The 57,671-nt window shown below is 45.2% G+C and carries 49 protein-coding genes and 5 tRNA genes; 28 read left to right on the top strand and 26 right to left on the bottom strand.

The window, feature by feature from the left end:
* Window positions 1-62 precede the first annotated feature (62 nt).
* From mnmC to NI455_RS10600, 4 genes are read right to left on the bottom strand one after another with little or no spacing between them, the layout of a single operon-like run.
* Entirely contained in the window at window positions 63-1,961 is a 1,899-nt protein-coding gene (gene mnmC / locus NI455_RS10615) for a bifunctional tRNA (5-methylaminomethyl-2-thiouridine)(34)-methyltransferase MnmC2/FAD-dependent 5-carboxymethylaminomethyl-2-thiouridine(34) oxidoreductase MnmC1 (protein WP_004281603.1), read from the bottom strand.
* 39 nt (window positions 1,962-2,000) lie between these two features.
* Window positions 2,001-2,510 carry an SH3 domain-containing protein gene (locus NI455_RS10610; RefSeq protein ID WP_253114081.1) on the bottom strand — a complete coding sequence of 170 codons (510 nt, stop codon included), beginning with the start codon at window positions 2,508-2,510 and terminating at the stop codon, window positions 2,001-2,003.
* A gap of 5 nt (window positions 2,511-2,515) precedes the next feature.
* A complete protein-coding gene (locus tag NI455_RS10605; protein ID WP_004281605.1) occupies window positions 2,516-2,818 on the bottom strand; it encodes a YciI family protein in 303 nt (100 codons plus the stop codon).
* 28 nt (window positions 2,819-2,846) lie between these two features.
* On the bottom strand, window positions 2,847-3,458 hold the full coding sequence (locus NI455_RS10600) for a septation protein IspZ (RefSeq protein WP_253114078.1): 612 nt from the start codon (window positions 3,456-3,458) through the stop codon (window positions 2,847-2,849).
* A 44-nt stretch (window positions 3,459-3,502) separates the two neighbouring features.
* Here NI455_RS10600 and NI455_RS10595 point away from each other — a divergent pair, with 44 nt between their 5' ends.
* On the top strand, window positions 3,503-4,354 hold the full coding sequence (locus NI455_RS10595) for a PHP domain-containing protein (RefSeq protein WP_086044474.1): 852 nt from the start codon (window positions 3,503-3,505) through the stop codon (window positions 4,352-4,354).
* 84 nt (window positions 4,355-4,438) lie between these two features.
* On the opposite strand, the gene NI455_RS10590 is transcribed toward NI455_RS10595, so the two are convergent.
* Window positions 4,439-5,350, bottom strand: coding sequence for a bestrophin family protein (locus NI455_RS10590; protein ID WP_004733710.1), 912 nt, complete (start codon window positions 5,348-5,350; stop codon window positions 4,439-4,441).
* A 65-nt stretch (window positions 5,351-5,415) separates the two neighbouring features.
* A complete protein-coding gene (gene radC, locus NI455_RS10585) occupies window positions 5,416-6,117 on the bottom strand; it encodes a RadC family protein (RefSeq protein WP_253114075.1) in 702 nt (233 codons plus the stop codon).
* Window positions 6,118-6,230: 113 nt separating this feature from the next.
* Between radC and coaBC the strand changes: the two genes are divergently transcribed.
* Together coaBC and NI455_RS10575 are read left to right on the top strand one after the other, a co-directional pair.
* Entirely contained in the window at window positions 6,231-7,505 is a 1,275-nt protein-coding gene (gene coaBC / locus NI455_RS10580; RefSeq protein WP_253114072.1) for a bifunctional phosphopantothenoylcysteine decarboxylase/phosphopantothenate--cysteine ligase CoaBC, read from the top strand.
* Window positions 7,506-7,734: 229 nt separating this feature from the next.
* Complete coding sequence (locus NI455_RS10575) at window positions 7,735-8,247, top strand: hypothetical protein (protein WP_026056560.1); 513 nt, start codon at window positions 7,735-7,737, stop codon at window positions 8,245-8,247.
* Between the two features lie 50 nt (window positions 8,248-8,297).
* Here the strand turns inward: NI455_RS10575 and dusA are convergent, their stop codons facing one another.
* Window positions 8,298-9,323 (bottom strand): tRNA dihydrouridine(20/20a) synthase DusA, encoded by a 1,026-nt coding sequence (dusA, locus tag NI455_RS10570; RefSeq protein WP_420909177.1) that lies wholly within the window; start codon window positions 9,321-9,323, stop codon window positions 8,298-8,300.
* 274 nt (window positions 9,324-9,597) lie between these two features.
* On the opposite strand from dusA, the gene NI455_RS10565 reads away from it, so the two are divergent.
* Entirely contained in the window at window positions 9,598-10,242 is a 645-nt protein-coding gene (locus tag NI455_RS10565) for a hypothetical protein (protein WP_253114069.1), read from the top strand.
* Between the two features lie 15 nt (window positions 10,243-10,257).
* On the opposite strand, the gene NI455_RS10560 is transcribed toward NI455_RS10565, so the two are convergent.
* Complete coding sequence (locus NI455_RS10560; protein WP_253114066.1) at window positions 10,258-11,445, bottom strand: MFS transporter; 1,188 nt, start codon at window positions 11,443-11,445, stop codon at window positions 10,258-10,260.
* Window positions 11,446-12,428: 983 nt separating this feature from the next.
* Here NI455_RS10560 and NI455_RS10555 point away from each other — a divergent pair.
* The 3 genes from NI455_RS10555 to NI455_RS10545 are packed head-to-tail and all read left to right on the top strand — an operon-like array spanning window position 12,429 to window position 15,340.
* Window positions 12,429-13,556, top strand: a complete 1,128-nt coding sequence (locus NI455_RS10555) for a Re/Si-specific NAD(P)(+) transhydrogenase subunit alpha (RefSeq protein WP_005248073.1) — start codon at window positions 12,429-12,431, stop codon at window positions 13,554-13,556.
* 11 nt (window positions 13,557-13,567) lie between these two features.
* On the top strand, window positions 13,568-13,891 hold the full coding sequence (locus NI455_RS10550) for a proton-translocating transhydrogenase family protein (RefSeq protein ID WP_004281642.1): 324 nt from the start codon (window positions 13,568-13,570) through the stop codon (window positions 13,889-13,891).
* Window positions 13,892-13,894: 3 nt separating this feature from the next.
* Window positions 13,895-15,340 carry an NAD(P)(+) transhydrogenase (Re/Si-specific) subunit beta gene (locus NI455_RS10545; RefSeq protein WP_004281643.1) on the top strand — a complete coding sequence of 482 codons (1,446 nt, stop codon included), beginning with the start codon at window positions 13,895-13,897 and terminating at the stop codon, window positions 15,338-15,340.
* A gap of 266 nt (window positions 15,341-15,606) precedes the next feature.
* Here the strand turns inward: NI455_RS10545 and rsfS are convergent, their stop codons facing one another.
* The 5 genes from rsfS to NI455_RS10520 all read right to left on the bottom strand — a co-directional run bounded on the left by rsfS (window position 15,607) and on the right by NI455_RS10520 (window position 21,532).
* Window positions 15,607-16,014: a ribosome silencing factor gene (gene rsfS, locus NI455_RS10540; RefSeq protein WP_004645144.1), complete on the bottom strand. Its 408-nt coding sequence runs from the start codon at window positions 16,012-16,014 to the stop codon at window positions 15,607-15,609.
* A gap of 81 nt (window positions 16,015-16,095) precedes the next feature.
* Window positions 16,096-16,884: a hydroxypyruvate isomerase family protein gene (locus tag NI455_RS10535; RefSeq protein WP_005101810.1), complete on the bottom strand. Its 789-nt coding sequence runs from the start codon at window positions 16,882-16,884 to the stop codon at window positions 16,096-16,098.
* 39 nt (window positions 16,885-16,923) lie between these two features.
* Complete coding sequence (locus tag NI455_RS10530) at window positions 16,924-17,793, bottom strand: NAD(P)-dependent oxidoreductase (RefSeq protein WP_222112257.1); 870 nt, start codon at window positions 17,791-17,793, stop codon at window positions 16,924-16,926.
* A gap of 36 nt (window positions 17,794-17,829) precedes the next feature.
* Window positions 17,830-18,618, bottom strand: coding sequence for a crotonase/enoyl-CoA hydratase family protein (locus tag NI455_RS10525; RefSeq protein WP_004733731.1), 789 nt, complete (start codon window positions 18,616-18,618; stop codon window positions 17,830-17,832).
* A gap of 106 nt (window positions 18,619-18,724) precedes the next feature.
* Entirely contained in the window at window positions 18,725-21,532 is a 2,808-nt protein-coding gene (locus NI455_RS10520) for a GacS-like sensor histidine kinase (RefSeq protein WP_004645149.1), read from the bottom strand.
* Between the two features lie 362 nt (window positions 21,533-21,894).
* Between NI455_RS10520 and cysM the strand changes: the two genes are divergently transcribed.
* The 5 genes from cysM (at window position 21,895) to NI455_RS10495 (ending at window position 28,183) form a co-directional block, all read left to right on the top strand.
* Window positions 21,895-22,824, top strand: a complete 930-nt coding sequence (gene cysM, locus NI455_RS10515; protein ID WP_195725602.1) for a cysteine synthase CysM — start codon at window positions 21,895-21,897, stop codon at window positions 22,822-22,824.
* A gap of 18 nt (window positions 22,825-22,842) precedes the next feature.
* Window positions 22,843-23,661 (top strand): 3'-5' exonuclease, encoded by an 819-nt coding sequence (locus tag NI455_RS10510; RefSeq protein WP_044110575.1) that lies wholly within the window; start codon window positions 22,843-22,845, stop codon window positions 23,659-23,661.
* 6 nt (window positions 23,662-23,667) lie between these two features.
* Window positions 23,668-25,056 (top strand): 23S rRNA (uracil(1939)-C(5))-methyltransferase RlmD, encoded by a 1,389-nt coding sequence (gene rlmD, locus NI455_RS10505; RefSeq protein ID WP_044110573.1) that lies wholly within the window; start codon window positions 23,668-23,670, stop codon window positions 25,054-25,056.
* Window positions 25,057-25,088: 32 nt separating this feature from the next.
* A complete protein-coding gene (locus NI455_RS10500) occupies window positions 25,089-27,398 on the top strand; it encodes a RelA/SpoT family protein (RefSeq protein ID WP_114541825.1) in 2,310 nt (769 codons plus the stop codon).
* Between the two features lie 101 nt (window positions 27,399-27,499).
* Window positions 27,500-28,183: a hypothetical protein gene (locus NI455_RS10495; RefSeq protein ID WP_222112429.1), complete on the top strand. Its 684-nt coding sequence runs from the start codon at window positions 27,500-27,502 to the stop codon at window positions 28,181-28,183.
* A 24-nt stretch (window positions 28,184-28,207) separates the two neighbouring features.
* Here the strand turns inward: NI455_RS10495 and secF are convergent, their stop codons facing one another.
* From secF to queA, 8 genes are all read right to left on the bottom strand, one after another.
* A complete protein-coding gene (gene secF / locus NI455_RS10490) occupies window positions 28,208-29,182 on the bottom strand; it encodes a protein translocase subunit SecF (protein ID WP_171066787.1) in 975 nt (324 codons plus the stop codon).
* An 8-nt stretch (window positions 29,183-29,190) separates the two neighbouring features.
* Window positions 29,191-31,089, bottom strand: coding sequence for a protein translocase subunit SecD (gene secD / locus NI455_RS10485; protein WP_004733746.1), 1,899 nt, complete (start codon window positions 31,087-31,089; stop codon window positions 29,191-29,193).
* Between the two features lie 51 nt (window positions 31,090-31,140).
* Window positions 31,141-31,470, bottom strand: coding sequence for a preprotein translocase subunit YajC (gene yajC, locus NI455_RS10480; RefSeq protein WP_004645158.1), 330 nt, complete (start codon window positions 31,468-31,470; stop codon window positions 31,141-31,143).
* 100 nt (window positions 31,471-31,570) lie between these two features.
* Window positions 31,571-32,701 (bottom strand): tRNA guanosine(34) transglycosylase Tgt, encoded by a 1,131-nt coding sequence (tgt, locus tag NI455_RS10475; protein ID WP_005252828.1) that lies wholly within the window; start codon window positions 32,699-32,701, stop codon window positions 31,571-31,573.
* A gap of 130 nt (window positions 32,702-32,831) precedes the next feature.
* Window positions 32,832-33,674, bottom strand: coding sequence for a DUF4303 domain-containing protein (locus tag NI455_RS10470; protein ID WP_253114064.1), 843 nt, complete (start codon window positions 33,672-33,674; stop codon window positions 32,832-32,834).
* Between the two features lie 113 nt (window positions 33,675-33,787).
* Window positions 33,788-34,357 (bottom strand): LemA family protein, encoded by a 570-nt coding sequence (locus tag NI455_RS10465; RefSeq protein ID WP_253114061.1) that lies wholly within the window; start codon window positions 34,355-34,357, stop codon window positions 33,788-33,790.
* Between the two features lie 49 nt (window positions 34,358-34,406).
* A complete protein-coding gene (locus NI455_RS10460) occupies window positions 34,407-35,435 on the bottom strand; it encodes a hypothetical protein (protein ID WP_005106091.1) in 1,029 nt (342 codons plus the stop codon).
* A gap of 16 nt (window positions 35,436-35,451) precedes the next feature.
* Window positions 35,452-36,486: a tRNA preQ1(34) S-adenosylmethionine ribosyltransferase-isomerase QueA gene (queA, locus tag NI455_RS10455; protein ID WP_005106092.1), complete on the bottom strand. Its 1,035-nt coding sequence runs from the start codon at window positions 36,484-36,486 to the stop codon at window positions 35,452-35,454.
* Between the two features lie 167 nt (window positions 36,487-36,653).
* On the opposite strand from queA, the gene NI455_RS10450 reads away from it, so the two are divergent.
* Window positions 36,654-36,740 (top strand) — tRNA-Leu (locus NI455_RS10450).
* Window positions 36,741-37,001: 261 nt separating this feature from the next.
* Here NI455_RS10450 and NI455_RS10445 read toward each other — a convergent pair.
* On the bottom strand, window positions 37,002-39,233 hold the full coding sequence (locus tag NI455_RS10445) for an NADP-dependent isocitrate dehydrogenase (RefSeq protein WP_253114059.1): 2,232 nt from the start codon (window positions 39,231-39,233) through the stop codon (window positions 37,002-37,004).
* A 483-nt stretch (window positions 39,234-39,716) separates the two neighbouring features.
* On the opposite strand from NI455_RS10445, the gene NI455_RS10440 reads away from it, so the two are divergent.
* Window positions 39,717-40,226 carry a DUF1543 domain-containing protein gene (locus tag NI455_RS10440; protein WP_253114057.1) on the top strand — a complete coding sequence of 170 codons (510 nt, stop codon included), beginning with the start codon at window positions 39,717-39,719 and terminating at the stop codon, window positions 40,224-40,226.
* Window positions 40,227-40,363: 137 nt separating this feature from the next.
* Window positions 40,364-41,356, top strand: coding sequence for a DUF2804 domain-containing protein (locus tag NI455_RS10435; RefSeq protein ID WP_253114055.1), 993 nt, complete (start codon window positions 40,364-40,366; stop codon window positions 41,354-41,356).
* A gap of 62 nt (window positions 41,357-41,418) precedes the next feature.
* Here NI455_RS10435 and NI455_RS10430 read toward each other — a convergent pair whose 3' ends face one another.
* Window positions 41,419-42,297 carry a metal-dependent hydrolase gene (locus tag NI455_RS10430; RefSeq protein WP_253114053.1) on the bottom strand — a complete coding sequence of 293 codons (879 nt, stop codon included), beginning with the start codon at window positions 42,295-42,297 and terminating at the stop codon, window positions 41,419-41,421.
* 142 nt (window positions 42,298-42,439) lie between these two features.
* Between NI455_RS10430 and NI455_RS10425 the strand changes: the two genes are divergently transcribed.
* Complete coding sequence (locus tag NI455_RS10425; protein ID WP_253114050.1) at window positions 42,440-43,477, top strand: helix-turn-helix transcriptional regulator; 1,038 nt, start codon at window positions 42,440-42,442, stop codon at window positions 43,475-43,477.
* Between the two features lie 50 nt (window positions 43,478-43,527).
* Here NI455_RS10425 and NI455_RS10420 read toward each other — a convergent pair whose 3' ends face one another.
* The gene (locus NI455_RS10420) at window positions 43,528-44,862 is read right to left on the bottom strand and encodes a Na+/H+ antiporter NhaC family protein (RefSeq protein WP_253114049.1); all 1,335 of its coding nucleotides are present in this window, start codon (window positions 44,860-44,862) and stop codon (window positions 43,528-43,530) included.
* A gap of 365 nt (window positions 44,863-45,227) precedes the next feature.
* Between NI455_RS10420 and trpA the strand changes: the two genes are divergently transcribed.
* The 4 genes from trpA to NI455_RS10400 are packed head-to-tail and all read left to right on the top strand — an operon-like array spanning window position 45,228 to window position 49,244.
* Window positions 45,228-46,031, top strand: a complete 804-nt coding sequence (gene trpA, locus NI455_RS10415; RefSeq protein WP_129717563.1) for a tryptophan synthase subunit alpha — start codon at window positions 45,228-45,230, stop codon at window positions 46,029-46,031.
* Complete coding sequence (accD, locus tag NI455_RS10410; protein WP_005252808.1) at window positions 46,028-46,924, top strand: acetyl-CoA carboxylase, carboxyltransferase subunit beta; 897 nt, start codon at window positions 46,028-46,030, stop codon at window positions 46,922-46,924. The genes trpA and accD overlap by 4 nt, the downstream gene beginning before the upstream one ends.
* The gene (gene folC, locus NI455_RS10405; protein ID WP_253114047.1) at window positions 46,921-48,204 is read left to right on the top strand and encodes a bifunctional tetrahydrofolate synthase/dihydrofolate synthase; all 1,284 of its coding nucleotides are present in this window, start codon (window positions 46,921-46,923) and stop codon (window positions 48,202-48,204) included. The genes accD and folC overlap by 4 nt, the downstream gene beginning before the upstream one ends.
* A complete protein-coding gene (locus NI455_RS10400; protein ID WP_005252804.1) occupies window positions 48,201-49,244 on the top strand; it encodes an SPOR domain-containing protein in 1,044 nt (347 codons plus the stop codon). Before folC ends, NI455_RS10400 begins: the two co-directional genes overlap by 4 nt.
* Here the strand turns inward: NI455_RS10400 and NI455_RS10395 are convergent.
* Together NI455_RS10395 and NI455_RS10390 are read right to left on the bottom strand one after the other, a co-directional pair.
* On the bottom strand, window positions 49,241-49,849 hold the full coding sequence (locus NI455_RS10395; RefSeq protein WP_051078820.1) for a dual specificity protein phosphatase family protein: 609 nt from the start codon (window positions 49,847-49,849) through the stop codon (window positions 49,241-49,243). The two genes, NI455_RS10400 and NI455_RS10395, sit on opposite strands and share 4 nt — an antisense overlap.
* Window positions 49,850-50,088: 239 nt before the next feature.
* Window positions 50,089-50,730 carry a peroxiredoxin gene (locus NI455_RS10390; RefSeq protein WP_195725615.1) on the bottom strand — a complete coding sequence of 214 codons (642 nt, stop codon included), beginning with the start codon at window positions 50,728-50,730 and terminating at the stop codon, window positions 50,089-50,091.
* Between the two features lie 332 nt (window positions 50,731-51,062).
* Between NI455_RS10390 and secA the strand changes: the two genes are divergently transcribed.
* The 8 genes from secA to NI455_RS10350 all read left to right on the top strand — a co-directional run bounded on the left by secA (window position 51,063) and on the right by NI455_RS10350 (window position 57,423).
* On the top strand, window positions 51,063-53,789 hold the full coding sequence (gene secA, locus NI455_RS10385) for a preprotein translocase subunit SecA (protein WP_253114045.1): 2,727 nt from the start codon (window positions 51,063-51,065) through the stop codon (window positions 53,787-53,789).
* Between the two features lie 138 nt (window positions 53,790-53,927).
* Window positions 53,928-54,281 (top strand): hypothetical protein, encoded by a 354-nt coding sequence (locus NI455_RS10380; RefSeq protein ID WP_004281675.1) that lies wholly within the window; start codon window positions 53,928-53,930, stop codon window positions 54,279-54,281.
* A gap of 158 nt (window positions 54,282-54,439) precedes the next feature.
* Window positions 54,440-55,660 (top strand): bifunctional glutamate N-acetyltransferase/amino-acid acetyltransferase ArgJ, encoded by a 1,221-nt coding sequence (argJ, locus tag NI455_RS10375; RefSeq protein WP_004645182.1) that lies wholly within the window; start codon window positions 54,440-54,442, stop codon window positions 55,658-55,660.
* Between the two features lie 153 nt (window positions 55,661-55,813).
* On the top strand, window positions 55,814-56,881 hold the full coding sequence (gene nadA / locus NI455_RS10370) for a quinolinate synthase NadA (protein WP_253114043.1): 1,068 nt from the start codon (window positions 55,814-55,816) through the stop codon (window positions 56,879-56,881).
* Between the two features lie 151 nt (window positions 56,882-57,032).
* A tRNA-Pro gene (locus NI455_RS10365) sits at window positions 57,033-57,109 on the top strand.
* Window positions 57,110-57,143: 34 nt separating this feature from the next.
* Window positions 57,144-57,220: transfer RNA gene (locus tag NI455_RS10360), tRNA-Arg, on the top strand.
* A 33-nt stretch (window positions 57,221-57,253) separates the two neighbouring features.
* Window positions 57,254-57,329 (top strand) — tRNA-His (locus NI455_RS10355).
* A 17-nt stretch (window positions 57,330-57,346) separates the two neighbouring features.
* Window positions 57,347-57,423 (top strand) — tRNA-Pro (locus tag NI455_RS10350).
* Window positions 57,424-57,671 lie beyond the last annotated feature (248 nt).

Genomic DNA, 57,671 nt, shown 5'->3' with positions numbered 1-57,671 from the left:
AAGTAGAGAAAAGTCCCCCCTTTTTTAAAGGGGGATTTAGGGGGACTCATTCAAAATAGTAATTAAATTTGTAGCTTAAAATACGGTTTCTTCATTTTCACTTTCTTTTGAAAACGAGTCACACTGAGTTTTTTTACTAAACTGGATGGCACCGGACAGGCTTCACCGAGAATCTGGGCTGCCAGAATTTCACTGCAGAGCGGCGCAAACAGAAAACCTTTAGAACCGAGACCGGCAAAGCTGTAAATTTCCTCATCCACTTTCATTTTACCCAGTAGGGGAAAATAATCCTGACTTTGCGCGCGTACCGAGGCACGACCTTGCCAAGTCTCGGTAGCTGGTAATGATTGTGCATATTCTGGGAAGACACTGTGGATCAGTTCGTAGTTATGCACATGGTCTTCTGCTAACACCTCGATATCATCCCGACCTGGATAGAAAGAAGCACCCAAGATCAGATGTTCAGCATCCAGTTGCATACAATAACCGCCGTAGCTATAGGCAATATTTTGACTTAAAGGCTGAGTTTTATTGTTTAGCCAACTGACCTGTCCGCGAATCGGTTTCAAAACCGGATAATCTGCAAAGAATTGTGCTGTTTCTCGCGCAGTACAGACAATGACATGATCAAATTCACCTAGATCCTGTTCATCTGAAAATAGCTGAGGTTTTGTAGCCGCTTCAATATGGCTAATTTTGGCCTGTTTATATCGGATATTTACATTCTGTAGAATTTCATCACGCAATTGATGAGGAGAAACCGCGCCAGCTTCTAGTAATTTTAAACTTGGAAATGCAGTTTGAAGCTCTTGCGACTCTGTATCTTGTACAGCAAGAATTTCTTCAGGATATTCATCTGCCAATCCTAAAAGCTGTTCAGGATTTTTTAAGGCAAGCTGATTGACCTGAATCGGGCGGAAAGCTTTAAATTTTTGGTAATGATTTAAGGCATGTTGCCAGGCCAATGTCATCAGATGTTCAGCACTTTGCTCAACCGGACAGAGTTTGGGATTGAGCAAAGCCAGTGGATTGCCAGAACCTCCTGAGAGTGGCGCTGACTGGTCGTAAATCGTGACTTGATGACCACGTTGAGCGAATGCCCAGGCTGTACTTAAACCGGCGATTCCAGCGCCAATCACAGCGATTTGGCTAGGTCTGATATTGGTCTCTGTATCTCGCTCAGTTTTTTTTTGAGTGATTTCTTGTATTAATGAACTTTCAGTCTCTTCAGCCGGATTCCAGATCGCTTTCAGCATTTCACGCTTATGCTTAAAACCACGTGGACGGGAAATTGAAATCCCATGATTTTTTAAGCCACGTTTTAAAACGCCAGCAACACTGAAAGAGGCGAAAGTTGTCCCAATCTCGGATAAACGTACAATATTATTTAAAACATTTTCTTCCCACATGTCCGGATTGCAGGAAGGCGCAAAACCATCCAGAAACCAGGCGTTCACCGGCGCAGTTTTTTCAATCACCGGGAAAACATCATGTGCATCACCCAGCCATAGATCCAGACTGAATCGTTCTTTAGGAAAACTGAGACGATGACAGCCAGCAATTGGCATCGGATATTGAGAGATGAGTTGATCAGCTAAAGGCTTGAGTTCTGGCCAGGCATTTAAGGCCCGAATCAGATCAACTTTGGAAAGAGGAAATTTTTCAACTGAAATCGCATGCAGATGACTGTGATTATCCGGACGCACCTGTTGCCAGAGCTGCCACAGCGCCAGAATATTTAAACCAGTACCAAAACCCGTTTCACCGACACAGAAATATTCAAAAGGTTTTAAATCTGCCAGACGCGTCGTGAGATCATTGCCATTTAAAAAGACATGCCGGGTTTCCAGCAAGCCATTGTCTTTGGAAAAATACACATCACCAAATTGCTTGGATACAGGCACATCAATGCCATCCACCAATTGCCAATCCAGATCGGCAGTTTGAATTGCGTGCGACAAAACGGGTACAACCTTAAAGATATCGGGAAGGGCTATAGCTTACCATTGACGACGACGTTTGGTATAAACATAGCTCGCAATTAGGAAGCCGAGCAATACACCGACAGCCAATGTTGCTGCACCGTAGAGGAACATCTGCGCACTGCGTTCACTTTGCAGCACCTGTACCTGAACGCCCAGGTTGTCATTCTTGAGCTGCAATTCCTGATTTTGCGATAGTGCGTCCAGATTGGCTTTTTCCAGTTGCTGCAAACGGGTGGCCTGATCTTTGACCAAGGCTTTGACCTTGGCCTCTTGCTGGGCTTTCAGCTTGGCGATTTCTTCTGCAGTTAAAGGTTTATTCTCGGCAGGTGGCACTGGCTGGGCAGAAGTCGCTACGGCAGGAATAATGGCAGGTTTCGGCGTAGACTGGGTTTGGGCAGTCGCCGCTGTCCCTTGAGGTTGTGCTGTCTGATTTTCCTGAATTACAGGAGCAGGCGCAACTTCGACTGCCCATACTGGAGAAATCATAAAACATAGGCCGATGATACTGGCAGTAACAACACGCATGAACCTTATCCTTGAGGGAATGCTTTATTGAATGGTTTGACATCGATGTGTTCGTACACCCCTTCTTTTAAGAAAGGTTCATCCTGTAGCCATGTATCCAGCGCTTCACGACTGTCAAAATCGACAATAATGGTACTGCCATAAAAACCGGCCTGTGGATTGGCTGGATCTTTAGGCATGGCACCTGCAACAATCAGGCGACCTTCAGCATTTAACTGTTCCAGACGTGCAAGATGTTGTGGACGAATCGCGAGGCGTTTTTCAACTGTACCTTCCCGATCGGTACAGCTAACGACGAATAATGGCATGATGACTCTCAATCGTTTGTAGTTGGACTTATTCAGTGGTCTTAAAGTATTTGCGCAATACAATAAACTGAATAATGATAAAGGAAAACATCACTATCATGTCACCGAATGCGGTAAATTCGCCCCAATATTTTCCATCCATCCACAAATAGGCGAAAAAGGTATGCAGAAATGACATCAGCACAAACATCGCCACCCAGGCATAGTTTAGCTTGAACCAGCCTTTTTCGCTAAGATTGAATACTGGACCAAATAACCGCTGGATCAGAGGCTTTTTATCCTTGCTAAACCAAGGAGACAGGAAGAATACACCTGCAAAGACCAGATTCAATAACACGGCTTTCAGACGGATATAGAAATCATCGCTAAGGATCAGGGTGATGCCACCAAAAATCACCGTCATAAACAAGACAATCCATTGCTGTTTGTCCAGACGGAATTTTTGTATGACAAATAACGCACCATAGACGACCAGCATGGAAATAATCAGACCTGTGGTTGCAACAAGAATATTATTATTGTCGACACCCCCCGCAGAACCGATCAATTGCAGCAATTGATGGTCAGTGTCTTTTGGATCTACAGTTTTATATAAATAAAAGAAAATAATGAGTGGCACAAAGTCTAAAAGTGCTTTCATGTTAGAGTATCTAAATCTGATCAAATAAATGTCATAGTATAGAGATGCACGGCGTAGATTTACATACACATAGTAATATTTCTGATGGAACTTTCAGTCCTCAGCAATTAGTCGAAGCGGCTGTGGAAAAACTTGTCCATACTTTGGCCCTGACGGATCATGACACCATGGACGGTTTGGCATTGGCTGAGGAAGCCGCTAAAAATCATGAGATTAAGATCATTTCCGGGGTGGAAATATCCAGCCAATGGTCACGTCCTGCCACCAAGAAAAACTATGGCGTGCATATCGTCGCGCTAAATATGCAAAATCCTGAGCCTTTACAAAAAGCCCTCAATCAGCAAAAGAAAATCCGGGCTGAACGTTCTAAACAGATTTGTGATCTGCTGGTTCCTTTAATTGGTGAAGATATTTATGCTGATGTACTGGTCAAAGTCGACCATATCCCTGATCGGGTGACACGGACCCATATTGCCAAAACGCTGGTAGAAAAGGGGATTGTGACGCGTCCGCAACAGGCTTTTGATAAATACATCAAGGAAGGTAAGAAAGCCTATGTCAAATTTGATGGCTTGAGTCTGGAAGATACCATTCAGGTAATTCATGAAAGTGGCGGCTTCGCCGTGCTGGCACATCCGACCAAATATGATTTATCTGCGACCAATATCCGCTACCTGATCGAAATCTTTGCCAAGTTTGGTGGAGATGCCGTCGAGCTGCCACCGGCGATTGAACCAAGTTCCACCCGGCAGATGGTGGATCGAATGATTACTGAATATGATCTTAAAGTTTCGATTGGCAGTGATTTTCATGGCGATCACATGCCCTGGATTAAACTGGGCAATGTCCCGAGTCTTAAACCGGGGCAGGTCGGGATTTGGGAGAGTTTTGTTTAGTCATTCCTTTACCTCGATCTTTTTCATTTGAGAGAAGATTTTCCCTTCGCTACTAATAACAAAGGGCGAGGAGAGAATTATAAATTAAAGCAAATTATGATCTTGAGCCTGAATCGGTGGTGGCGTCGGTTTACCTAAAGTCCCTAACAGTTCAATTTCAATCGTACGTACCATCGAGTCCAGCGGCAAGTCATTACTCTGAGTACCAAAAGGCTCTTCAATTTCCGAACTTAGAGCATCTAATCCTAAAAAGGTATAAGCCAAAATTCCAACCAGTAAAGGCGTAAACAGACCAAGCGTTGAACCTAAACTAAAAGGTAAAATAAAACAGAAAAAATAGACGGTACGATTGAGCAAGACCGAATAGGCAAAAGGCAAAGGCGTCGTCGCAATCCGGTCACAACCAGTCTGGACAATACTTAGTTCCGCCACATGATTATTCATCTGCATATAGATGATATCGGAGATTTCACCTTCTTTAAGCGCCTGCATTAACTCCCATTGAATCAGGCTTAAGGTATATTGCGGCGCATTGGCCTGCTGATAGAGTTGGGTCACCGCCTGCTGGCTCATGCCGCTGGTTTCAACCAGTTCAGTCGGATTGGCTGTTTGATGGCGTAGGCGATCGCGGAGTACATTGGCAAAGACAATCACATGCTGAATCACACGCTCACGGCGACCTTGGGACAGCATCCTGCAATCACGGTCAAAATGACGTGAATTGGCAATTAGAATTCCCCAAAGTTTGCGCGCTTCCCACCAGCGGTCATAACAGGCGGTATTTTTAAAACCAAGAAAAATAGACAGTACCACTCCAATCAGGGTAAATCCGACCAGCGGTAATTCTGGAAAATGAAAATAACCAATATGTGACAAGCCACCAATGATGGCTGACATCAGCATCACCACGCCCAAAGGCGGTAAAACTTTAGGTAAAATCGTCCCCCGCCAGGAAAACAGCAGTTTAAAAACAGTTGGCTGGTCACGTACGATCATTTATTGGAATCATCACAATTTTTTTCATGATCTTGTGGAGTTGTGCCTGCTTTGTCAAGTGCTATTCAATACTGCATTTCTGGTTTGATGAGTTGCTGCTCAGCAAAGGAAAAACTGCCCTCCAAAGCGATAATACAATGGTCAATCAGATGAATATCTACCAGCTGGCAGGCTTGTTGAATCTGACGGGTCAATGCCAGGTCAGCCTTGGATGGAGAGGGCCGGCCCAGTGGATGATTATGTGCAATCACAATGGAAGTAGCCTGTTGGCTAATGGCATAACGCAACAATTGATTAATGGAAATATCACATGCATTGATGGAGCCATAAAACAGTTTTTTAAAGGCAATTTTTCTTAGACTGGCATCCAGACACAGCACGGCAAACACTTCTTGAGTTTCACCGAGCAGTTCAAAACGTAAGTAATCTCTCAGCCGTTTGGAATTGGTGAGTTCCAGTGCATCCTGTTTCAGGTGCTCGGCAATGTAACGCCGTCCGAGTTCCTTGACGGCCATCAGTTGGGTATATTTACTGATGCCCATGCCATGAAACTGGCTGATTTCCTGTAAAGGCGCATCCAGTAGTGCAGTCAAATGACCAAAATGTTGAATCAGCAACCGCGCCAGATCAACTGCCGAATGCTGCTGTGAACCGGAGCGTAGAAAAATGGCCAGTAGCTCGGCATCGGATAAACTTTCTGCGCCATATTGAATCAGGCGTTCTCGCGGCCGTTCTTGTTCCGGCCAGTTTTTAATAGAAAATTGCATAGTTATTAGACTTATTTATTATGAATTATCAGTTTTCCCGCAAGCCGATCTCTTGGGAATGCGATTATTTAATGCTATTGTGAGCCCCACTGCAACAGCGAGGTAATCTGTTCGTGAGCTTTGATCTAAGTGTAATTCCTCATAAAAATATCATTTTGGCCGTCACTGGCGGTATTGCTGCCTATAAAAGTGCAATTCTGATCCGCCGTCTAAAAGATGCCGGATTTGATGTGCGGGTCGTCATGACTCACGGTGCACAGGCTTTTATTACACCTTTAACCTTTCAAGCCTTATCGGGCAATCCCGTACATACCGAATTGCTGGATACTGAAGCAGAAGCCGGCATGGGCCATATCGAGCTGGCACGTTGGGCAGATCTGTTGCTGGTAGCGCCGGCCAGCTGTGATACCTTGGCAAAATTTGCCGCAGGTCTGGCTGATGATCTCTTAAGTACTTTATATCTGGCGACGAAAGCACCCGTCTGGGTGGCGCCTGCCATGAACCAGCAAATGTGGGCGGCGAAAGCAACGCAGCGCAATCTTGCGACACTGATCGAAGATGGTGTGCATGTGATCATGCCGGACGCGGGATCACAGGCTTGTGGTGATGTAGGTTTGGGCCGGATGCCTGAGCCGGAAGATTTAGCCCGACAGGTGACTGAATATTTTCACAAAGCTCAACGTGCGATTGCGGAAAAATTTGGCCTGCTTGCGGGTAAACAAGTCACGATTACCGCAGGCCCGACCCGCGAAGCGATTGATCCGGTGCGTTATATTTCCAATCACAGTACCGGGAAAATGGGCTTTGCACTGGCTGCAGCCTGTTATGCAGCCGGAGCCAATGTGACCCTGATTGCAGGGCCGGTCAGTCTGGACACTCCAAATGGCGTGAAACGTAAGAATATTTCTTCTGCCGTGCAAATGCTGAATGAAAGCATGCAAATGCTGGAAAATGGTTGCGATATCTTTATTGCGACAGCTGCAGTAGCCGATTATCGTGTGGCAGAAGTAGCCGAGCATAAAATCAAGAAAGCTGGTGATGAACTGAATGTAGCCTTGGTGAAAAATCCGGATATTGTTGCCACCATTGCCCAGCAGGAAAAACGTCCATTTATGGTCGGCTTTGCGGCAGAAACCCGCAATATTGAAGAATATGCTGCCGGAAAGCTGGTCGCGAAAAAGCTGGATATGATTGCCTGCAATGATGTATCACGTGCAGATATCGGATTTGCTTCGGATGAAAATGCCATGACGGTATTCTTTGCCGAGCATTATCAGCTGGACAAACGTGATCTGGAAAAAGCCTCCAAGCAGGAAATTGCCCAGCAGTTGATCGAAGCCATTCATGATGCCTTACATCGTGATCCATCCAGTGATGATGATTTTTAAAACGATCTGTATCGAAAAAACCCTGAATCCATCAGGGTTTTTTTATGGCTGATTTTTTATCATTAATTCAAAAAAACTATAGAAACCATAAATATTTAGTCTTAATCGAAGCGCCGTTTGTTTATTGTTTTTGCAAAAAAGCATAAAATGGATCACAGAATAAGCAAAGATAAAAATACTGCGTATATCAGCTATAAGCAGGAAGTGGAAAGAAAAAAAGAGGGGCGCTATGAAAAAAATCATGATGTTATGGATGGTCGCCTGTCTGACTGGATGCAGTTATTTTGTCTCGATGGATGAGCTGGCCAAAAATATTCAAACGCAGATGCAACGTGAATTTAATTCCAATCGAGATTATCAACACTATCGTTTTACCGTGAAAAAGGTCAAAATTGTCCAGCGTCAGGGGAATGAGTTTCAGGCTATTTCTCATCTGAATTATCAGGGTGAGGAATATCCCATTCATGTAAAAGTCTTTAAGGTGGATGGGGGGTATAGTTGGTCGATTGAAGATGATGCCTTTGCTTTTATTGATGAAATTGAAATTGAAAAATATCGTCAGCAACTGGATCGAGAATTACAGCAACTGGCCTCAGCCTTGGATGATCTGGAACCTGTAGATGAACCAAACCAGAATGTCTCCGGCTCGCTGATCACACCAGTGGCTGAACCCGCATTACAAGATGTTTCTTATCAAGAAGAGCCGATTCCGGTGGGTAATATTACGGCGTATACGCAATAACTCATGCGCAATCTCTATAAAAAAGCACCGATGATCGGTGCTTTTTGTGTTTAGGATTCAACTTGTTGATGTTCTCGAACATAATCTTCGGTACGCTGCATCGCTTCCTGAATATTAAAGAGTGCAGTTTCTACATCTTTCAAGGTTTTGGCATTACCACCGCTTAAAGCCTGACGCCATTTACGTGCACCCGGCAAGTTCTGGAATAGTCCCAAAATATGACGGGTAATAATGGATAAAGGTGCACCTTCGGCGATGCGATGAGCAATATAAGGTAGCATCTGTTGCATGATGTCAAAACGGTCTGGTGCATCCAGATTCCACAGTTGGCCCAGTTCAGCCAGTAAGTAAGGATTATGATAGGCTTCGCGGCCAATCATCACCCCATCCACATGTTTGAGATGTTCCAGCGTTTCGGCATAGGTTTTAATTCCGCCGTTGATCTCGATGAGCAGATCAGGACGATCCTGTTTTAAACGGTAGACATCTTCATAACGTAGGGGTGGCACGTCGCGGTTTTCTTTAGGTGATAGACCTTTTAATAAGGCAATCCGCGCATGCACGATAAAATTATTGCAGCCGGTTTTGGCCACGGTATCGACAAAATGCAGCATCTCTTCATAAGATTGCATATCATCAATTCCGATCCGGTGTTTTACGGTCACTGGAATATCCACCGCATGACGCATTTCAGCAATACATTCTGCGACTAGATCAGGCTCCGCCATCAGACAGGCCCCAATTTTATTATTTTGTACCCGGTCACTTGGGCAGCCTACATTTAAATTGACTTCGTTATAGCCCCAGTCCTGTGCCATCTTGGTACAAGTGGCGAGATCTTTTGGATTTGAGCCACCGAGTTGCAACACGATTGGCTGTTCTTCCGTATTAAAGTCCAAATGACGTTTGGCATCACCGTAAATGATTGCACCCGTAGTAACCATTTCGGTGTACATAATCACATTCGGGTTAAAAAGACGTGCAAAGAAACGATAGTCTTTGGTAGTCCAATCCATCATCGGCGCAACACTGATTCGTGGTTGAAGTTTATTTTCAATGGTGGTCAGATCAGTCATTCAAAATCACGCCTTAACGAAATGGAAGAAAGAAGAAGCAATTCATGCGATCACTCAGCTATTGGTTTTTGGCTTAAACTGGATCGGCTGACGTCGCAAAAAGAGGGCGTAATACTAGCATAAAATCAGAAAAACCACCCGGCGAACTTGAGCTAGCCCGGTAAATCCAGGGAATGAAACAAGAAATAAAATTGGAATTCCCAGTCAGGTTGGAATGGTATATTTTGATAGGAGAAAGATGAAGATAAAAATTTTAGAAATAAGGAGAATAATCATGTTGTTATTGGAGGAAATTTATAAAAGCCATAAAGCACAAAATTCGGCACATTTTAATTTAAGAATTCATCGGGGCTTAGGCTGGTTTAAAAAATCGCTAGATCTGGATCAGGATCTGGATTTTAAGTTTATCAGCCTGTGGATCAGCTTTCAGGCGATTTATGCAGATGAGAGTGATCTAGTTCAAGATCAAAGCAAGCTGCAGCAGTTTCTGGAAACACTCTGCCAAAAGGATCTGGATCAGAAAATTAATCATATTCTTTGGGAAAAATACAGCCAGCCGATCTGCTCACTTTTGGCCAATCCCTATGTGGAACAAAGCTTTTGGGATTATCGTCATCAGAAAATTAGCCTGGAAAGCTGTCAGGTTGACTTGGAAACACAGAAACAGAATATAGAGAATGCTTTAAAAGAACGAAATTCTGTTGAAATTTTAGCTGGAATATTTCAGCGTTTATCTACCTTGCACCATCAGATAATGCAGGGTGGCGCCACGTATCACAGCTCGCTGAATTATAAATCATTAGAGGAGAGCTGCCGAATTCTGGCAGCCTTATTGCCGGTTTTTATCTGTATTTTATTAGAAAACTCACAAACTCTTGATCTGAATAAGCCTTATTATCCGGCGGTGCAAGTCAGCTAGATATAGTCAAAATACTTATGCAGTTATGCGGGCCTGATGCCATTGATCCAGCAGGGCGAACAAGGTAGCGCACAAAGCTAGCCCAAGTCCTGTCATACAGGTCATGCTCCAGCCCCCGTGATGCCAAGCATAAACCCCTAAGGCTGAACCACAGGCACCGCCTATAAAATACAAGGTCATATACAGTGAATTGACCCGTGATTTGGCATCCGGGCGCAGGCGGAAAATCACGTTCTGGTTACAGCTGTGCGTAATCGCGAGCCCCAGATTTATCAGTCCATAACCCAGAATATAACTGAGCAAGGATACCGCACCAAAATATAAAAACAGCCAGCTTCCCATCAGGATAGAACAACCGATCCAGCTCAGTGTTTTGATATGGCCACGATCGGCCCATTTGCCAATGAACTGCGTGGAAAGTGCGCCAAATACACCCACCAGCGTGACCAGTCCGACCATGACATCAGAAAGCTGAAAAGGTTCCTGCGTCAACAGTAGAGCTATGGTGGAGAACAACATACTCATGGCAGCAAAAGCACAGGCGCCTGTAAGTGAACGCAAAACCAGTCGTGGTTCCTGCTTGAGTAATATCCCCATAGATTTAAAAATCGCTGTATAGCTGATTCTCAGACGTGGCAGGCTCGGTAGTTTTCCTCTCAAATAAAAACTTAAGGCCAACATGCTTATGCCACTGAGGATATAAATCATTTTCCAGTGAAACAGGTCGGAAAGTAATCCGGCAATACTGGTCGAAAGTAGAATGCCAACCAGTAATCCGCTCATCAGGAAGCCCACCACTTCTCCAGTTTTTTCCGGTTTGACCGCCATGGTGGCCAAGGGAATCAGAATCTGTGCAGCTACGGAAAACAGTCCGGCAATGATAGTGCCGACCCAGAGCATTGGCAGATTCACTGCACTGGCACAAATAAATAAACCTGCTGCTGCACCCAGCATGAGGAAAGGGATCAGTTTGGTTTTATTCAGCATGTCCCCTAAAGGCACAATAAAAAGCAGGCCCAGGGCATAAGAGATTTGAGCAAAAGTGACAGTAAGCGCCACTTGTGATTCAGGTACCTGATAATACTGCTGAATCGATGAAATCAGCGGCTGGCAATAATAGTTCGCACCGGCACATAAGCCGCATGCAATCGCCATCAGCCATAATAAGGGCTTATTTTGACTAATATCGAGGGGCGTGTGCATAGGGCTAACCTTGTATTCAGACCGGAAGAACTTAAATGAGGAATGAGAATAATGTTCAAATTGAGGGCACTATAGGCCAGAAGTTCTTGCTTTAAAAGTAGAGAAATATTGCCAGCATTGAAAATTGTTAGAACTCAGGCAGCTTAATGAAAGAAGTGCAATTTCAAATAGAAAGTATGAGTGAATATTTACAGAATTTTTTATCTTTTAATGATGGGGTTGCTTCATTAAAGCGCAGCTTAAAGTAAAAACAATAAAAAAGAGCACTGAGGTCAAAAAAGTGGAATATTTACTCTATTTTATTGCGCAAATTTGGTGCAAAAATGGGATTTCCCATTTTGAATCAAGTTCAGTACATTAATATAATAAATAGTACGCAAGGTTTTTTTCTACCCTTTATCTGACTGTTTGAGACTTGGGTCTTATAAAATTTTGGCGATTACTTTTTGTCAGATCTATCAATTCTGTCTGATGAAGATCTGCTCAAAACAAATTCTATCATTTCATAAAATACGATTTTAACATCTAAAAACAGTGCTCTTGCTTGAGTACTAAATCTGTCAAAAAAGTCAAAACTAAAAAAAACGACGCAGCTAAAGTGCCGCTATCTATAGGGACTAGAGAAATTGAAAGTCTGCTTCTGAATCAAGAAATACAGCAATCATTGTCAGAATCATCAATGTAACAAAATAAATCAGAAATTCGCGCTTATTTACGCCAGCAAAATCTGGATATTTCATTCAGTGGAATGAATATCGTTTATAAAAGCATCGAATATGAATAGCTAGAGAATTAAATAAATGTGCTATTGCAGCATCATTTTTATGAATCATCAGTTCAAAATATAGGTATTTATTAAATAAATAGTAGGTGGTAATTTCAAACAGTTTGATTAGAATCCAAAAATTCAACAAGAACACATCCTGAGGGGAAGCATCGTTTAGGCGATGTTTACTTAAGAAAAATTAGCTTGAGGAACGCTCATGCAGATCGGAATTCCAGCCGAAACTGTTGTCGGTGAAAATCGCGTCGCTGCGACGCCAGAGACAGTAAAGAAATTGATCAGCGCAGGACATAGCGTGATTATCGAACGTGGTGCAGGGGTTAAAGCTGCCTATATCGATAGTGCCTATGAACAAGTTGGTGCCAAAATTACGGATGATGCCTATACTGGCAGTCAGTTGATTTTAAAAGTTCGTGCACCGAAAGGTGATGAAATTCAAAAACTCAACCCGAATACCACTATCGTGGCAATGTTTGATCCTTACCGTAATACTGAGCTTGACCAATTCGCGGCACAAAACGTGTCTGCATTTGCATTGGAACTTTTGCCACGAACCTTGTCTCGTGCGCAGAACATGGATGTCTTGTCTTCTCAAGCCAACCTTGCAGGTTACAAGTCGGTGCTTTTGGCTGCGGCTGAATACCAGCGCATGTTCCCGATGCTGATGACTGCTGCGGGTACGGTTAAACCGGCTCGTGTGGTGATCATGGGGGTCGGCGTAGCGGGTCTGCAAGCGATTGCAACAGCAAAACGTTTAGGTGCCATCGTTGAAGCCACGGACTTGCGTCCAACTGCCAAAGATCAGGTTGAATCTTTAGGTGGTAAATGGCTAGACGTACCGATGTCTGCTGAAGAGCAGCAAAAAGCGGCTGATGCTGCCAAAAATGGTTATGGCTGGATGCCGGGTGAAGAATACATTCGCGATCAGGCGGCAATTGTTGATAAAGCGGTATCAAATGCTGACATCGTGATTACCACAGCGCTTTTACCGGGCCGTGATGCACCGCGTTTAATCCGTGCTGAAACAGTTGCGAAAATGAAACCCGGTTCAGTAATTCTGGACATGGCAGTAGAATCTGGCGGTAACGTCGAAGGTTCAAAATGTGGTGAAACAGTCTATACCGACAACGGCGTTAAAATTCTCGGCATTCCAAATATTCCGTCGACTGTATCAACTGAAGCCTCTGCTTTATACGCTCGTAACGTATTTAACTTCGTGGAAACATTATTTGATGCAGACAAGAATTTTGTCCTGAATCAAGAAGAAGAAATTCAAAAAGCCCTACTTGTCACTCATGGCGGCCAAGTGCTGCTGAAACGTGGTTAAGGAGAAGACTCATGGTTGAAACAATTACGATTTTTGTCCTTGCCATTTTCGTAGGTTACTACGTGGTGTGGGGTGTAACACCAGCATTGCATACGCCGTTGATGGCGGTCACCAATGCCTTATCATCGATTATTATTGTCGGTGCGATGATTCAGACCGTTGGTCTGCCGGTGATCGGCGTTGAAGGTAGTGTGGATTTCCAGACCATTAACGTGGTGAGCGTACTTGGCGCGATTGCAGTATTCCTGGCGAGCATTAACATTTTTGGTGGCTTTGCCGTGACTGCTCGTATGCTGGAAATGTTTAAACCTAAGCAAAAGAAAAAAGAGGGTTAATCCATGGAAATGATTCGAGAATATGCGGATTGGTTCTACCTGATTGGTGCCGTTCTTTTTATCCTGACGCTACGTGGTTTATCAGGTCCTAAAACTGCGATTGCCGGTAACCGTTACGGGATGATCGCGATGGCCATTGCGGTCGTGACTACCTTCTTTGTAGCTGAGAATCCGGTGGTCTGGATGATCATTGGCGCAATGGTGCTGGGTGCAATCGTGGGTATTGCCCGTGCACGTACAGTTCCAATGACCCAGATGCCTGAAACTGTAGCGTTGATGCACTCATTGGTAGGTCTGGCTGCGGTTTTGATTGCTGTCGCTGCCATTATTCACAACAACAAACTGATTGAACTTGGTCCAGACCTGTTGGCTGCCAATGGTGTCAATTTCCATGAAATGAGCCGTGTTCATTTATTTGAACTGTTTGTGGGCTGTTTCGTGGGTGCGATTACCTTTACTGCATCAGTCTTTGCTTACGGCAAACTGGCCGCGAAGAAATGGGCAAAAACCATTTCAGGTGCATGGGTGAAACCGGTTCAGGCGATTATCTTTATTGCAATGTTAGGTTTTGGTATTCACTTCTTCCTGACGGGTAATATGACTTCGTTCTGGGCAATGACAGGTCTTGCACTGGCATTCGGCTGGGTATGGATTGCACCAGTCGGTGGCGGTGATATGCCAGTGGTGGTATCGCTACTCAACTCATTCTCGGGTTGGGCAGCAGCGGGGATTGGTTTTACCCTAGAAAACAACATGTTGATCGTTGCAGGCTCACTGGTGGGTTCTTCAGGTGCGATTCTGTCTTACATCATGTGTAAAGCGATGAACCGTTCTATCATCAACGTTTTGTTTGGCGGTGCGATGGGCGGTGCAGCTGCGCCGACAGCAGGAGCAGGTGAACAGGTTCAACGTAATCACCGTTCTGGCTCGGCAGATGATGCAGGCTTCCTGATGTCAAATGCAGACAGCGTGGTGATTGTACCGGGTTATGGTATGGCGCAAGGCCGTGCACAAAATGCGGTAAAAGAATTGGCTAACTTGCTAAAAGAGCAGGGCGTAACGGTTCGTTTTGCGATTCATCCTGTAGCAGGTCGTATGCCAGGTCATATGAACGTACTACTTGCTGAAGCGGACGTACCGTATGAAGACATCCTGGAAATGGATGAGATCAACTCGGACTTCCCGGCAACAGATGTGGTGCTAGTGATTGGTGCGAACGACGTTGTGAACCCTGCGGCGAAAGATGATCCAACCTCGCCAATTTATGGTATGCCGATTCTGGAAGCGCATAAGGCACGTACGATTATGGTGATTAAGCGTTCTATGGCAACCGGTTATGCAGGTCTCGACAATGACTTGTTCTATAATGACAAGACCATGATGATCTTCGGTGATGCCAAGAAAGTGGTGGAAGATATGACCAAAGCCATTAATGGTACAGGTCACTAATCATCTAAATCATTAGAATCCCCCTAAGTCCCCCTTTAATAAAGGGGGATTTTTTATTTTATATCTTGGAAAAAAGATGATTGAGTGGTCATCGAACGTCTATGTTTATGATGAATTGATCCTAAAATACCAATCAAATCGGTGCATAAGACAAGATGGAAATTAAAAAATAGCGAACAGATTGAGTTGTATTAATGCTTATAAAGTTAGATGAACAGGCAATAAAAAAGCGACCTACACAGGTCGCTTTTTTGAATATTCGGTTTTTACGCTACAGAGTCAGTATCTGTAGGATTGCGCCATAAGCTTTCTAGGTCATAGAATTTACGCGCTGTTGGCAGCATACAATGAACCACCACATAACCAAGGTCGATGAGGATCCATTCAGCATCACGTTCGCCTTCAATACCAAGAGGGCGGAAGCCAGCTTTACGTGCTTCTTCAGCAACGTTATTGGCCAATGATTTGATGTGACGTGTCGATGTACCGCTTGCAATGACCATAGCATCAGCCACATTACTGATACCGCTGACATCAAGCTCAACAATTTCTTTTGCTTTTACATCTTCAAGTGCAGCATGTACGACTTTTAAGCAGTCCTGTACAGCTTGAGAATTTGAATTCATAGTAAGATCGTGAGAATTAGAAGCGCTGGGCGATGGTTCTAAATTCATGGGGAGTGTAATTTCCTAACAATTATGCATGGTCTAATATAGCGGTTTTAGTCCTGAATTTCAAATGAAGCCGCAGTCCACTCAGTCATGCTCCGGAAAGAACTCAGCTTTCCAGTCAAAGGAATCGTTGGAATGTCCGCTAGGTTTATACTCGGCAGCGACATAACCTTGATATTGACTATGTTTTAACCACTGAAATATATCATGATATTGAATTGAACCCGTATTGGGTTGATGCCGTCCCGGACAATCCGCAAATTGGATATGACCAATCGAGGCAATATTTTCTTGCAAAGTTTCTAAGACATCTTCGCCCATCATTGCCATGTGGTAACAGTCGTACTGCATTTTTAAGGCCGGATGATGTACCGCTTCCAGCATTTCCTGGGCTTGGGCAACATTTTGAATCAAAAAACGTGGCATATCGGTGCCATTGATCATTTCGAAGACCGGTTCAATTTGATGCTCAAGCAGCATTGAACAGGCCATTTTTAGGTTACTCGCCAGCGTATTCAGGCAGGGTAAAAGATCACAATCCCTAGGCTGTTTTCCTGCCAGAATGTTCACCCGAGGTACATTCAATGCGGTAGCATACTGGATGGCCTGCTCAACCGCATGACGAAACTCGATTTCCTGTCCTGGAATGCCAGCCAGACCATGACCGCCCTGCATTAAATCACCTGCCGGCACATTAATCAGGCACAAGTTTAGCTGATGGGTGCTGAGCTGGTTTTGAATCTGGCCAATCGTAAGTTCATAAGGAAACTGGATTTCCACATGATTAAAGCCCTGTGCACGAGCCAGCGCGAAACGTTCGATCAGCGGCACTTCGGTAAAAATCATCGACAGGTTGACGGCAAGTTTAATCATGTCTTTCTCTTCAATATTCAAGGCCGCATCAATCAAGCGTTATGAATGTTTTAGTTGCTGGATTACAGTAGCCAGATCTGCTTCGGCAAAGCCTTGGGCTTGATGAGCATGTAACTGCGTTAAAGCTTGAGTCGCCACCGGAACATCCAGGTCAAAGCTTTGTGCCAGTTGCACGGCATTATTCAGATCCTTGGATAAGGTCTGTACTTTCCATTGCACCGGTTCAAAAGTTTGCGTGGCCATACGCGGTGCCAGAATCTGAAAAGGCTTGGAGTCGGCAAAACCACCCGCCAGCGCAGGCGCCAGTAAACGTGTATCCACCCCGGCAAGTCCAGCAAGGGCGACCGCTTCTGCGATCAAGGTGCTATTGGCAGCCACAATTAGCTGATTACAGATTTTAGTCGCCTGACCGGTACCCGTATCACCCATGCGGGTCACGCGTTGTGAAAGTACTGCATAGATCGGATTAAGATTTTCAATAGTCGCGGCATTACCACCGGCAAAAATCACCAGACTGCCTTGTTCGGCTCCAACTGTACCGCCTGAAACCGGAGAGTCAATCCAGGTTACTTTCTTAGCCTGTGCTTGTGCAGCAAGTATTTGGGTTTGCTGTACTGAAAGGCTGGAGAAATCTACAATCACTTGCTCCGCAACCAAATACGGTTCGATCTGAGCAAAAACAGATTGCACTGCCTGATCATCTGCCAGGCAGGTCAGAATCACCGGGTAATCTGTAATCTTATCTAAAGATAGCGTAGTTGCACCTAGATCCAGCAAGGGCTCACAGGCAGATGGTGTACGGTTCCAGACTGCCACCTGAAAACCTGCTTGAAGCAGACGTGTGGCCATGCGAGTGCCCATCAGCCCCATACCTAAAAAGGCAATTTTAGTATCGCGATTCAACTGCATGCTTTGGTTTATTCCTTTCCTAGATTCAGACTGGGTTTATTTGTATTGGCGCGGTACAAACTGAACCTCTGGGTTTTTGTCCTTTTTACGGGCCAATTGACTGTTTTTACCCAGTAATAATTTCAGCTGCCATATTTTTTCCATACGCAAGGATTTATTTGGACGATGCTGCATGGCATCCAGTACAAATTTAGAGGCCATCAGCGCATCTGGAGAACGTTGCAGCATTTCTTCAGCCAAGGCTTGTGCTCTTCCTAGTGGCTGTTCATCGACATGGGTGATCAGACCGATTTCTTTGGCATATTCACCATCAAAAATCCGGGCAGTTAAGGTCAGCTCTTTGGCCAGATCAATACCAATCAGGCCTTTCAGGGAGCGGCTGAGTCCCATGTCTGGCACCAGTCCCCAGCGGGTTTCCATAATCGACATTTTGGTCTCAGGATGGGCAATGCGGATATCTGCGGCTAATGCCAGTTGCATCCCGGCACCAAAACAGAAGCCCTCCATTGCGGCAATCACCGGAACAGGTAATTCTTGCCAGACCAGAAATGCTTTTTGAAACAGGCTTTGACCCGGACGAATCAGTTCCCAAGCAGCATAAGCACGATTTTTAGGATTATTTAAATCTGCCAGATCAATACCGGCACTAAAGACCTGGGCTTCTCCCGTTAAAATCACACATCGGATGCTTTTATCTTTTTTGATTTTTTGTGCAGTCGCGACCAGTTCGCGCAGCAGGGCAAAGCTCATGGCATTGCGTTTATCCGGACGATTCAGTGTAACAGTGGCAATGCCGTTATTTTTTTCCAAGCGCACGAGTGACATGGCATTCTTCCTTATTTTTCCTGGCTTGAGCATAGCATGCAGCCTTTAGGCTTGCATGACAGCTCAGTCACACTTCTTAAGTCATGGACTGAGCCACTTCAGAGGTTTAATTCAAATGTTGCTTCAAAATTTGCTGGGCAGCCTGTTCAACCTGTTCAACCACGGCTTTGAGTTCATCAAAATATTTCAGCACGTCCTGAACAAAGTTTTCATCGGCCTTACGGCGTTCTTTGCGCAGGGTTGAAACGAACTGTTCAAAGCCACCGGTGACTTTCTGTAAAGTCGGTGCACCGACATAGCGGGTCGCGCCGTATAAACGATGCAGCACATGTTCCAGTTGTGGGAAATCTTCCAGTTCAATCAGTTGCTGCATTTCATCGAGTTCATCCGCAAAGCTGTCCACCAGCATGCGTAACAGATCTACCGCCAGATCTTCCTTATTGGCTGCCAGTTGCAGACTTTGCTGCCAGTCCAGAATATTTGGATCCAGAGCATCAATCACATTGGCACGTTCCAGTACCGGAATCCGTTTAAAATGCTCGGTGGTCCAGTGCGTCAAAATTTGGATAATCTGCTCGATCTGGATCGGCTTGGTGACATAATCATCCATGCCGTTTTGCAGCAGTTTATGTTTTTCATCAGAAAGTGCATGCGCCGTCAGTGCAATAATCGGCAGGCGGCTATGATTTTCAAAGGTCGATTCCAGCGAGCGAATAGCACGGGTGGTATCGATCCCGGACATGACTGGCATCTGGATATCCATAAAGACCAGATCAAACGCCGGTTGTTCCTGTTCATAACGGCGCTGAATAATATCGATCGCTTCCTGTCCGCTGAGGGCTTTGGTCGTGGTGACATTGAGTTCGCCCAGAAGGGCTTCCAGAACAATCAGGTTCGGCAAATGATCATCCACGGCCAGAATATGCAGGCCTTGACCATTAAACTCTTCATGCTGTTCCTGGTCGAAGACCGGCTGATTGCCGAGTAACTGAATCAGCGCGCTGCGGCTGAGTGGCTGATGCAGGGCACGGGCACGATGGTCATTGAGCATGCTTGGATCCAGTTGCATCTGATAACCATAGACAGCCAGATGACCCTGATAACGTGAACGGATTTCGCGTAACAAGACTTCACTGTCACCACTATGATCGACGATCAGCCAGGTATTTTCGCTATTCTGTAAATGATTCAGACGGCTAAACAGATCCAGAATTGATGCACATTCAATATGTTTAACCTGATAATTTTCCAGATAATGCCGCAGCACATTCGCAGTTGCCGGATGTGCAAGATAAGACACCACGGTCAATTCGCTAAAATCTGGATGCTCAATCACGGTATCTTCATCGACCAGGAACTGGGCAGTAAACCAGAAAGTAGAGCCTTTTTCGGTTGGAGCACGTTCCTGATTGTCTTCAAAACCAATCTGGCCATGCATCAGGCTGACCAGCTGTTTGGAAATTGCCAGACCAAGACCGGTACCGCCAAACTGACGGGTCACCGAGGTATCACCCTGCGAGAAGGACTCAAACAGCTTTTTACGGTCGGTACCACTCAGGCCAATGCCGCTATCCTGTACACTAAAATGCAGCACACACTGATCCATTCCATCATGTTCCATGCGTGCCCGGACAATGATTTCTCCATCCGGAGTGAATTTGATCGCATTGGAAATCAGGTTGGTCAGAATCTGTTTAAATCGTAGCGCATCACCAATAATGTGTTTTGGCACACCATCTGCATAATAGAAGGCCATATCAATATGTTTTTGTGCTGCCAGAGGTGACAACATGTCCATCACATCAAAAATCGCTTCTTCCAGATCAAAAGGTGCCGTTTCCAGTTCCAGTTTGCCGGCATCAATTTTGGAAAAATCCAGAACATCATTGATCAGTGCCAGCAAATGCGCCGAAGACTTACGAATGGTCTGCAAATACAGGCTCTGCTCGTTGCTGAGATTGCCCTGACGTAACAACAGATGAATAAAACCATCAATACTGTTCAGCGGGGTGCGCAATTCATGGGAAATATTGGCCAGAAACACCGACTTGGCCTGGTTGGCCGAGATCGCCTGGTCGCGTGCCTGACGATAGGTAATATTCTGGACTTCTAAAGTGTCGAGGGTGCGGCGTAAATCGTCTTCGGTCTGTTCGGTATGTTCACGCAGTTCCAGAAAGCTGAAATGCAAACGTTTCACCACATTGGCGATATCACGTTGCAATAAACGCAGCTCGCCGGTGCTGTTAATCACCATATGCTGGCCGAGGGTATCGGCATTCAGGCGTTGCAACTGCATGCGAATCTCATACATCGGGGCGATCCAGCGCCGAGAGTAGAAGTTCAGACAGAGCAACAATAATAATAAAGTCAGTAATCCGGTCGCAATCAGTACGATTAGTACCCGGTAACGGGCAATTGCTAGCGGCTGGTTATCCAGTTCGATCGCCAGCCAGCCGGTAGAAAAAGTGTTTTCATTCACTTTAATGGCATAGATATGATTATCTTGATGCAGAATCGGGCCAACAAAATTACCGCTTTTCTCAAATTCTGGCCAAGGCGCTTGTTCCTGAAAGCCGATGCCCAAACGGTTCTTGCCATTTTCGTCCAGAACCGCTGCCCGAACTAGATGCTTTTCATTCAGCATGTTCTGCATGGCATTGTGGGCCTGGTCATATTGCCATGGATACAGATTCAAGATATCCAGTGCATATTCTGAAGTGCCTTGAAAGCGGGTTAAAATCGCAATGGCCATCTGCTTCTGTTGGGCACGTGCGGCGTTCGAGGTTTCAGTCAACACCAGCATGGCACCGACGCAGGCCAAAATGGTAATTGGCACAAAAATCAGCGCAATCAGCTGTCCATAGGCATGATTTAAGTGTAGGCGTTTAAACAGCTTTTTGTTGATCGTTGACATGATTTAAGCAGTATTTTCTTTATGCCTGGCATATTAGCATGCTTTAAATCGACAGTTAAAATTTAAGCATAATTTTTATAAAGCTTCGGATTAGCAGTTAAAAATACAAGAGATTTCAGTTAATTTTGCTCAGGTACAGCAAGACTAAGACGCACGAAATTTCAATCTGTAAAAGTGCCAGACTGAAATAGTATTTTCATCTTCATTAGCGAGCTGCTTCACCTGGCTAAATTATCGGGAAATGTAGTTTATGGCTTGATAGTGTGTGAGTTTTGGCGAGTTTTCTGAAAAAGCCCTGCTAAATGAGTGCAGGGAAAAGCATTTTTTCATACAATAGCTGCACCTCGATATAGGTGCAAATAATGAGTAATACCACCCCTGATTTTCAAGCAGATGAATTTTTGTTAGACCATTATGTAGGCAAAACGCCGCTGGTGCGTTTACAGCGTCTGGCAAGTCACACTCAAGCTACAGTACTCGCGAAACTCGAAGGCAATAACCCGGCAGGTTCGGTCAAAGACCGTCCGGCCTACAATATGATCATGCAGGCCGAGAAGCGTGGGCAGATCAAACCGGGTGACACCCTGATTGAGGCAACGAGCGGAAATACGGGGATTGCATTGGCGATGGTCGCAGCGATGCGTGGCTATAAAATGAAGCTGATCATGCCGAACAATATGAGTCAGGAACGTAAGGACGCGATGCGTGCGTATGGTGCCGAGCTAATTGAAGTGACCAAAGAGCAGGGCATGGAAGGTGCACGTGATCTTGCTGCTCAAATGCAGAATGATGGTGTGGGTCTGGTGCTGAATCAGTTCGGAAATCCGGACAATGTCGAAGCGCATTACCTGACCACGGGTCCAGAAATCTGGCAGCAAACCGGTGGCAAAATTACCCATTTTGTCAGTTCTATGGGTACCACCGGCACCATCATGGGTGTGTCGAAATACCTGAAAGAAATGAATCCTGATATTCAGATCGTCGGTTTACAGCCATCTGATGGTTCAAGCATTGCCGGAATCCGTCGCTGGCCAGAAGAATATCTGCCAACCATTTTCGACCGCAGCCGAGTCGATCGCATTATTGATATTCCACAAATCGAAGCTGAAAAAACCATGCGTAAGCTGGCACAGAAAGAAGGCATTAGTGCCGGAACCTCTTCTGGTGGGGCAGTGTGGGCCTCGATTAAACTGGCGGAAGAACATCCGGATGCAGTGATTGTGTGTATTATCTGTGACCGTGGTGACCGTTACTTGTCTACAGGGTTATTCTCTGTACAAGATCCTGAATAATTATTTGAGCACTGTTTTATGCGCCTGCCTGTTTTAACTTTCGATATTGAAACCCAAACCGATCTCAAATCAGGCGCGCATCTGTTTGGTCTGGACCTGCCCGAAGCAGATCTGGATCAGGCCTTGACCAAATTACGCCGTCAGGATTCAGGCTCGGATTTTCAGCGTTTGCCGCTGCATGAAATCGTCTGTATTTCCGGTTTGTGGATGGATGAGCAGGGCATGAAGCTGTTTTCGTTTAGCCGAGAACAGCATTCTGAAGCAGAAATTTTGAAAAAATTCTTGTCGATTTTTGACAAGCGCCATCCGACTCTAGTGAGTTGGAACGGCTCACAGTTTGATTTACCAGTGATTTTATACCGCGCCATGTATCATGGGCTCTCTGCACCGAGTCTGTTCGATCAGGGCGAAATTGATACGCAAAAGCGTTATAATAACTACCAGAATCGTTACCATCATCGTCATGTCGACTTGATGGATGTGATGGCCATGTTTCATGCCCGTCATTTCCAGAAGCTGGATGATGTTGCACATTTGCTGGGCTATCCAGGCAAGCGCGGTGACGGAGCCTATCGGGTTCCGGAATATGTCCGCAATCAGCAATGGACCGAACTAACGTCTTATTGTGAAGGTGATGTCCTGAATACCTGGCTGGTGTATATCCGCTGGTTGCTGTTAAAAGGCCAGCTGTTGCTGCCGGATTATCAGCATCTGCTGCAAAGCACGATTCAATATTTGCAGACTCAACCGCAACATGCGGACTTTTTATCAGTCTGGCGTGAAACTTCACAACGAACTGAATTTACCCAATTTGATTTTCCCATCTCCACACCCTAGGTTTTCATGAAACATCGAGCACAAGCACGTCCTATCCAGCAACCCGAGTATATTTTTCAGGTTGAGTCACTATCGCATGAGGGACGTGGTATCGCTCATTATGGTTCACATCCGGATCATCCGCAGCATAAACATGGCAAGAAAGTCTTTATCCGTTATGCCTTGCCGGGTGAAACCGTGCGTGCCCGCATTACCCGTGAAGTTAAAAAACTCGAAGAAGCCGACAGTCTTGAATTGTTGAGCGACGCTTCCGAGATTCGCGTGAAGCCGGTGTGTCCGCATTTTGGGATCTGTGGTGGCTGTAATATGCAGCATATCGCTGCGGATGCGCAGATTGAACTGAAACAGAATGTGCTGAAATCGCATCTACAGCATTTTGCTGGAATCCAGCCTGATCAATGGCTACCGCCTTTACGTTCACAACGTGAAGATTATCGCCGTAAAGCCCGGATTGGGGTGCGTTATCTACCTTCCAAGGATCAGCTGGTGGTGGGTTTTCGTGAGAATCAGTCCAACAAACTTACGCCGATTGATCGCTGTATGATCTTGGATCGCGAGTTTGGCTCGGTTACACGTCTTAAACAATTGCTGCAAGGTCTCAATGGTAAGGCCGACATCGGTCATATAGAATTGGCTATGGGGGATCAGGACATTGCGCTGCTGGTGCGTGAAACTGCAAAATTATCTGCCGATGATGTCAACCAATTGCGCGAATTTACGTTACAGAAAGGCTGGCAACTGTATCTGCAGCCTGCTGGCAAAGAAACGCTCTCGCGGATAGATGATCCAGAAGCATCTGCACGCTTACACTATGGTCTTGATGACTTTGATGTAAAATTCGGCTTTAATCCTCTGGACTTTACCCAGGTAAATTCAAGCATCAATCCGCAAATGGTACGATTGGCATGTGATTTGCTTCAGCTACAACAGGGTGAGCGGGTTCTGGATCTGTTTTGTGGATTAGGAAACTTTTCTTTGCCTTTGGCGCGCCGTGTTGGTGCGTCGGGTCAGGTGATTGCGGTCGAGGGAAGTGATGAAATGGTTCGACGTGGTGCGGAAAATGCCAAAAACAATGGTATTGCACAAATATCGTTCTATTCACAAGATTTAACCAAAGATTTCTCGCACCACACTTGGGCAAATCAAGGTTTTGATGCATTATTAATCGACCCGCCACGTGCCGGGGCAGAAGAAGTGATGCATTATATCCCTCAGTTTGGAGCTAAAAGAATCGTTTATGTGTCATGTAATCCTGCGACACTCGCCAGAGATGCAGGACTCTTGGTACAACAGGGCTATCGTCTCACCCAAGCGGGAGTGATGGATATGTTTACACATACTGGACATGTTGAATCAATCGCATTGTTCGAAAAAGAAAATCAAATAAACGATTAAAGAAATGATGTTTTTAAAAGTAGGAGACGGGTATGGTCACAGTACGTGAGCAACTCCCTGGGCGACTCAATGAGTTGTCACAGGAGACGACTGTAGAACATGCCGAACAAGCACACCAGGATCTGACTGAATGGTTGGATCGGGTTCGTGGCATATTAGATGGCGCACCTTTAACGCAGCTCGAAGAAGTCGCCCACATAACATTAGAAAGAGAGCTGCAAAGTACGGTTCAGCACCGCTCCAATACCTTTTATACCGGTATTGAGATGGCGGATATTCTGGCACATCTGCATGTGGATGAAGATACTTTGTCCGCAGCCATGCTGTATCGTGCTGTTCGTGAAGGCGTCATGCCACTCAGTGAAGTACTGGAACAGTTCGGCGAACAGGTGCATAGCCTGGTCAAAGGTACGCTTGCCATGGGTAAGCTGTCTGAGCTGATCGAAAAAAATAAGCGTCTGGAAGATCATTTCAATAATAACCAGCGTGAACATCTGTCTGGCATTTACAAAATGCTAATCTCGGTCACTGAAGATGTACGTGTTGTTCTGGTCAAGCTGGCCGAACGTACTTATGCCTTGCGTGAACTGGCCAATTCCTCGCGTGAGCGTCAGGAACGGGTGGCCCGAGAAATTCTGACCATTTACTCGCCACTGGCACACCGTTTAGGTATTGCCCAGCTGAAATGGGAGCTGGAAGATCTGGCTTTCCGTTATCTTGCGCCGGAACGTTATAAAGAAATTGCTTCCTTACTGAATGAAAAGCGTCTGGAGCGTGAACAGTATATTCAGTTTGTGATTGATAAATTACGCAATGAATTGGCCGAGCATGGCATCGAAGCTGAAATTAATGGCCGGGTGAAACACATTTATTCGATTTATCGAAAAATGAAAAGCAAGAACCTGAGCTTTGATCAGCTCTATGATATTCGTGCTTTACGGGTACTGGTGAAAAGTGTGCCGGAGTGTTACCACACTTTAGGTATTGTGCATCAGATCTGGCGCCACATTCCGCATCAGTTTGATGATTACATTACCAACCCGAAAGCCAATGGCTATCGTTCTTTGCATACTGCGGTGATTGCCGAGAACAAGTCACTTGAAGTTCAGATTCGTACCCATGCAATGCATGACGAAGCTGAGCTTGGAGTGTGTTCACATTTTAATTATAAAGAAGGCGCAAAAACCACAGATCGCTCCTTTAACCATCGTCTGCATTCCTTACGTGCGGTACTTGAGCATTATCAGGAGCGCAATGAAAGCAGTGCACATAAAGAATCTGAAGATGAAATAGAAAATTTTGAGCATATTCAAGATTTTGAAGGTTTTGAAAAGATCTATGTGTTTAGCCGTGATGGCGATATCAAAGAGCTGCCACGTGATTCAACCGTGCTCGACTTTGCTTATCATGTACATACCGAAGTCGGCAACAAGTGCTATGCCGCACGGGTAAATCAGCGCTATGTGCCGCTGACTTATACCCTGAAAACCGGTGAACAGGTTGAAATTCTGACCAAAAAAGACCGGGAACCGAACCGGGACTGGCTGGTTAATTCGCTGGGTTATATCAAAACTGCCCGTGCGCGGGACAAGCTGCGCCACTGGTTCCGCCAGCAAGATCGTAGCAAGAACCTGGAAGTCGGCCGTGAAGTACTGAACAAAGAATTGTCACGTCTGGCAATTCACCCGAAATCGATTGATCTGAGTGATTATTGCAACCACTTCAATGTCAAAACTGGTGATGATATTCTGGTCAATCTGGTCAATGGTGATATCAGCCTGCATGCCCTGATTAATCAGGTGAATCGTCACATGCATCTGGATCAGGACGAACCTGAACTGGTGCTAAAACCTGCCCTGAACCCGCGTGCCAGTCATACACTGTCAGCGCACGGGATTCTGATCGATGGTTTGGATAACGTGGAACTACATGTCGCGCAATGTTGCCAACCGGTGCATGGTGAATCGATTGCTGGCTATATCACTCTGAATCGTGGTGTGAGCATTCATAAAGTCGCTTGTCCGGACTATGTGCGCATGATTACCCAAGAGCCTGAACGTGCGGTAGAAGCCGACTGGGAAATGCAGCCGACTCGTGGTCAAAGTGTGCAGATTGTGGTGGAAGCTTATGATCGACGCGGTTTGCTCAAAGATCTGACGCAAGTAATTTTCTCGGATCAGATCAATATCCGTCAGGTGAATACCATTTCGGAAGCGGATGGTATTGCCAATATGAAGCTGTTGATTGAAGTCAAAGGTCTGGCACAACTTTCCAAGCTTTTGGCTCGTCTAGAGCAGCAGCCGGGAATTATCAGCGCGCGCCGTCTGGTACAGGGCACTTAATTGCTCTTATGTAAGTTTAAAAAGCCTGCAATTCAATTGCGGGCTTTTTTATTGTAAGGTATTTAAATTACATGCATAAAAAAATAGACCAACAGACCGAGATGAGCGCGACTGAAATATTTGAACGTAGACGAAATAATCTGGCCAAGGTCATTGATCTGCTGATCGAGACACAGCAATTTAAAACTGGCAAAGAAATCTGTGAGCATTTCGGCTTGTCTGCATCGTATATCGCTCAATTGCTGAATAGCAAACGCCAGATCGGCGAGAAAGCAGCAAGGGAGCTGGAACAACAACTGGGTCTAGATGTGCTCATTCTAGATCAGTCGACTGAACCAAAAGTTGAATTATCTCCAATTCCAGCGCAAGGTGTACTGTTGCAAATGCAGGTGGTGCAACAGCAGGCATTCGCACTTATCTCCTTGGATTCAGCGCTCTCATTCAATCAGGATATTTTTCATCTGCAAGCACAGCATTATGCGATTTGGGTAGCAGGGCCGTATTATTTTCCCAGCTTAAAACCGGGCTGGTGGCTGGTTTGTGACAAACAGGCCGAGTTATCCACTGCAGGCATACTCTGTGTGTATCTGCTCAATGGCTTGCAGCTCATTTTGCAACTGGTCAGTGAAACTCAGGATCATTATGAATTTCAAAGTCTGGATGAAAGCAGAAAGGTGGTTTTCCAGAAAACTGATATTGAGAAAATCCATCCAGTCATTGCGATTATTCCCGCTGCCACATATTCAAACGGCAGAAATAATTCAGCCCATCATAAGACGGGCTGAACGATGAACATGAAACAGAACAGATTATGGAATCTGGTTCTCGTCTTCAAATTCTGGTTTCACCTGAACAATAAAGTCCTGACGGTTTAGACCACGCCACAAGGCAAAGGCCGTACCGATATAGATGGACGAATAGGTCCCGACAAAGACACCAACAAACATCGCGATCGAGAACCATTTCAGACCATCGCCGCCCATCAGCATCATGGCAAGCACCACCAGCAATAAGGTCATAGAGGTATGAATGGTACGACGCAGCGTTTCAGTCAGGGCAATGTTAATGATTTCGACCGGTTCTGCACCACGAATCTTACGGAAGTTCTCACGGATACGGTCAGAGACCACGATATTATCGTTCAGTGAGAAACCGATGATTGCAAGGAGTGCTGCAAGTACAGTCAGGTCAAATGGCCACTGCATCATCGCAAAAATCCCGAGGGTAACGACGATATCATGGAACAGTGACAATACTGCACCCATAGCCAGCTTGACCTCAAAGCGGATGGTGACATAGACCAGCATCAGCAGGAGCGCAAGTGCCACAGCACCGCCAGAACGGACATAGAGCTCATTACCGACCTGTCCACCGACGACATCAACCTTCGGTACTTCTGCCGCATTATTTGGCAGTTGAACTGCGGCTGTAACAGCTTTGGTCAGGTCTTCAGCTTCGATATCTTCCTGAACCGGCATACGCACCATCAGGTCACGTTCAGAACCTAAAGTCTGAACCACAGCATCATTAAAGCCTGCCTGGTTCAATGCCTTGGAGACATCTTCAGGTTTGACCGGATTGGTATAGTTTAATTCGGCTGCCACACCACCGGTAAAGTCTAAACCGAGGTTCAGGCCTTTGGTGGCAATAAAGAAGATACTCGCAACGGTTAAGAGGATTGAAAACAATGCCGCAGGCATCGCAATCTTCATAAACGGAATAATGCGTTCGTCTTCCGGGCGACCGTACTGTTTTTGATTCAGTTGAGTATTTTCAGTCATCAGTGATCTCCTTAAATGCTCAACTTTTTCAAGTTACGTTTTTTGCCATAAATGAGCTGTACCACGGCACGCGTTACTGTAATGGCAGTAAACATCGAGCAGACAATACCAATCATCAGGGTTACGGCAAAGCCTTTGATCGGACCTGTACCAATCGCGAACAGAATGAACGCCACCAGGAATGTGGTCAAGTTCGAGTCGAAAATGGTGTTATAGGCACGATCATAACCGGCCACAATCGCCTGTTTTGGCGAAGCTCCCCATTTCATTTCTTCCCGTATTCGTTCACAGATCAGTACGTTGGCATCGACCGCCATACCGATGGTAATGACGATACCGGCAATACCCGGAAGGGTAAGGGAAGCGCCAATCCAAGACATGACTGTCAGAATCATCGCCAGGTTAAAGACCAAGGCAAAGTTGGCAATCACACCAAACAGACGGAAGAATACCACCATCCAGATGGCGACCAGAAGGAAACCGATCTGAGTTGAAAGTACACCTTTATCGATGTTTTCTTGACCCAGACTTGGACCAATTACACGTTCTTCAACAAAATACATTGGCGCAGCCAACGCACCTGCACGCAGCATCAAGGCAAGTTCAGCAGCTTCTTGCGGCGAGTCCAGGCCAGTAATACGGAACTGAGAACCCAGTACTGCCTGAATGGTTGCAGCGTTAATGACTACAGATTCAGTATACGGGGTACGAACTTCAGTCTGAGTGCCGGTCGCAGGGTCTTCCACATAATTAATGCGCTGCTTGTTCTCGATGAACAAGACGGCCATACGTTTGCCGACCGCATTACGGGTGGCATCCGACATCAGTTTGCCGCCTGCGCTGTCCAAGGTAATGTTAACTTCAGCACCGCCTGTGTCTTGGCTAAAGCCACTTGATGCATTCTGAACACGTTCACCGGTTAAGATACGGTTACGGTTCAAGAGGAGCTGACGACCACTGTCCAGTGACTCATAAGCAAAGACTTCTGTGCCTGGTGGCAATGCACCCGTTGCCTGACCGGTATATGGATCAATATATTGATCATTCAGGTCAGACACCAGACGGAACTCGAGGTTCGCGGTACGACCTAAGACACGTTTCGCTTCAGCGGTATCCTGCACACCAGGAAGCTCAACCACAATACGGTTGCTGCCCTGGGTTTGCACCAGTGCTTCTGCCACACCTAACTCGTTAATACGGTTACGTAAAGTAGTCAAGTTCTGGTTGACTGCATAAGATTCAATTTCTTGCTTACGCACATCGGTATAGTTCAAACGTAAAGTCGAACCAGTCTCGGTCGCAACAGCCTGCTGGGTAAACTCGTTGCCATTACGGCGCAAGAAGTCCATCGTTGCAGAACGGTCATCATTGTTGGCAAACTGCATTACAATGGTGTTGTTGCTTAAATTCAGGCTATTAAATTTCAGGTTGTTATCACGCAACTGACGACGTAGATCCGTCGCAGAGGTTTCCATACGCTGGGAAATGGCCTTGTCCATATCCACTTCAAGCAAGAAGTGAACACCACCACGTAAATCCAGGCCGAGCTTCATTGGTTTGGCACCAATTTTTTGCAGCCATTCTGGGGTGGTCGGGGCAAGGTTCAGTGCAACCACGTAATCATCACCTAAACCACGACGTAAAGCCTCTTTGGCTTTAAGCTGCGATTCACTTGAATCTACACGTAATAAGGCTGCATTGTTGCCAAAGCTATTGTCATGGGTGGCAATATTTTCAGTTTTTAAAATTTGCTCTGCTTTTTGTACGATGCTTGCATCAATTTGAGTACCGGCTTTGGCACCCGAAATCTGTACAGCAGGTTCATCTGGATACAAACTTGGCAGGGCATATAAGGTACTGATCACCAGGACAACCAGGATCAGTACATATTTCCATGCTGGGTAACGCATTCGTTTTCTTCTTAAAATGAAAAAGTCGTGCGAGGGCACGACTATTTTTGATTAAAGGTTATTTAAAGTGCCTTCAGGGAGGACTGAAATCACACTTGCACGTTGAACTTTGACTTCTACACCACGGCTCAATTCAACCACTGCGAAGTCACCTTCAATCTTGGTGATTTTGCCCATTAATCCGCCTGCAAATACCACTTCACTGCCAACGCCAAGGCTGTCGACCAAAGCACGGTGTTCTTTGGCACGTTTAGATTGAGGACGCCAGATCAAGAAATAGAAGATTGCAATAAAAACAGCAATCATCAAAAGGTTCGCCATCATGCTTGGTTGTTGTGCAGCTTCACCTGCAGCGTGAGCAGTCGAAATAAAAAGGCTCATTACATTTTCCTAAAATAAAAAACTGGTGATCAACTCGATAATAAATTGACATATTCTTGCAATTTACATTGTCTTTTTCCTCAGCGCAAATGCTGATGGATTAATCTTGCGGACAAGGTGGCACTTCCAGGCCACGGCGGGCATAAAAGTCATGAACAAATTCGTCAAATGTACCGTTGTCTAATGCATCACGCATCGCTTCAGTCAAACGCAGGTAATAGCGCAGATTATGAATCGTACCGAGCATCGAGCCGAGCATTTCCCCACATTTCTCAAGATGGAATAAATAGGCACGGGTAAAATTCTGGCAGGTATAACAGTCGCAATGCGGATCGAGTGGACTCTGGTCATGACGATATTTGCTGTTACGGATCCGCACCAAGCCGTCTGTCACAAAATAGTGACCGTTACGTGCATTTCGGGTTGGCATCACGCAGTCAAACATATCGACACCGCGACGCACCGCTTCCACAATATCTTCAGGCTTGCCGACACCCATCAAATAACGCGGTTTGTCTGCAGGCATTTTCTCTGGAAGATAATCCAGAACCTTGATCATTTCTTCTTTTGGTTCGCCCACGGACAGGCCGCCAATCGCATAACCATCAAAGTCGATTTCAAGCAGGCCTTTTAAAGATTCATCACGTAAATCTTCATACATGCCGCCTTGAATAATGCCGAACAGCGCATTACGGTTTTTCAGCACGTCATGATGCTGGGTTTTACAGCGTTTGGCCCAGCGTAGAGAAAGTTGCAAAGATTTTTGTGCTTCTTCATGCGTCGCAGGGTACGGGGTACATTCATCAAAAATCATTACAATGTCAGAGTTCAGCGTGTGCTGAATATCCATTGAAATTTCAGGAGATAAAAATACTTTTGAACCATCAATTGGTGAGCGGAAGGTCACACCTTCTTCTTTAATTTTACGCATTGCGCCCAGACTGAAGACCTGGAAGCCGCCTGAATCGGTCAAAATGGGACTATTCCATTTCATAAAGCCGTGCAGGCCGCCATGTTCACGAATTACATCCAGTCCTGGACGTAGATACAAATGGAAAGTATTGCCCAGAATGACTTGAGATTTGATCTCTTTAATGTCGCGTGGCAACAGGCCCTTGACCGTACCATAAGTACCCACAGGCATGAACATCGGGGTTTCCACCACACCATGTTCAAGCGTTAAACGACCACGACGGGCACGGCCCGACTGACCTAATTTTTCAAACTTCATAGGAGTTCCACATCAAGGCGAAAAAACAGTTCGCTGATTGTTATAGCTAAAGGGCGCTATTTTCCTTGATTCTTACACTAAACGCCAGCATTGTAGAGCATTCGCTCTGTAATTTTATTTATCGCTGAAGCTAGAGAACATCCGGAGATATTGGCGGATGGGCAGAAAACTGCTGCAAGCGCTGCTGGATATCTTCCCGGCTAAGGGCGCAGCTGCCATCCGGCTCAGAGGCCATTGCAGCGATATGCTGGATCAGTTTCTCGATATAAATATTGCTATCGACAAAGTAGGATTCCAAGGTCAGCAAATAGGCATCTTGTGCCACTTGCAAATAGTCATAAGGCTCCATCACCAGCATCTGCTCTAGATCAATCAAGATATCTTTGTCGTTTTGCGAGAGTTTCAAGCGTTTCTGTATGGCAGGTAAATGAGTAGTTTGTCTGGATGCCAGAAATTTCTGTAAATGAATATGCTCAGGATTAAGTGTCTGTGCAGATTGGCATTCAAATTCGACTTGGGTGGGCAGGCTCATGAAAAAAAGGATGCCATCCAGATCCAGACCATAAGCCTCAGAAAGACGATGTTTGGTCTGTTTAAAACTCTCCAGCAATAAATCCAGATGCGTCGCGTGCAGCTGTTTTTGCTGTGCCAATACCGGATGGCCAAAGCTGTGCTGGGTTTTAAAATAATCGGCCAGCAAGGTTTTAAAGGGAATGAGTCCAGAGTGGGGCAAAGCATGTGCCCGATAACGCCATTTCCGGACATTCCAGCGATCCTGTTCCTCCAGATATTGCTGAAGATATTCCGGATCTTTAAAAATACTGCGTTCAGTCGAAATGGCCAGATCATCCAGCAGTAAAAATTCGTCAAAGACCAGACTACAGGCATAGATTTGATCATCCTGATAATGGTCGTATAACCGATAAAATTCCTCGACCAGCGTCTGTTGCAAGTGCTCTAAATAATCCAGCATAATTTTTATTCTTTATATTATAAGTTTTAGATAGGTACAGCCGCATCCTTGGCTATTTTTATAATAAGTTAATGCGCCAAGGATGCAAAATTTTATCAGATCTTGCTGTTCACTCAGTGAAAGTTCGGACGGTAATCAAAATTCTGTGTCACGCTTTGATCACGGAATGGACGTACCACTTTTTTTCTGAGTAACATATTATTAATGATGTTGTGCGGAAAAATCTGGATCTGGTTGTTAAACAGCTCGACATTGCGATTATAAATGGTAATCGCCGCACCGACATTTTCATTCTGTTCTTCAATTTCAGCCATCATTTTCAGATAGATGTCATTGGCTTTCAGTTCCGGATAATTTTCAATCACGACATTCAGGCTATGCATTAACTGTTTGTTCAGACTTTCAATGTGTTGTAATTGTCCAATATCGGCATCCTTGATATTCAGGTTCATGATATTCTGACGCAGTTCGGTGACTTTTTCTAGCGTGCCTTTTTCAAAACTCGAGTATTGCTCGACCAGCGGTTGCAGCCCATCCAGAATTTTCAGTTTTTGCCGTTCATAACTGGCGACATCCGACCAGGCGCGAATCGTGGCGTTGTGATGACGGACAATACTGTTGCGGATCATGATAATCGTGACAATCAGCGCCACAATGATCAAACATAAAATCAAAAATCCCATCCGAGATCTCCCCAAGCTATATCTATATTTTAAAAATGATGCGAAAAATTTATTTTAAAAACTGCAGCAGATCATGTTGTAAGTTTTCGAGCTGTTTTAATTTAAACGTTCTCAGGTGGCCGCGCAATGTGGAAATATCGCTAATATTCTGCTGCTTGCTCGATACCTGAAATAAATCATGGGGCCCTAGATAGCACAGCATCTTATTTTCTGGGTGAAACAGTAAATCACCCTGACGCTGTTCAAAAAAGTCGGCCAGTCGCAGCACAAAACCCGGACTGAGTAATTTGGCAGTTTGCAGCGGATCACTGCCATAAAAGCTTAATCTCTGGTTGGTGCGAATATCGCTGCTGTGCCAGGGATGGCTATAAGGATAATAAAATTTCTTTCTGGAAGTCGTAACGGCCAGTCCCTGAATCTGGATATCAAACACAAATACGCCCCACAGGTCTTTATGGACCTGCATCAGTTTGACTGGCTGACCTTCCTTATTTCGGGCCTGTACTTCATCAATATAGTGGTATTGGAACAGTAGCACCTGATGTTGCTGGCCATTTTCATCTTCCCAGACCGTGCTGGCATAACGCTGAATCTCATTACTCAACGAACCTTGATTGAATACTGGAAATAATTGTTTTAAATGCCGGATAAAGTGCAGGGGATTGAGTGGCATGGAAATATGCAGTGGCTGTTTTTGAAAGGCAAGCTGATATTTTTTGGCCAGTGCCTGTTCTTCCAGAAAAGCAATGACTTCCTCTAAGGGCTGCTGCTGTTCATAGCAAATATAGGCCCAGAAGATACAGAGACAGCCGAGAAAAACACTGCCCTGAATCCAGATATTTCCCGGCGCAATAAAAATGCTGCCAATCAGAAAAAGCCCAATTCCGGCAAGCGCAAGCGGCAGGTTATTTTCAAACTTGAGCGTAATCGGGCCATTCCAGGGATGCAGCCCATCCAGCAATTGCTGATGCGTTTTGGCCTGTTGACCCAGATCCCAAAGCCGAGCGATATTTTGAAACACCACTGCATTTTTCTTGCGGCGAATATGAATGGACTGTTGTACAGACTCGATCGGCATGGGCAATGGTTCTCGCTTATTTCGCCTGATCAATCAGCATGGCATCGCCATAACTGAAGAAGCGATACTGGCTGTCTACTGCATGCTTATAAGCATTGAGAATATTGTCACGATTGGACAAGGCAGACACAAGCATTAACAGGGTCGATTCTGGTAAATGGAAGTTAGTGATCAAACGATCGACCACTTTAAACTGATAACCCGGATAGATGAAAATCTGGGTATCACCTGTCCAGGCTGCCAGTTCACCGTTATGTGCTTGTGCTGCACTTTCGACTGCACGGGTGGCAGTCGTGCCTACAGAAATGACTTTATTACCGCGGGCTTTAGTCTGACGAATCATCTCGACCGCAGTTTCAGGGACGTCGCACCATTCGCTGTGCATGATGTGATTTTGAATATCATCGGTACGCACTGGCAGGAAAGTACCTGCACCAACATGTAGGGTCACAAAAGTTTTTTGAATCCCTTTGGCTTCCAATTTTGCCAACAGATCGGCATCAAAATGCAGGCTGGCAGTAGGTGCTGCAACGCTGGCCAGTTTGGTTGGGTCATTAAACACGGTTTGATAACGTTCAGTATCAATCTCTTCCGCTTCACGGTTGAAATAAGGCGGAATCGGCAAGGCGCCGTATTGATCCAGCACATCGAGAATTGGTTGTGAAAATTCTACAATAAACAGATTTTCATGACGGCCTTGTACGGTCACTTTCACTGCATCCGGGCCAATAAAAAGTTCTGCACCGGCTTTCGGAGTGTTGCTGGCCTTAATATGACAATAGGCAATAAAGCGATCTTGCATACGCTCAACCAGCACTTCTACCGCACCGCCTGAAGCACGTTTACCTTTTAAACGGGCCTTCATGACTTTGGTGTCGTTTAATACCAACAAGTCGCCGTCTTCAAGTAAATCCAGAATATCGGTAAATTGATGGTCATGATATTGACCTTGGGCATCGAGGTGCAACAGGCGAGAGGCACTGCGTGTTTCCAATGGGTAGCGAGCAATCAGCTCATCGGGGAGATCAAAATTAAAATCAGAAAGTTGCATGATGATTTACGCTAAAAAAACTGCGGCTAGTATAAACTTTTTTCTTTTTTATGGCGGGAATTGCTCGATTTTAAAACGAAAAAATGCGATTTGTTTTAAAAATAAACAAATGAAAATATTCTGCGTTGACAGTGCTGAGAAATCGCGTATTATACCTTTCATCCACTCCCGAGGTGGTGAAATTGGTAGACGCGGCGGACTCAAAATCCGCTGTCAGAGATGACGTGTCGGTTCGAGTCCGACCCTCGGGACCAAAATTCTAAAAAACCCCAAGCACATTCAGTCTTGGGGTTTTTTATTGTCTGAAAAATAATAACCTGTTTCTTTTTATCTGCTCTTCAAAATTATCTTCTTGATTTAAAAGATAGCTTGTGAAAATAACACTGCATAGAACTGCTTAAAAAATGGATTGCTTCAGTGATTGCGCTGCATGAATTGGACATAAAAAAAACCGGCACGTCAGTGCCGGTTTTTTTAATCAATTTAACCTAAGGTTAAATCGATTTTTTAACTCATTACATAGAAGCAAGAGCAGCATTCAACGTTGCACTTGGACGCATCACTGCATTTACTTTCTCTTGATCAACTGCGTAGTAACCGCCGATGTCTACTGATTTGCCTTGAACTTCTGTAAGCTCAGCAACGATTTTCTCTTCATTTTCAGCTAAAGTTTTTGCAAGTGGTGCAAATTTCGCTTTCAATTCAGCATTTTCGTCTTGAGCAGCCAAAGCTTCAGCCCAGAATTTCGCCAGGTAGAAATGGCTACCACGGTTGTCCAATTCGCCAGTACGACGAGAAGGAGACTTGTCGTTATCTAGCAATTTGCCAGTCGCTTGATCTAAAGTTTTAGCAAGTAACTTGATGTCGTCATTGCCTTCCTTAATCCCCATTTCTTCTAAAGATACCGCCAACGCCATGAATTCACCGAGTGAATCCCAACGTAAGTGGTTTTCTTCAACTAACTGCTGTACGTGCTTAGGAGCAGAACCGCCTGCGCCTGTTTCGTACATGCCCCCACCTGCCATTAACGGCACGATTGACAACATTTTCGCAGATGTACCCAATTCCATGATCGGGAACAAGTCAGTCAGGTAGTCACGCAGGATGTTACCTGTTACCGAAATAGTATCTAGACCGCGAGCAACACGTTCAAGCGTATAACGCATTGCACGTACTTGTGACATGATCTGGATATCAAGACCAGTGGTGTCATGATCTTTCAGGTATTTTTCAACTTTCTTGATCAGTTCGTTTTCGTGTGGACGGTACGGGTCAAGCCAGAAGATTGCTGGCATGCCAGAGTTGCGTGCACGAGTCACAGCAAGTTTCACCCAGTCACGGATCGGTGCGTCTTTCACCTGACACATACGCCAGATATCGCCTTCTTCCACGTTTTGTGACATTAACACTTCACCTGTTTCTAGGTCAGTGATGTTCGCAACACCTGCTTCAGGAATTTCGAAAGTCTTGTCGTGTGAACCGTATTCTTCCGCTTTTTGCGCCATCAAACCAACGTTAGGTACAGTACCCATGGTTTTTGGATCGAAGTTGCCATTCCATTTACAGAAATTGATCATTTCCTGGTAAATACGTGCGAAAGTTGATTCAGGCATGACTGCTTTACAGTCGTAAGGCTTGCCGTCAGCGCCCCACATTTTACCGCCACCACGAATCATTGCAGGCATAGAAGCATCTACAATCACGTCGTTTGGTGAATGGAAGTTAGTGATGCCTTTTGCAGAATCAACCATCGCTAAAGCTGGACGGTGTTCTTGACAAGCATGTAAATCAGCAATGATTTCTTCACGTACAGAGGTTGGTAAAGTTTCAAGCTTTTCGTAAAGACCGGCCATACCGTTATTGACATTAATGCCAAGCTCATCAAAAAGCTTGCCATGTTTTTCGAATGCTTCTTTGTAGTAGATTCTTACACAGTGACCAAAGACGATTGGGTGAGACACCTTCATCATGGTTGCTTTAACGTGTAAAGAGAACAGAATGCCTGCTTCACGACAGTCTTCAAGTTCTTTTTCGTAGAAGTCGCAAAGTGCTTTCTTGCTCATGAACATTGAGTCGATGATTTCGCCGTCTTGAAGCGCAACTTTTGGCTTAAGAACAATGGTTTCACCAGACTTGGTGATCAATTCCATTTTCACATCACGTGCGCGGTCTAAAGTCATTGACTTTTCGCCGTGGTAGAAGTCACCTTCGTCCATGTGTGAAACGTGAGTTTGAGACCACTGTTTCCACTCGCTCATAGAGTGCGGGTGTTTTTTCACGTAGTTTTTAACGGCAGCAGGCGCACGACGGTCTGAGTTACCTTCACGTAGAACAGGGTTTACTGCTGAACCAAGACATTTGCTATAACGTGCCTTGATTGCTTTTTCTTCTTCAGTGGTCGGGTTTTCAGGATAGTCAGGGATTGCATAGCCTTTAGACTGAAGTTCCTTGATACACGCTGTTAGCTGGCCAACAGAAGCACTGATATTTGGGAGTTTGATAATGTTCGTGTCTGGATCTTGTGTAAGACGACCTAGCTCAGCTAGAGTGTCAGGCACCTTTTGCTCTTCGCTTAGGTAATCTGTAAATTCGGAGAGCACGCGCACAGCTACAGAGATGTCACTTTTGACGATCTCAACGCCAGCTGGCTTAGTAAAGGTCTCAATGATCGGCAGCAGAGAATAAGTCGCCAGTAATGGCGCCTCGTCGGTCAGTGTGTAAATGATAGTTGACTTTCCACCAGCCATATATAGCCCCTTGCGTTGGATTGAGTTTCTGAGGACCGAACTTTTGGCCCAGCCTCTTTGAACCGATTTGCTTAAATAAAAACATTGAGAGTATCGTCTTTCAGCGCATTTCAGTCAACGAAATATGCCTTTAGATTGAAATTTGGGCGAAAATTTGTACAGATTTGTGCGGTTTAGCCGTGTTTGTATTTTGTACAAAAAATAATCTTCTATCGCTGTAAATCCTGATGAAAATGATCGGAAATGATTCGCTAGCCAATTGTATTCACTGAAAATGGTTTTTTGATCCTGACACAGGCTTAAACTGATCCTCGATATGGAGATGGATACCGAGTGACTGGATGCTGTTTTGCGCAAATTCAGTCAGGCTGATGATGCAAATTTGTCCTTGGCAGATGGCTACATCATCATGGAATAGCTTTGCGCTATACTGGCAAGCATCAATGAAATGATCTTAAAGATTGACGCTAACAAGGAAATGTAATGCCCAGCTTGTTTATTGTGATGCTCGGTGGTCGTCATGCCCGTGCCAATACAGAAGTTCATGATGTGGTTTTGGCAATAGGAGAGAGTCTGGAAGATACCTATCCGCAATTGAAAAATGCCTGGTTTGCGGAACAGAAAGGCTTGCATATTGATGCCTGGGCGCAAATCAACGGGCTAGAGTTCGAGGGCAAGTCCTATGTGCTGCAATTTACTGATGCACAGCCACAGCAATCCGATGAAAAACTTTGGCTGATTAATCTGGGTGGTTATGATCCACGTGAGTTTGGTGAGTTACATCGTTATGTGTTGGTGGTTGCGCAGAATGCTATGGTCGCTAAACAGCGCGGTAAAGCTTACTTCGCCCGGCACTGGCAAAAACAGCATACCGACCGCGTGCTGGATGTAGATGACTGTATTGCCATCGATCAGGTTTATGGCCACTACGTACAACTGCTAGAGGGTAGTTTTAGCGGCAATCGCTGGGAAAATACTTATCTCACGATTTAAAGCAGTTTGCGATTGAATTAAACCTGTGCCCGGCTTGATGATTCGATAAGCGGTTTAAAAAATCTCTTTATCAAAATTTAATAATTGGCATAATACTGCCAAGGAAAAACAGTTTTGACTGAGATGGAATGTCTTAAATGGATTTAATTCAGGCAAATGGACAACCGCGTTATGGACGTTTCAAGGAGCTTCCAAAAAGTATTGACTATCAGGCATATCAATACAAAAATCCTTATGGTCATGTGCTGTCAGGCTGGCGTAAGCATCTAAAATATAAAAAATTCAAATTCTGTAGTATTCAGCACGAGCATTATACGATTGGACTGGCGATTGCCGATATTGCATGGGCAGGGCATGGTTTTGTCTATGTCTATAACCATATGAGCAATGAAGTGCTGGAATGGAATGCGATTAATTTCCTGTCCCGTAACACGGTGCTGGACGAGCAGCCACTGTTTAATCATAGTTATTTCCATAATTCACCTTTTCAGATCGATATCCAGCATGCCAACGGCGTGCGTTATATCAATGTCAGCAAATATGGCGAGATTAAACTCAGTGCGCGAATTTTTTGTGCCGGAACTGATCCACTGAGTATGTGCAGTCCGACCGGCATAAATGGCTGGACTTATACCCAGAAATTAACCACCTTGGGCTGTGAAGGTTTTTTCATTAACAAGCAAGGTGAAACCATCCAGTTTAATGAACGCAGCTTTGCCTCTCTGGATGATACCTGCGGCTTTTTGCGCCCGGAAACCGCCTGGTTCTGGTTGTCCTGTAATTTCTGGGATCTGAACCAGAACCGGATTGGTATTAATCTGGCGTCAGGCGTAAATGAAAGCTTCGGTAACGAAAACTGTCTGTGGATCAATGGGAAAATTTATCCCTTGGCCGATGTGCTGTTTCAACAGGAATCGGAAAACCAATGGACGATTCAGTCGCTGGATGAAAGATTGAATCTGATGGTCAGCACAGGCTGGCGCCGTTATGAAAATCTCAACCTGCGTCTGGTCGGGAGCCAGTTTAGTCAGTGGCAAGCCAAGGTTTCCGGAACGATTCAGCAGGATGATCAGGAAATTATTTTACTAAATGAATATGCCTTGCTTGAACAGCATTATGCCAAATGGTAAAAGTGCAGGACATAAGACCTAATTTAAAAGCCTTCAATTTTGAAGGCTCTTTTGATTTGAGCTTAATCTTTGGCGGCCTGCCAGAAGGCTTCACCGGCCTGAATTGGATCATTGGTTTCGGCTAAAGTCTTTACCCAGACATCGTATTGCGCAATCACAGGATGCTGGCTGGGATGGAAGTCTTTTTTAAACCAGTCCCGATATTGTGGGCCCATACGGGTCAAGGTGCCGTTACGGCCAAACAACCAAGGCAGTCCTTTCAGGTTCATTTGCAAACGCTCCAAGACACTGAAGCCATCATGTTTCAGCATGACATTGGCGCGATAGATGGTATAACTAAACATCAAAAATGTCGTGCTGAGCAGGGTCATTTTGCGCATCCATTCAGGTGTTTTCGCGACATCTTTCATCACGTCAAAAGCCACATCACGATGCTCCATTTCTTCAATCGCATGCCAGGCAAACATGGCACGTATATGAGGATGCCCGTCTTTTAAGGTGGATTTCTGACCGTAAAAAGTTTCAGCCATCAGCGCGGTCAAGTGTTCTGCCGCTGCCGTCGTGGCAATATTGAACTGTGCTGAACGATGTTTGAGGTCATAAGCGAACATATTATTCAAACGTTCGATAAAATCATCGACGGGCATGCCTTGTTCACGCATCAGCTGGTTCATTTTTTCATGGGCAATGCCATGCTGTGCTTCCTGACGAATAAAATCTGCCACACGTTGTTGCAGTTCCAGGTCTGTGATCTGATCGCGGAACAGGCGTACACTCTGAATAAAATAGCGCTCGCCATCTGGAAAGGTCAGGCTCAAGGCATCAAACATGCGGGTCAGGAAAGGATCACCGCCAAACCAGTAGCGCGGAATTTCATCCAGTTTAAAATCAAGATTGGTGCGGACCACCGGCTGTACAGTTGTTTTTAATGGTGCATTCATCTTAGAAATTCTTTTTTGTGACGATGCTGACAGTATGTCGGGGAAAGCCGCAATTGTTTTGACAGTGCTTGCCAATTTTTATACATTTTATGCCAAATGAAAATAAAACTGCTCGGACTAAAGCAGGCATCGAGAATCGCGCATGCAAGAAATTAAAATATCCAATGGTTATATTCAGCTTTGGGCGACCTATCTGCGAAGCTTAAATATAGAACCTCTGCAAGCTGATTTTCTTCAGGATCTGCATACGTCATTAAGTCATCTGATTGACCAGCCCTTTAATACTGAAGTTCCACTTGAGTTATTAAATATTGTTATTGAAAGAACCCAAACTCATCTGAATTGCCCGCAATTAATTTTTGAAATCGTCCAATCTATTCGCCCAGAACATTTTGGTGTGCTCGGTTATATGGCTTCGCGGAGCAGTAGTGTTTCGGAAATGATCCGCCATATCATGCGTTTTCAACGACTGGTGATTGATGGCGGTGAGTTTGTACCTTTGCAGTTGAAGCAGCATGAACACAGTATTGAATTATACTGGGCCTATCTGGATGAAAAATATAATCTGTTAAATGAGCTGACCATAGCTGCGATGGTGCAATTGGGACGCATCATTTTGCAGGATCATCAACTGTTACTGCATTGTGTACGCTTTGCCCATGCGCCTGATAGGGGACAAATGCATTATCAAAAGTTTTTCGCCAGCGAGGTGAGATTTTCCCAGGCCTACTATGGTATAGAACTGGATCTACAAGGACTGGCACATCGGTCTGAGCAGGCAGATCCGATGCTGTTGCAGTTACTGGTGCATCAGGCAGAACAGGCGATTGCCGCCAAACCGTCATTTGAAAATCACATGGAACAGGCGCAGCAAATGATTGCCGAACAGCTCCGTACCCGGCATCAGGCCATTAAAGTTGAACAGCTTGCCCGGCAGTTGCTAATGTCGACACGGAGTTTGCAGCGTTTATTTAGCACCCATGGCACCTCATTTAAAAAACTGCTGGAACAGCAGCGGATTAAACGTTGCGAGCTGCTGTTGCAACAGGGAATGGGGCTGAGCGAGGTCGCCGAGCAGCTGGATTATTCTGATCAGTCAGCTTTAGCCAGAGCTTATAAGGCAGCCACCGGACAGACATTGTTAGAGCGCAAAAGGCAGTTACACCAACAGCGCAGCTAAAAAAAGTGACCCAAACAGGTCGCTTTTTTTATTTGAAGAAAATGGTGAGGTTAAGCGCTGGCTTTGATCTTGGGGAATCTAAATGCAATCGCCGCAATCGCAAAAATGGCCAGAATCCAGCAGTAGTACACACCACCCATCAGTTCAACGGGCGAGATTTTTGCAATGGAACAGGCTAGTAGTAACTGTGCGCCATAGGGAATCAACCCTTGCACCACACAGGAGAAAATATCCATCAGTGCCGCAGAACGCTTGGGATCTACGCCGTATTCTTTGGCAACTTCACGTGCCATATCACCCGACAGAATAATCGCCACGGTATTATTGGCCACAAAGATATTCGAAAATACGACCAGGAAGCTGATCCCGATTTCGCCGGCACGTTGCTGACCGACTTTAAACAGACGGGTCAGGCTATAAATACGCTCAATCAGCCAGCGTAAACCGCCTTCACGTTGCATGATTGCCGACAGGCCACCCAGGAACATGGACAATAACGCCACTTCAAACATGCCGACAAAGCCATCATAAATTGAAGTATTCAGTTTGAGCAGATCAAATTCAGCTGTGGCAAACAGGCCAAATAAGCCGGAAAGTAACACCCCAATGGTCAGCACAGCCAGAACGTGTAAACGGCTAAAGGCTAAAATAAATACGGCGATATAAGGTAAAACCAGAAGCCAGTTGAAGTCCTTGTATTCCACTGCATTGCTACTACCGCTACTCAACACGTAAATCAAAATAGTCACGATTGAGGCTGGAACCGCAATCCAGACATTGACTCTGAATTTGTCACGCAGTTGTACGCCCTGACTGGTCGTTGCAGCAATGGTGGTATCCGAGATCATTGAAAGATTGTCACCGAACATGGCACCACCGACGACCGCACCAACCGCATAAACTACATTGATCTCGGTGACCTGGGTGAAACCAAAAGCGATCGGTGCGCAGGCCGCAATGGTACCCATGGAGGTACCCATCGCCGTGGCAATAAAGGCCGAGATCACAAATAACATCGGTAGAATAAATGTGGGTGGGATAACCGACAAGCCCATCTGCACGGTAGCATCCACACTGCCAATGGCGCTACTGACGCTGGCAAAGGCGCCGGCCAGCATAAACACCATAAACATCAGAATTAAGTTCGGATGACTGGCACCTCTGAGGAATTCCTCAATGCCCTGGTTGAGTTTGCCGCGATACACTAATGCAGCCAAGATAATCGCAGGCAGGGCAGCCACAGGCGCTTTCACCTGATAGAACGCGAACTCGGTTCCGATCAGGGAATGATAGATCCCGCTACCCAAAAATATGGTTAAAAATACAATAAGCGGCAGCAGTGCAATGGCGCGTGCCTGCACTGTAGCCTCAGAATCAGTCTGCATAGGAGATAAAAAAGTAAGAGAATAGGACTAGTATAAAGCAGGTTTTGCAATTTCAGAAAACTTTAAATGAATGCGCTAACATCTGCATTTTTATTAATTTTTATATGATAAAAATAAGTTTATCTAAATATTCAAGATTTTATGTAATAGCAAAATTAGGCATCTTTGATCATTGTGAAAAAAATCAAAATAATCGTAAATAGACCCTTCCGAATTGTTTTGAAATCTTCGCACAGGAAATGAAGTACTCGAGGTCGGTATCGCAGACTGTTCATTGGACAAAAAATAGCGTTACAATGCGATGTCTTGTATTTCTACATAGTCAATGCCTCAAGTTTGAAACACGTTAAGGAAAATACCACCCTATGTCACGTTTAGCCACACGATTTGGACAACTTAAATCTCAACAGCGTAAAGCTTTAGTTTCTTATGTCATGGCGGGTGATCCGCATCCAGAAGTCACAGTGCCTTTGCTGCATGAGATGGTGGAGGCGGGTGTCGATGTGATTGAGCTAGGACTTCCTTTCTCGGACCCGATGGCAGATGGGCCGGTGATTGCGCTAGCTGCTGAACGTGCTTTGGCAGGTGGAACCAATACGCTAGATGCCCTGCACATGGTGAAAGAGTTTCGTTTGAAAGACCGCGAAACACCGGTGGTGCTGATGGGTTATCTGAATCCGGTTGAAGTAATTGGCTATGAAAAGTTTGTGGCTTATGCCTATGAATGTGGAGTAGATGGTGTACTGCTGGTGGACTTGCCACCAGAAGAAGCACAAGGTCTGGGTGAAGTACTGGAAAAATATGATATGGATCAGATTTTCCTGCTGGCACCAACTTCAACCGATGCACGTATTCAACACGTAGCGAAACAGGCCAGCGGCTTTATTTACTATGTGTCACTGAAAGGCGTGACCGGTGCAGCAACTTTAGATGTGTCTGAAGCCGCTACACGCATTCAAAAGATTAAAGCTGTGACTGATGTTCCTGTAGGCGTAGGTTTCGGTATCAGTGATGCTGCATCTGCGAAAGCGATGGGTGTTGCTGCCGATGCAGTTATTGTGGGTAGTGCGTTTGTAAAGCAGTTTGCAACGCTCGCACCAGAACAAGCCGTTATTGCGACGGTGAATAAAGTCAAGGAGCTTCGAGCAGCGCTCGATGAGTTAGTATGAGTCAACAACTGAAATCAGGCAAAATTCTGAGCCCATCGACCCCATGGACGGAGCGTACTGTTCCGGGCATTCAGGTACCCGATGAGCAAACGGCATATAAAGCGACATTTACCGAGCCTACGATTGAGTGCCCTGAATGTCATGCATTGGTGACCCGTACTGCCATGTCATTCAATGCCTATGTATGCCCGCAATGTGATGAGCATTTGCGCATGAAAGCCCGTGAACGTCTGAACTGGTTCTTTGATCAGGTACAGACAGAATTGGGTCAGGAATTTATAGCCAAAGATCCGCTGAAATTTGTCGATAGTAAAGCCTATCCAGACCGTATGGCGGAAGCACAAAAGAAAACCGGTGAAACCGAAGCGCTGGTGGTGATTCAAGGTTTGCTGAAAGGCGTACCGATGATTGCCTGTGCGTTTGAGTTCGACTTCATGGGCGGTTCTATGGGGACTGTGGTCGGTGACCGCTTTGTTCAGGCTGCAGAACATGCGATTGAAGCTCGTCAACCTTTGATCTGTTTTGCTGCTTCGGGTGGTGCTCGTATGCAGGAAGGCATGTTGTCCCTGATGCAAATGGCGCGTACTTCGGCTGCGATCCAGCGTTTAAAAGAAGCGGGTCTGCCTTATGTAGTGGTATTGACTCATCCGGTCTACGGTGGTGTGACCGCATCATTGGCGATGCTGGGTGATGTACATATTGCTGAACCAAAAGCGATGATTGGCTTTGCCGGTAAACGTGTAATCGAACAGACCGTACGTGAAAAGCTGGAAGAACCGTTCCAACGCGCGGAATACTTGCTTGATCATGGGGTAATCGATCAGATTGTTCACCGTCATGCATTACGTGATACAGTTTATCGTATCGTTACGAAGTTGATGAATTTGCATTGAACACAGCACCATTAGCAACAGATTCTTTAAACACATGGCTCGAGTATTGGAGCCATGTTCACGTTACGGGTATTGATTTAGGTCTGGAGCGCGTTATTCCGATGGCTGAAAAGCTGGGCGTGACATCTCCAGAGGCCAAAGTGCTAACAGTGGCGGGAACCAATGGTAAGGGTTCAACCACCACTACACTAGCCGCGATCCTGAATGCGCAAGGCTTCAAGGTCGGGCTATATCAGTCTCCACACGTGTACCGTTTCAATGAACGCGTGAAATTACGCGGCATTGAAGTGGAAGATCAGTTGCTGATTGATGCTTTTGTTCAGGTCGATCAGGCTCGTCGCGAATGCGGTTTGAGCCTGTCTTTCTTTGAAGCCACGACACTGGCTGCTTTTGTGATTTTTAAAGATCAATGCTGTGATGTCTGGGTGCTGGAAGTCGGCTTAGGCGGCCGTCTGGATGTGGTCAATGTGGTCAATCCGGATGTTGCGGTGATTACCAATATTGGTCTGGATCATACTGACTGGCTTGGTGACACCATCGAGAAAATTGCTTTTGAAAAGGCCGGAATTATCCGCCCGGATATTCCCGTGGTGTTTGGTGGACAGCAACAGATCCCGCAAGCGATTCTGGATAAATCCCAAGAATGCAATGCGCCCTTGTATGCAATCAACCGGGATTATTTTTATGAAGCGTTTGAAGATGGCCAAAGCTGGGCTTTTGCTTCTTCGGGTACGACCTTAAAACTCCCTAAAGGTTCACTGGCATTAGATAATATTTCTACCGCCGTGGCTGCCATTCTGCTGAGCGGATTAAACGTCAGTCAACAGGCAATTGCACAAGGAATTCAAACGGCAAAATTGCCGGGACGTTTTGAAGTTCGTCAAATCCAGAATAAAACCGTGATTTTTGATGCAGGACACAACCCGCATGGGGTCGAATTTCTACTGAAACAATTACGAGATTATTTAAATTACAATCAAAAATATAATGAAGTCATTTGTGTATTTTCAATGCTGGCAGATAAAGATATAAATTCTGTCGTCAAGTTATTGAAAGACACGGTGCAATTGTGGAAAATTGCACCATTATCCGTTCCACGTGCAGCAGACGTCACAGTTTTGGCTGATGCTTTAAACGGTGAGGCGGTAGAACAATTTGACAATGTAAAATTAGCTTTTAAATCAGCACTGGATCAAACAGATAATAATCAGCTGATTTTGGTATGTGGATCATTTCATACATTAGAAGCGGTATGGGAGTATTTGGAAGAATGTCAATGAATAACAAACAGCGCTGGATGGGCGGTGTTGTTTTACTCGGTGGTGGTGTTTTATTGGCAGCATTACTCCTGAAAGGCCAAGATGAAATCAATCAGGACCGTCAGCAAAATCCGGCACAGGCTGCGGAAGTTGAAAATAAAGAGACAGGCAATCATTCGCTCGGTTCTTTGACGGTCGATGTGGAAACAGAAAAGCGTTTACTTGAACAGCAACGTCGTGACCGGGAAAAATCGGTTGCAGAGCAGGAAGCACGTGCAGCCGAATTTTTAGCGATGCAACAGCAGGCTGAAGCAGATGCTGCGCGTAAAGCGGCTGAAGAATATGCTGCCCTGAATGCACACCGCCTGGGACAGCAAAGTTCCGATAATATTCCGCCAGAACTGGTTGAAGACGAACAGGCCAAGCAGAAACGTCTGGCTGAAGAAAAAGCGGTGCAAGAAAAAAAGTTAGCCCAGCAGCAGCTGGACCAACAAAAAGCCAATAGTTCTACTGATGCAGCCAAGAAAGAAGCAGAGCGTAAAGCTGCTGAAAGTAAAGCCGCTGAAGAAAAACGCAAGTTAGAGCAACAGCAAAAAGCCGAAGCAGAACGTAAGGCGGCTGAAGCAAAACGTAAAACCGAGGAAGAGCGTAAAGCGGCTGAAAAGAAAGAAGCTGAACGTAAAGCAGCCGAAGAAAAACGTAAGGCCGACGAAAAGCGTAAAGCTGAAGAAGCTAAGAAAAAGGCTGCAGCCGAAGAAGCCAAGAAGAAAGCAGAAGCTGAACAGGCGCGTAAGTTACTGGAAGGTGAAGAGGACAAGCAATGGATGGTGCAGGTGGCACTGGCAGCGAATGAAGCCAATGCAGATGCTGTAGCAGCCAAACTGCGTGCCAAAGGTTATAAAGTAACCAAAAGCTCAACGTCTAAAGGTGTACGTATCATGGTGGGTCCGTCCAAAGACCGTGAGACTGCAGATGCACTTCGTAAGAAAATTGCGTCTGATGCCAGCCTGAATATGAAATCAGCTTGGGTGAACGATTGGGTGCCGCTAGATAAGCGTTAATTCTTAGTATTAATCAAAGTTTCTGTAGATGGATTCGTGAGTTGCTCGCGAATCCATTTTACATTTTCAGGGGTAAATAAATTTTCAATATTGTGCCAAATGGCATGAAAACCATATCCGCCATGTTTCATTTCCTGTAGTGCCTGCTCAATCGGCCAATGTTCAAAAATAATCCGGTACATGGCGACACTTGCACCAGTTCGGTCTGAACCGTGATAACAATGCAAGAGCACCTTCTGGTGATTTTGTTGTGCTTGCTGAATCAGTAGCATAATTTTCAATAAATCTTCCCGATCAATTGCCCAGGTATGTATGGGTACATGATGTAGCTGAAAGTTTTCATTGCTCAAAACAAAGCTGTCTTGATCCCGTGAACGTAAATTAATAACTACATCGATTTGATGCTTTTTTAATAAAGGAATGAGTTCAGTTGAAGGCTGCTCACTACGATAGACAAAATTGCTGATTTGATGAAAATTATGATTCTGATGAATGGGCTGTCCCCAATGCTGAGGACGTTGAGGTTCAGGCAGGGCAGGCGTAGTCATGCAACCTGTGGTTAGGAGGTAGCCACTCATGAGGATTGGAAATATGCAGATTTTCATACAGAGCATAGATGTTGTTTTTGTTATTTCAAGTTTAAAGTGGATATGAGATTTTGAATATAAAAAAGCCTATCCGAAGACAGGCTGTATAGAGAAATCGAACCCGTAGCACGTCAATGTAGTATTCGATAAAGCATAAAATGTGGAAAATAGAGTTTCTCTTATTCTTTACTACGAGCTCCATCTTATCCTGTGCTACGCGCTTCGCTTGTCTTGCGCAAAATTAAAAAGGAGTCCTTTTAATTTTGCTCAGGATGTGGCGTTAAGCGCAGGTAAGGTTTAACCGCGGTATAACCTTTTGGAAAACGTTGCTTGATTTCTTCTTCATCTTTCAGTGAAGGGACAATCACCACATCATCACCGTGCTGCCAGTTCGCAGGCGTGGCCACTTTATGTTTATCGGTGAGTTGAAGTGAATCCACCACACGCAAGATTTCATGGAAATTACGACCGGTCGATGCAGGATAAGTAATAATCAAACGGACTTTTTTGTTGGGATCAATGACCACTAAAGAACGAACTGTTAGCGTTTCGCTGGCATTCGGATGAATAAAGTCATACAGCTCGGAAACTTTGCGATCCTGATCGGCAATGATCGGGAAATTCACCGTGGTGTTTTGGGTTTCATTGATATCTTTAATCCAGCCATGATGCGATTCAACATCATCGACCGACAAGGCAATGGCTTTCACGCTACGTTTTGCAAACTCGTCTTTCAGTTTTGCGGTATAGCCAAGCTCAGTCGTACATACTGGTGTATAGTCAGCAGGGTGTGAAAATAAAATGCCCCAGCTATCACCCAGAAAGTCATAAAAATTAATCAGGCCTTCACTGGATTGCTGTTCAAAATTCGGTGCGGTATCGCCTAGACGTAAACTCATCTTTTTAGCCTCAATTGGTCTTTTAGTGTCGAGATACGATTTAATATGAATCAATTTTTTTATGATTAAAAATAGTGTTTTTTGCTTTCTTTATGAGTAAATTGCATAAGTAGGATATCCATCTATCCAGAAGCGCAAAAATCAGTCACCTAATTGACTATGTTGCACAGGGAAAATTTGCTACATTACTTTGCCTTAGATCTTAGGGCTAGAACTAAGGATCAGATTTTTTTAGCGGTTTTACAGCAAAACCCTTGTAGTTCAAATTTCTAGCACCATAATAACGACTAAGAACATATTCATTTGACAAGCAAGATTTAGAGAGTCTATTCATGTTGGCAAGTCTGATCGGAGGAATCTTCGGTACCAAAAATGAGCGCGAACTCAAACGCATGCGTAAAATCGTAGACAAGATTAATGTGCTCGAGCCGACGATATCTACCCTTAGCGATGCAGACTTATCTGCAAAAACTGAAGAATTCAAACAACGATATAATAAGGGTGAAACCCTCGATAAACTATTGCCTGAAGCATTTGCAGTCTGTCGTGAAGCCGCGAAGCGGGTGATGGGCATGCGTCATTATGACGTGCAGCTGATCGGTGGTATTACCTTGCATGAAGGTAAAATCGCAGAAATGCGTACCGGTGAAGGTAAAACCCTGATGGGTACTTTGGCCTGTTATCTGAATGCCATCAGTGGCCAAGGTGTACATGTCATTACCGTGAACGATTACCTGGCGCAACGTGATGCCGAGTTAAACCGTCCATTATTCGAATTTTTAGGTCTAAGCATCGGCATTATTTATTCCATGCAAAATCCGATGGAAAAAGCGGAAGCTTATCGTGCCGATATTACTTACGGTACCAATAACGAATTTGGCTTTGACTACCTGCGTGACAACATGGTGTTCTCGCTAGCAGAGAAAAAGCAGCGTGGTTTGACCTATGCCATTATCGATGAGGTCGATTCGATCCTGATTGATGAAGCGCGTACCCCGTTGATTATTTCCGGTCAAAGTGAAGATTCTTCACAGCTTTATGCAGCCATCAATAATATTCCACCAAAATTACAGGCACAGAAAGAAGAGAAAGTGCCGGATGGCGGTCACTTCTGGATTGATGAAAAACAGCGTTCAGTTGAAATTACGGAAGTGGGTTTTGAAACCATTGAAAGTGAATTGATTGAAATGGGCTTGCTGGCAGAAGGCGAGAGCCTGTATTCAGCGTCGAACCTGAACCTGTTGCATCATGTCACTGCAGCGATTCGTGCGCATTATCTCTATCAACGTAATGTCCAATACATCATCAACGATGGTGAAGTGATTATTGTCGATGAAAATACCGGTCGTACCATGCCGGGACGCCGTTGGTCTGAAGGCTTGCACCAAGCCGTAGAAGCCAAAGAAGGTCTGGAAATCCAGCCAGAAAACCAGACTCTGGCAACCACAACCTTCCAGAACTATTTCCGTCTGTATAAAAAATTATCCGGTATGACCGGTACTGCTGATACCGAAGCAGCGGAAATGAAAGAAATTTATGGCCTGGATGTGGTACTGATTCCGACTCACCGTCCAATGATTCGTCAAGACCATAACGATTTAATTTACTTAAATCGTGAAGGGAAATATAACGCGATTATTCAAGAAATTCAGCGTGTGCATGAAGCAGGTGTTGCGCCAATCTTGATTGGTACAGCAACGATTGAAGCTTCTGAGATTCTGTCGGATAAGCTAAAAGCTGCAGGGATCCAGCATGAAGTACTGAATGCCAAACAGCACGAACGTGAAGCCGATATTATTGCGCAGGCCGGTGCGCCGCGTGCAGTGACGATTGCCACCAACATGGCCGGTCGTGGTACCGACATTTTGCTCGGTGGTAACTGGAAAGCATTACTGGCTAAAATTGAAAACCCGACTCCTGAAGATGAAACGCGTCTGAAAGCAAAATGGGATGTTAATCACCAGGCCGTGCTGGATTCTGGCGGTTTGCATATTATCGGTTCTGAGCGTCATGAATCACGCCGTATCGATAACCAGCTGCGTGGTCGTGCTGGTCGTCAGGGTGACCCGGGTGTATCACGTTTCTACCTGTCACTTGAAGATGACTTGATGCGTATTTTCGCCGGTGATCGCGTAGTCGGCATGATGCGTGCTATGGGCTTGCAGGAAGATGAAGCGATTGAGCACAAAATGGTGTCTCGTTCGATTGAAAATGCGCAGCGTAAAGTGGAAGCACGTAACTTCGATATTCGTAAGAACTTGCTAAAATACGATGACGTCAATAACGAACAGCGTAAGATCATTTATAGTCAGCGTGACGATATTCTGGCAGAAAATTCACTGCAGGATTATATTGAAGAAATGATCCGTGAAGTGATGCAGGGTGTGATCGCCAACTATATTCCGCCTGAATCGATTCATGACCAGTGGGATATTGAAGGTCTGGAGCTGGCGCTGCGTGAAGATCTTTCGATGGATCTTCCTATCGGACAATGGCTGGAACAGGATCGTCGTCTGGATGAAGAAGCCTTGGTGGTGCGCATTACCGATGAAGTGCTGAACCGCTACCGTTCACGTCGTGAACAAATGGGCGAGGAATCTGCAGCATCGCTTGAACGTCACTTTATGCTGAATTCTCTGGACCGTCATTGGAAAGAGCATCTGGCAGCTATGGACTACTTGCGTCAGGGTATTCATTTACGTGGTTATGCGCAGAAGAATCCGGAGCAGGAATATAAAAAAGAAGCTTATAACCTGTTTGTAAACATGCTGGGTACGATTAAGTCCGATGTCGTGACAGATCTGTCACGCATCCACGTACCGACCCCTGAAGAGCTGGCGGAAATGGAAGCACAGCAGCAGGCACAGGCTGAGGCAATGCGTTTGCAGTTATCTCATGAAGAGTTTGACGGCTTGCTGGCAGGTGAACATGAGGTGACGACCGAGCAAAATGCTCAGGCGAATCCTGTAGCACCAGTCTTTGAAGCACCGGCAAGTCGTAATGCGCCTTGTCCATGTGGTTCAGGTCTGAAATACAAACAGTGTCATGGCAAGATCTAAACGCTATTAAAAATCAGAGCCCCATGGCTCTGATTTTTTTATGTATGAAGATTTTTCAGAAATTGAATACTGTTTGCAGTCTTAGGAATTAAATGCTATTTAATGGCTCATTCAACACCTCAAAGTGGAATAACCTGAATGAAAAAAGTATTAAAAACGCTCATGATTGCCGTTTTGGCAATGCCTGCCTTAAGTTTTGCACAAACTGCAGCGACCACAACAATTGATAAAGTTCAGCAAGCGGTGGGTACTAACACTGCTCAAGTACAACGTACCGATGCACAAGTGACTGTAGCAAGCCCACGTACCGGCATCCGTTATACCTTTGCCAACCAGAATCGTCCGATTGTGTTGCAGACGGCTGCGATTGCAGCTGCCAATGCGGCAAATGCAGACCGTATTGTTGCTACAAATCCGGCACTTTCTACTGCAAGTCAACAACAGGCGAAACAGGCTTTGCTAAGCGAATCTGGACAACTTGCACAAAATTAAAAATATCTTATTTTAAAAATGTAGAAACCAGTCTTGATGACTGGTTTTTTATTGTGAAAATCCATAACAAATCTCAGGCTGGCTCAGGCTTTGGCTCGATTTTTTGTTGCAGATCAACTAAGCTGTATTTTTCTAAAACTTCAATATTGGACTTTAAAATGGCAGTTGGTGACGTATCTATGCCACAGATGCATGTGGTGAAAGGGGTTAAAATTGGTTCGGCTGAAGCCTATGTGCGCTATCAGAACCGACGTGACCTGGTGATATTTGAACTGGCTGCAGGCTCCAATGTTGCAGGGGTGTTTACCCAGAATGCCTTTTGTGCAGCACCAGTGCATGTATCTAAAGCCCATTTGCAAGCGGGTAATCCACGTTACCTGGTAATCAATACCGGAAATGCCAATGCAGGAACAGGCCCTACAGGCATGGCAAATGCAGAAGCCACCTGTGCCAAGCTGGCTGAACTTGCAGGCGTACAGGCTGCTGAAGTGTTGCCATTCTCGACTGGTGTGATTGGTGAGCAGCTTCCAATGGAGCGTTTGCTTACAGGTTTACAGCCTGCGCTGGATTCATTGCGTGATGATGCCTGGGTCGATGCAGCAACTGGAATCATGACCACAGATACCACCCCGAAAGGTGCTTCAGAACAGTTCGAGCTGGATGGTGTGACTTATACCATGACCGGTATTTCCAAAGGTGCAGGCATGATTCGTCCCAATATGGCGACCATGCTGGGTTATGTTGCGACGGATGCACCGATCAGCCGTGAACTGGTTCAACAGTTATTAACTGAAACAGTCAATGTATCGTTTAACCGTATTACAATTGATGGCGATACCTCAACTAATGACTCGTGTATTTTTATTGCCACAGGTCAGGCCGGTGGTGCTGAAATCACTTCGACTGAAGATCCACGTTATGCAGTGGTGCTAGACGTATTGACACGTACCATGAAACGCCTTGCGCAACTGATTGTACGTGATGGTGAAGGTGCGACTAAATTCATTACCGTGACTGTAGAAGGTGGTGGCAATACTCAAGAGTGCTGCGATATTGCCTATAGCATTGCGCATTCACCGCTGGTCAAAACCGCAATCTTTGCTTCTGACCCAAACTGGGGCCGTATTCTGGCAGCGATTGGTTATGCCGGTGTGCCAAATTTAGACGTTGCAAAAATTCAGGTTTGGTTAGATGATGTGCAAATCTGCAAAGATGGTGGTGCGGCAGCAGACTATACTGAAGCAGCCGGTGCACGTGTGATGGCCCAGGCTGAAATGACGATTCGTGTTGATCTTGGACGAGGTCAGGCAAAAGATACGGTTTATACCTGTGACCTGTCGTATGACTACGTAAAAATCAATGCAGATTATCGCTCATAATTCAGATTGTTTATAAAGCCTCCGTTGTGGGGCTTTTTTTATACTTAATGATTTTTAATGACTGGTCAAAAATAGCATTTCGCCAGAGATGACCGGGATGTAGGGTGAAAGGTTCATTGAATAGTGAACCATGAGGGTAGAGTAAGAGTTGTTATGAATGATGCGACCAAATTAATAGCCAATGAAGCTAAATCGATTGTGCAGGCGCATTTAGATCGTTTAGGTGTTCCACAAGAACATCAAATGAGCCAGCAGGAAAAATTGGACAAATTTGCACAGATCAAGGCAGAGCTAGAAAAACAGGATGCTGTTTTGGTGGCGCATTATTATTGCGACCCTGAAGTCCAAGAGCTGGCTGAACTGACGGGGGGCTGTGTTTCCGATTCACTGGAAATGGCGCGTTTTGGTCGCGATCATCCAGCTTCAACGCTTGTGGTAGCTGGTGTGAAATTTATGGGCGAAACCTCTAAAATTCTTTCACCCAATAAAACCGTGCTGATGCCAACTCTGGAAGCGACCTGTTCACTGGACTTAGGTTGTCCTGTCGATGAGTTTACCGCTTTTTGTGATGCGCATCCGGATCATACCGTGGTGGTGTATGCCAACACGTCAGCGGCCGTGAAAGCCCGGGCCGATTGGGTCGTCACTTCAAGTTGTGCAGTGGAAATTATCGAACATCTGGACAGTCTGGGCGAAAAAATCATCTGGGCACCCGATCAGCATCTGGGGCGTTATATCCAGAAAAAAACCGGTGCAGAGATGTTGCTCTGGGATGGCGCCTGTATCGTGCATGAGGAATTCCGTTCACGCGGTATTGCCAATATGAAATCACTCTATCCAGATACTGCGGTTCTGGTACATCCTGAATCACCGATGTCTGTAGTCGAGATTGCCGATGCTGTGGGTAGCACTTCGCAACTGATTAAAGCAGCGCAGACTTTGCCGCATCAACGTTTAATCGTGGCTACTGATCGCGGCATTTTTTATAAAATGCAGCAGGCAGTACCGGATAAAATCCTGATTGAAGCACCAACCGCAGGAGAGGGGGCGACCTGTCGTTCTTGTGCGCATTGTCCTTGGATGGCCATGAACGAGCTGGATGGTATCTTGCATGTGTTACAGCATAAAGATCAGGAAGTCTATGTCGATCCTGCACTTGCTGAACGAGCGAAACTGCCTCTAGATCGCATGCTGAACTTTAGTGCTGGTCTAAAACGTTAAAATTTGTATAAAAAATGTCTGAAGTGATTGATAAATAAACGCTTGAAGCGTTTTTTCGGTTTTTTTTAAATATAGGTGTTGACGTCTCCGGGCGTCACGCCTAGAATGCACACCGTACCGAACGATGTTCGATACGAAAGCTGAGATGAATCGGAGCATAGCACAGCCTGGTAGTGCACCTGGTTTGGGACCAGGGGGTCGTAGGTTCGAATCCTACTGCTCCGACCAATTCTTCAAGGCAAATGATGTTTGCATCAGTAACGCGCTTGTAGCTCAGTTGGATAGAGCATCCGCCTTCTAAGCGGATGGTCACAGGTTCGAATCCTGTCAGGCGCGCCATTTGGTCGCTTGATGTTAAGAATCAAAATGATGGTGGATGTAGCTCAGTTGGTAGAGCCCTGGATTGTGATTCCAGTTGTCGCGGGTTCGAATCCCGTCATTCACCCCAACTTTTAAAGTTGAAATCGGAGCATAGCACAGCCTGGTAGTGCACCTGGTTTGGGACCAGGGGGTCGTAGGTTCGAATCCTACTGCTCCGACCATCTCCTTCAAGATGGTCGAGATAAAAGATACCGCGTTAAGCGGTTTTTTTATGCCTGAAATTTGATAATACTCTAAAAATAATTTTATTCTTACATTAAAATCATTATAAAAATCTTGCGATTGTATAAATAATCATCGATATTTATTTTTATGCTTCTAGGGTGTGTTGACACTTTTAGCTTAAAAAAATAGCGAAGTAGTAAAATCAAATCGCCAAACCCAATTTTACTATTCGCTATGCCTCGTA

Origin of the sequence: Acinetobacter lwoffii (assembly GCF_024129435.1) — a bacterium.
GTDB lineage: Bacteria > Pseudomonadota > Gammaproteobacteria > Pseudomonadales > Moraxellaceae > Acinetobacter > Acinetobacter lwoffii_F.
Note: the sequence above shows the minus strand (reverse complement) of the source record. Positions and strands in the feature narration are given on the sequence as shown.

Excerpts from the sequence above, each read along its gene's own strand:
- NI455_RS10575 (WP_026056560.1), top strand. The coding sequence starts at position 7,735 with ATGAAAAAAATCATGATGTTATGGATGGTCGCCTGTCTGACTGGATGC.
- secA (WP_253114045.1), top strand. The coding sequence starts at position 51,063 with ATGTTGGCAAGTCTGATCGGAGGAATCTTCGGTACCAAAAATGAGCGC.
- NI455_RS10400 (WP_005252804.1), top strand. The coding sequence starts at position 48,201 with ATGAATAACAAACAGCGCTGGATGGGCGGTGTTGTTTTACTCGGTGGT.
- NI455_RS10465 (WP_253114061.1), bottom strand. The coding sequence starts at position 34,357 with ATGGGATTTTTGATTTTATGTTTGATCATTGTGGCGCTGATTGTCACG.
- NI455_RS10595 (WP_086044474.1), top strand. The coding sequence starts at position 3,503 with ATGCACGGCGTAGATTTACATACACATAGTAATATTTCTGATGGAACT.
- NI455_RS10560 (WP_253114066.1), bottom strand. The coding sequence starts at position 11,445 with ATGCACACGCCCCTCGATATTAGTCAAAATAAGCCCTTATTATGGCTG.
- yajC (WP_004645158.1), bottom strand. The coding sequence starts at position 31,470 with ATGAGCCTTTTTATTTCGACTGCTCACGCTGCAGGTGAAGCTGCACAA.
- NI455_RS10510 (WP_044110575.1), top strand. The coding sequence starts at position 22,843 with ATGCGCCTGCCTGTTTTAACTTTCGATATTGAAACCCAAACCGATCTC.
- NI455_RS10500 (WP_114541825.1), top strand. The coding sequence starts at position 25,089 with ATGGTCACAGTACGTGAGCAACTCCCTGGGCGACTCAATGAGTTGTCA.
- NI455_RS10380 (WP_004281675.1), top strand. The coding sequence starts at position 53,928 with ATGAAAAAAGTATTAAAAACGCTCATGATTGCCGTTTTGGCAATGCCT.
- NI455_RS10605 (WP_004281605.1), bottom strand. The coding sequence starts at position 2,818 with ATGCCATTATTCGTCGTTAGCTGTACCGATCGGGAAGGTACAGTTGAA.
- NI455_RS10590 (WP_004733710.1), bottom strand. The coding sequence starts at position 5,350 with ATGATCGTACGTGACCAGCCAACTGTTTTTAAACTGCTGTTTTCCTGG.
- NI455_RS10610 (WP_253114081.1), bottom strand. The coding sequence starts at position 2,510 with ATGCGTGTTGTTACTGCCAGTATCATCGGCCTATGTTTTATGATTTCT.
- NI455_RS10525 (WP_004733731.1), bottom strand. The coding sequence starts at position 18,618 with ATGTCACTCGTGCGCTTGGAAAAAAATAACGGCATTGCCACTGTTACA.
- NI455_RS10395 (WP_051078820.1), bottom strand. The coding sequence starts at position 49,849 with ATGAAAATCTGCATATTTCCAATCCTCATGAGTGGCTACCTCCTAACC.
- NI455_RS10425 (WP_253114050.1), top strand. The coding sequence starts at position 42,440 with ATGCAAGAAATTAAAATATCCAATGGTTATATTCAGCTTTGGGCGACC.
- NI455_RS10435 (WP_253114055.1), top strand. The coding sequence starts at position 40,364 with ATGGATTTAATTCAGGCAAATGGACAACCGCGTTATGGACGTTTCAAG.
- NI455_RS10440 (WP_253114057.1), top strand. The coding sequence starts at position 39,717 with ATGCCCAGCTTGTTTATTGTGATGCTCGGTGGTCGTCATGCCCGTGCC.
- secD (WP_004733746.1), bottom strand. The coding sequence starts at position 31,089 with ATGCGTTACCCAGCATGGAAATATGTACTGATCCTGGTTGTCCTGGTG.
- NI455_RS10535 (WP_005101810.1), bottom strand. The coding sequence starts at position 16,884 with ATGATTAAACTTGCCGTCAACCTGTCGATGATTTTTACCGAAGTGCCG.
- NI455_RS10420 (WP_253114049.1), bottom strand. The coding sequence starts at position 44,862 with ATGCAGACTGATTCTGAGGCTACAGTGCAGGCACGCGCCATTGCACTG.
- NI455_RS10470 (WP_253114064.1), bottom strand. The coding sequence starts at position 33,674 with ATGCTGGATTATTTAGAGCACTTGCAACAGACGCTGGTCGAGGAATTT.
- rsfS (WP_004645144.1), bottom strand. The coding sequence starts at position 16,014 with ATGAATTTAGAACCATCGCCCAGCGCTTCTAATTCTCACGATCTTACT.
- dusA (WP_420909177.1), bottom strand. The coding sequence starts at position 9,323 with ATGACTGATCTGACCACCATTGAAAATAAACTTCAACCACGAATCAGT.
- rlmD (WP_044110573.1), top strand. The coding sequence starts at position 23,668 with ATGAAACATCGAGCACAAGCACGTCCTATCCAGCAACCCGAGTATATT.
- NI455_RS10530 (WP_222112257.1), bottom strand. The coding sequence starts at position 17,793 with ATGCAGTTGAATCGCGATACTAAAATTGCCTTTTTAGGTATGGGGCTG.
- NI455_RS10390 (WP_195725615.1), bottom strand. The coding sequence starts at position 50,730 with ATGAGTTTACGTCTAGGCGATACCGCACCGAATTTTGAACAGCAATCC.
- NI455_RS10495 (WP_222112429.1), top strand. The coding sequence starts at position 27,500 with ATGAGCGCGACTGAAATATTTGAACGTAGACGAAATAATCTGGCCAAG.
- argJ (WP_004645182.1), top strand. The coding sequence starts at position 54,440 with ATGGCAGTTGGTGACGTATCTATGCCACAGATGCATGTGGTGAAAGGG.
- trpA (WP_129717563.1), top strand. The coding sequence starts at position 45,228 with ATGTCACGTTTAGCCACACGATTTGGACAACTTAAATCTCAACAGCGT.
- NI455_RS10520 (WP_004645149.1), bottom strand. The coding sequence starts at position 21,532 with ATGTCAACGATCAACAAAAAGCTGTTTAAACGCCTACACTTAAATCAT.
- nadA (WP_253114043.1), top strand. The coding sequence starts at position 55,814 with ATGAATGATGCGACCAAATTAATAGCCAATGAAGCTAAATCGATTGTG.
- NI455_RS10565 (WP_253114069.1), top strand. The coding sequence starts at position 9,598 with ATGTTGTTATTGGAGGAAATTTATAAAAGCCATAAAGCACAAAATTCG.
- cysM (WP_195725602.1), top strand. The coding sequence starts at position 21,895 with ATGAGTAATACCACCCCTGATTTTCAAGCAGATGAATTTTTGTTAGAC.
- NI455_RS10445 (WP_253114059.1), bottom strand. The coding sequence starts at position 39,233 with ATGGCTGGTGGAAAGTCAACTATCATTTACACACTGACCGACGAGGCG.
- radC (WP_253114075.1), bottom strand. The coding sequence starts at position 6,117 with ATGCAATTTTCTATTAAAAACTGGCCGGAACAAGAACGGCCGCGAGAA.
- NI455_RS10460 (WP_005106091.1), bottom strand. The coding sequence starts at position 35,435 with ATGCCGATCGAGTCTGTACAACAGTCCATTCATATTCGCCGCAAGAAA.
- NI455_RS10550 (WP_004281642.1), top strand. The coding sequence starts at position 13,568 with ATGGTTGAAACAATTACGATTTTTGTCCTTGCCATTTTCGTAGGTTAC.
- queA (WP_005106092.1), bottom strand. The coding sequence starts at position 36,486 with ATGCAACTTTCTGATTTTAATTTTGATCTCCCCGATGAGCTGATTGCT.
- accD (WP_005252808.1), top strand. The coding sequence starts at position 46,028 with ATGAGTCAACAACTGAAATCAGGCAAAATTCTGAGCCCATCGACCCCA.
- NI455_RS10600 (WP_253114078.1), bottom strand. The coding sequence starts at position 3,458 with ATGAAAGCACTTTTAGACTTTGTGCCACTCATTATTTTCTTTTATTTA.
- tgt (WP_005252828.1), bottom strand. The coding sequence starts at position 32,701 with ATGAAGTTTGAAAAATTAGGTCAGTCGGGCCGTGCCCGTCGTGGTCGT.
- NI455_RS10545 (WP_004281643.1), top strand. The coding sequence starts at position 13,895 with ATGGAAATGATTCGAGAATATGCGGATTGGTTCTACCTGATTGGTGCC.
- NI455_RS10430 (WP_253114053.1), bottom strand. The coding sequence starts at position 42,297 with ATGAATGCACCATTAAAAACAACTGTACAGCCGGTGGTCCGCACCAAT.
- NI455_RS10555 (WP_005248073.1), top strand. The coding sequence starts at position 12,429 with ATGCAGATCGGAATTCCAGCCGAAACTGTTGTCGGTGAAAATCGCGTC.